Here is a 55,707-nt window from a genome sequence, read left to right as displayed (position 1 = left end):
GACCTCGACGTCGCGCCACTCGGTGTCGCCGAGCGCGTACCGGTTGTCGGGCGTGCCGGGGGCATCGCCGTCGTTCCGGTACGAGACCAGGAGGGAGTTGTAGCCCTCCGCGCGGAACACCGGCACGCTGCGGAGGGTCTCCTGACGGCGGACCGCCCTGCCGTGCACCCCGATCATCCACTGGCTCGACGCCTTCTCGGCCGGGACGAACCACGCGGGCGCCGGGCCGAGCTCGGTCTGCAGCTCGACGTTCTCGAACGGCACGCCGAGATCGGCGGGCGTGAGGTAGAACCAGCCGCTGAAGCGGCCCCGGAGCGCGCCGTCGAGGGTGCCGAGGTCGACGCCCAGCAGCTGGCGGGTTACCGTGTCCGCGGTGTAGCGGAGGATCTCGCCCACGCGGGCGTGGCCCTGGTCCTGGTGGAACCAGAGGCTGTATCGGCCCGGGGTCATCGAGTCGAGCGTCGCGGAGAGCGTGATCGTGTCGGCGTCGAACGCGAGGATGTGCACGTCCTCGTCGCGCTTGGTCGGCGGTGTGATCACGGTGCGGGCGAAGACGACAGCGATGACGCCCGCCGTGATCGCAGCCCCCGCCACGAGGGCGCCGGCGCCGATCGCGGTGCCCGTGACGATCCGGCCGGCCACGGAATCGCGGTGCTGGCCCTGATCGGCCATGGTTACTCCTGCCAAACGCTCAAGCGGCGTGCCTCTATCTGGAAACTACCAATCAAGCCTAATCTTCACTCGTGCCCGACACGTCCCTTGGAACACCGCTTCCACACGCATTCGAGGCGGCGCTGCGCTCCCTCAAGCGTGCGGCAACGCGCCCGGAGCTCGTGGTGGCGGAGATCCCCGCGCCCGGCACCCTCGCGCCCTGGTCCTTCGCCCTGGCCGCGGATGTCACCCCCGCCCGCCACGGCAGCGACTCCGAGCTGGGCACCGGCCGCTTCGTGCTCCTGTACGACCCCGACGAGCCGGACGCCTGGGGCGGGGCCTACCGGGTGATCTGCTACGCGCAGGCACCGCTCGAGCTCGAGATGGGCGACGACCCCTTCCTGCTGGATGTCGCGTGGTCGTGGCTCGTCGACGCGCTCGACGCCCGCGGAGCCAAGTACACGGCCGCCAGCGGCACGGCAACGCGAATCCTCTCCACCGGCTTCGGCGAGCTCGAGGCCCAGGGCAACGGCGCCCAGATCGAGTTGCGCGCCTCCTGGACCCCCGCGGACTCCGACCTTGCGGCGCATGTGGAAGGCTGGGGTGAGCTGTTGTGCATGCTTGCCGGTCTTCCGCCGGCCGTCGAAGGAGTGAGCCTGTTGTCTGCCCGCCGAGTGGGACGTGAGTAGCACGGACGAGCCCGCGTCCGAGCCGGCAGCCGCTCCCCCCGTCCAGGCGGAGCATGTCGAGGTCGCGGTCATCGACACCCGTGACGGCTACCTCGCCGCCGTGGAGGCGATCGCCGGAGGCGAGGGTCCCATCGCGATCGACGCGGAACGGGCATCCGGCTACCGCTACTCACAGCGCGCATACCTGATCCAGATCTTCCGCCGGGGCGCGGGCACGTTCCTCTTCGACCCTCCCGCGATCGGCGACTTCGCCGAGCTCAACGCCGTGATCGCTCCCGAGGAGTGGATCCTGCACGCCGCCAGCCAGGACCTCACCTGCCTGCGCGAGGTCGGGCTCGACCCCACGAGGCTGTTCGACACGGAGCTCGCTGCGCGCCTCGCCGGTCTCCCCCGGGTCGGGCTCGGTGCCGTCGTGGAAGATCTGCTGGGCATCCACCTCGCCAAAGAGCACTCGGCCGCCGACTGGTCGACCCGCCCTCTGCCCCAGTCCTGGCTGGTGTACGCGGCGCTGGACGTCGAGCTGCTCGTGGACCTGCGCGAAGCCCTAGCGGGCGTGCTGGAGCGCGACGGCAAGACCGACATCGCCGAGCAGGAGTTCGCCTCCGTGCTGACCCGCGACTTCGTGATCGTGCGGCAGGAGCCGTGGCGGCGCCTCAGCGGGGTGCACGCCATCCGCGGTGGCCGGAACCTCGCCGTCGCCCGCGAGCTGTGGCAGGCGCGCGACAGCTACGCGCGCGAGATCGACACGGCACCGGGACGCCTCGTGCCCGACTCCGCGCTCGTCGCCGCCGCCCGGGTGCTGCCCGAGACGAAGCGCGACCTCGCCGCGCTCAAGGAGTTCACCGGCCGGGCGAGCCGCTCGCAGATCGACCGCTGGTGGAACGCGATCCAGACCGGGATGGCCAGCGACGACTACCCGGTGCTGCGCCAGACCGGCGAGACCATGCCGCCGCCGCGCGTCTGGTCCGACAAGAACCCCGAGGCCGACAAACGGCTCAAGACGGCGCGCGCCGCGGTGACCGAGGTCGCCACGGAGATGTCAATCCCTGTCGAGAACCTCCTCACGCCCGAGCTGCTGCGCCGACTCGCGTGGTCACCGCCTGTGCCCGCCGATGCCGCCGGTATCACCGCGACCCTGCGGGAGTTCGGCGCACGCGAGTGGCAGCTTGACGCTACGGCACAGGTAATCGCGGATGCCTTTGTAGAGGCCAGCCAACCCGTCGAGGACGCTCCCGACACCGCTTCGTAGGAAGAATCAAACGATTCCCCCTGTGTTTTAGGCCCACCTAGGCTGGCTCCACACGCAAGACGATATGTGGAGGCATTGTGGCCCGCGGTATTTCTCAACTCAGTCAGGAAGTCGTATTCGTCGATGGGGTTCGCACCCCGTTCGGACGAGCAGGCGAAAAGGGGATGTACTGGAACACCCGGGCCGACGACCTCGTCGTCAAGGCGATGATCGGGCTCCTTGAGCGCAACCCCTCCATCCCGAAGGAGCGCTTCGACGACGTCGCCATCGCCGCCACGACTCAGACCGGCGACCAGGGCCTGACGATCGGCCGCACCGCGGCCCTGCTCGCGGGCCTGCCGAAGTCGGTGCCCGGCTACGCGATCGACCGCATGTGCGCTGGCGCGATGACCTCCGTCACGACCATCGCCGGTGCCATCGCGTTCGGCGCCTACGACATCGGCATCGCGGGCGGCGTCGAGCACATGGGCCGCCACCCGATGGGCTTCGGCGCAGACCCGAACCCCCGCTTCCTCTCCGAGAAGCTCGTCAGCGGCGAGGCCCTCAACATGGGCAACACCGCCGAGCGCATCCACGACCGCTTCCCGCAGCTCACCAAGGAGCGCGCCGACCGGTTCGCGCTGGGCAGCCAGCTCAAGGCCGCCGCAGCCTACGAGAACGGCAAGCTGCAGCCCGACCTCATCCCGGTCGCCACCCGCAGCGAGTCGGGCTGGGGCCTGGCCACGCGCGACGAGGCACTGCGCCCCGAGACCACCATGGAGGGCCTCGCCGGGCTCAAGACCCCGTTCCGCCCGCACGGGCGTGTGACGGCGGGCAACTCCTCCGGCCTCAACGACGGCGCCACCGCCTCGATCATCGCCTCGGCGGACGCGGCCAAGGAGTTCGGCCTCGCCCCGAAGATGAAGATGGTCAGCTTCGCGTTCGCGGGCGTCGAGCCCGAGATCATGGGCATCGGCCCGGTCCCCTCGACCGAGAAGGCGCTGCGCAAGGCCGGCCTCACGATCGACGACATCGGCCTCTTCGAGCTCAACGAGGCCTTCGCCGTCCAGGTGCTCTCGCTGCTCGACCACTTCGGCATCGACGACGACGACCCCCGCGTGAACCAGTGGGGAGGTGCCATCGCCATGGGCCACCCGCTCGCCTCGTCGGGCGTGCGCCTCATGATCCAGCTCGCGGCACAGTTCGCCGAGCGCCCGGACGTCCGCTACGGCCTCACCGCGATGTGCGTGGGCCTCGGCCAGGGCGGATCCGTCATCTGGGAGAACCCGAACTACAAGGGGAGCAAGTAATGGCAACGACCGCCTCCGACTTCGACACGCTGGCCTCGCTCGACCCCGACGAGGTGATCACGCACTCGTTCGTCCGTGACATCCCGATCGCGGGCGGCAAGGTGCTCGCCCTCATCACGCTCGACAACGGCAAGGACCACACCCGGCCTTCGACGTTGGGGCCGAAGACCCTCATCGAGTTCGCCGCAACTCTGGATGCCCTCGCCGCCCGCGCGGCTGCCAAGGAGATCCACGGGGTCGCCGTGACCGGCAAGCCGTTCATCTTCGCGGCCGGCGCCGACCTCTCGCGCGTGAGCGACTTGCCCGATCGTGAGACCGGCAAGCAGATGGCGCAGCTCGGCCACTGGGCGCTCGGCAAACTGAGCACCCTCGGTGTGCCCTCCTTCACGTTCATCAACGGGCTCGCGCTCGGCGGCGGCGTCGAGATCCCGCTCAACTCGGACTACCGCACCATCGACAGCTCGGTGCCCGCGCTCGCGCTCCCCGAGGTCTTCCTGGGGATCATCCCGGGCTGGGGCGGTGCTTGGCTGCTGCCGAACCTGATCGGTATCGAGAACGCCCTGGAGGTCGTCATCTCGAACCCGCTCAAGAACAACCGGATGCTGCGCGGACCGCAGGCGTTCGAGCTCGGGATCGCGGACGCGATGTTCGGCCCGGCCAACTTCATCGAGGACTCGATCGCGTGGGCATCCGGCGTGATCAACGGCACTACCAAGGTGAAGCGCCCGCAGGAGCCCGGCAAGATCGAGCGCGTCGCCAAGTGGGACATCGCCATCGGAATCGCGCAGAAGACGCTCGAGAGCCGAATCGGCAAGGTCGCGAAGTCGCCCTACCGCGCGCTGGAGCTGCTGAAGGCCGCGAAGAGCAACTCTCGCTCGGAGGGCTTCGCGCTGGAGGACGAGGCTCTCGCCGATCTGATCTCGGGCGACCAGTTCCACGCCTCGATCTACGCGTTCAACCTCGTGCAGAAGCGGGCCAAGCGGCCGGCCGGCGCCCCCGACAAGGCGCTCGCGCAGAAGGTCACCAAGGTCGGCGTCATCGGAGCAGGGCTGATGGCCCGCCAGTTCGCGCTGCTCTTCGTGCGCCGGCTGCAGGTTCCCGTGGTCATCACCGACCTCGACCAGGGCCGCGTCGACGAGGGTGTCGCGTACATCCGGTCGGAGATCCACGAGCTTCTTGCCAAGGGCCGCATCGGGCAGGACGAGTCGAACCGGCTCGAGGCGCTCGTGAGCGGTACCACCGACAAGGCAGACTTCGCGGACTGCGACTGGGTAATCGAGGCGATCTTCGAGGAGCTGTCGGCGAAGCAGGACGTCTTCGCCGATGTTGAGCAGTACATCTCGGAGTCGGCGATCCTGGCGACGAACACCTCGTCGCTCTCGGTCGAGCAGATCGGCGCGAAGCTGAAGCACCCGGAGCGCGTGGTCGGCTTCCACTTCTTCAACCCCGTAGCGGTGATGCCGCTCATCGAAGTGGTACGCACCCCGGTTACGACGGATGTCGCCCTCTCGACCGCCATGGTCACCGCAGCGGCCCTGCGCAAGAATGCGGTCATCACCACCGACACCCCCGGTTTCGTGGTCAACCGCATCCTCGCGAAGGTGCTCGGCGAGGCCATGCACGCCGTCGACACCGGGACGCCCTTCGAGGTCGTCGAGGAGTCCACGCGCCCGTTCGGCCTGCCGATGACCCCGTTCGAGCTCCTCGAGCTCGTCGGCCTCAAGGTCGGGGCGCACGTGCTCGACACGCACCACGCCGCCTTCCCCGACCGCTTCTTCGAGAGCCAGAACCTGCACAAGCTCGCGGACCTCGGCCACATCTTCGAGCGCGACGGCAAGGGCAAGATCAAGGGCATCGACAAGAAGGCGCTCGAGATCGTGGCGGGCGGCACGACGCCCATGACCGCCGCCGAGCTGCAGGTGCGCATCGAGGACGGGCTGGCCGACGAGATCCACCGGATGCTCGAGACCTCCGTGGTGGCGGCGGCCGAGGACATCGACCTCTGCCTCATCCTCGGCGCGGGCTACCCGTTCCAGATGGGCGGAGTGACCCCGTACCTCGACCGCGTCGGCGCCTCCGAGCGCACCTTCGGCGACACGTTCCACCACCCCAAGATCGTCGGGGTGAAGTAGCCGCGCGGCCGCGCCCGCCCCGGCAGTTCTCGCACCGAAAACGCAGGAGATTCGCGCTCTATTGGCCCGTATGTCATCACGGGGCGGGTTCTGCGCCGGATCTCCTGCGTTTTCGCGTTGGGCGAGGGCGGTAGGGATGCCGGCGCCGACGTGCAGCGAGGGCATCCGCGTCCGCGATCGCTCGTACGACTGCCGCCAGTACAGCAGGCCAGTCCCCCAGCAGCTGGTGATAGAGAATCCGGATCGTGCGGCCGCCGAGAGCGGCCACCGCGAGGTCCCGATCGTGGTCCTTGCGCCGCTGTGCCTCGTCGTCGTGCTGGCCGCCGTCGATCTCAGCGAAGAGGCCGTGGCGGAGCCGGAAGTCTAGGCGCCCGACACCCGGCACCAGGACCTGCTGCTCGCACGCGATCCCCGCGTCGCCGAACCACAGGCGCACATAGGTCTCTCCGTGGGACTCGTCCTGTGCGGAGACCAGGGTCCGCCATCGCCGAACTCGAGCGGGCGCCCGATCGAAGACGAGGTCGAGCTCCCACTCCTTGAGCGCGCCAGCGTGCAGTGCTGCGCTGCACGCTGCCACCGCGACATCCCGGCCCTCGGTTGCGAGCACCGCCACGAGGGCGTCGGCCACCGACTGGCGCCATGGGCTGCGACCGCCCCGGTCGGTCCAGAAGACAGTCACGCCCGCGAACCGGGTGAGCTTCACGCGTCGGTCGTCGGGGCTTCGCAGCCGGCTCGACGTCGGGCGCACGGCCACCTGCAGCGCGGAGGGCCGAGGCACCAGCAGCCCGTAGCTCTCGAGCGCGGAGAGCGCGGTCAGCCGGCCGCCCACGCGTACGGCCCGGATGCCCGGCTCCGGTGCCGCCGGGATCGAGTACCAGCCGTGCCGCACGCGGAAGATGCGCCTGAGGCGGAGGGCGCGCCTGAGGTGCGCATCCGTGTAGCCCATCGCGATGAGGTCACGGCGGCGGACGAAGAAGCCGCTGCGGCGGATGACCCGCTCGAGTGGAAGCATCCCGACACGATGCCCGACCGCCCGACGCAGCGGCCGCCCTGTCGCGACTCCGGTGGATCGTCGCGCGAACGCCGGGCTGCCGCGGAGTGGACGGGGCCCAAAACGCAGGACATCCACGCGGAATGTGCCGTTTCGGTGACAAAACGGCTCTTCGCGACGAGATGTCCTGCGTTTTCGGAACGGGTCAGGGATTGGGGCTAGCCCTGCACGCTCGACATGTCGGCGTAGCGGTCGCCAGCGGGCGCGTCGAGCGCGCCGAGGGCGGCGAGGTGCTCCGGGCTGAGCGTCACGGCGTCGGCGGCCGTGTTCTCCTCGAGGTACGAGACGCGCTTGGTGCCGGGGATCGGCACGATGTCATCACCTTGCGCGAGCAGCCACGCGAGCGCGACCTGCCCCGGCTTCACCCCGAGGGAGGCCGCGACCGCATCCACCTGCTCGACGATGCGGATGTTCGCGGCCAGGTTCTCCCCCTCGAACCGCGGGTTGTTCCGACGGAAGTCGGCCTCGTCGAACCCGTCGAGCGAGCGGATCGTCCCCGTGAGGAACCCGCGCCCGAGCGGCGAGTACGGTACGAAGCCGATCCCGAGCTCGCGCACAGCAGGAAGCACCGAGGCCTCCGGGTCGCGGGTCCAGAGCGAGTACTCGGTTTGAACAGCGGTGACGGGATGCACGGCGTGCGCCCGACGGATCGTCTCCGCCGAGGCCTCCGACAGCCCGTAGCCGAGGATCTTCCCCTCGCGGATCAGCGACGCGAACCCCTCCACGGTCTCCTCGATGGGGACTGACGGGTCCATCCGGTGCTGGTAGTAGAGGTCGATGTGGTCCGTGCCGAGCCGCTTGAGTGAGCCCTCGACCGCCAGGCGCATGTTCTCCGGGCTGCCGTCGCGGCCGTAGCTGCCGTCGCCGCGGTGGAGCAGCGTGCCCCACTTCGTCGCGATAACCGCATCGTCGCGACGGCCCTTGAGGGCGCGGCCCAGGAGCTCCTCGTTGATGTACGGCCCGTACATCTCGGCCGTGTCGAGGAGGGTGACCCCGAGCTCGAGGGCGCGGTGGATGGTGCGGATCGACTCCGCGTCGTCCTGCCCCTTGCCGGTGTAGAACGCGCTCATGCCCATGAGGCCGAGGCCGATCCGTCCGACGACGGGTCCGTTGGTTCCGAGTGTGGTGGTTCTCATTCGCTTACCTTCTCCTTGTAGAGGCCGATCTTGAAGTCGATCGCCTCGAGGCTCTTTGTGACCTCGTCGAGCTGCGCGAGCACCGCGATGCGGTGGCGCTGGAGCAGCTCGAGACGGTCGGCAGTGGTGGCATCGCCCTGGCGGACGAGCTCGGCGTACTCCGCGACCACGGCGATGGGCATCCCGGTCGACCGCAGTTTCGTGAGGAACTCGACCCAGCCGACGTCCGCAGTGCTGTAGCGGCGGTGGGTCGACGAGGCGCGGTCCACGGGCGTGAGCATCAGGCCCGCGCGCTCGTAGTAGCGCAACGTGTGCGTTGAGAGGCCGGTGGCCTCGGCGACTTCCGAGATCGCGAGCCGGGCATCCGTCATGGTCATAGCCTCAGGCTAGAACTTAGAGCGCGCTCTAAGTCAAACTCTCGGTCTTGCCACATTTTCGAACATGTTCAATAATGGGCGACATGGGTAAGAGCGAAACTACGAAACAGGCAATTACCGACATCGCGCTGCGATCGTTCGCGGAGCGCGGATACGAGGCGACGACGATTCGGCTCATCGCTGCGGAGGCAGGCATCTCCGTCGGCAACGCGTACTACTACTTCCCCACCAAGAACCACATGGTGCAGGAGCTGTATGTCCGCGTGCAGACGAAGCACCGCGAACTCGCTGAGGCTCGGATGCTCGGGATCACCGACCTCGCCAAGCGCCTCGAGATCGTGCTCCTGGCGGGGCTGGACTCTCTCGCGCCGTATCACGAGACGGCACCGGGATTCCTCGCCGCCGCGATCAGCCCGACGTCGGCCGTCAACCCGCTGTCGTCGGAGTCAAGTATCGCCCGAGACATTGTCGTCGGCCTGTTCGCCGAGCTCGTTAACGGCTCGACCACCGTCCTGCCGTCGTACCTCAAAGATCGGCTGCCTGAAGTCCTCTGGCTCGCCTATCTCGGCCTTGCACTGTTCTGGGTCTACGACGCTTCGCCCGGCCAGGCCAAGAGCCGTCGGCTCGTGGCGCGCAGTGTGCGACTGTTCGGGACGCTGGTCCCCCTCACCCGGCTGCCTCTACTGCGTGGACCGATCACCGAGGCGCTGGACATCGTCGCGGAGGCCCGGGCATGAGGCGCCCCGGTCCGGAGGCGCTCGCTCTTCTGAAGTGGCCCACCTGGCACGACGTCTGGATCGGAGCGCTGGCGCAGTGGCTCATCTTCGTACCCCTGCTCAGCGTGCTGATCGGTATTGCCGGGGCCGCAGCCGATGTCAGCTACGCGTTCTTTTACGCCCTCTTCTCGCCGGTCTACAGCGCCGTTGTCGGTGCGGTGGTGACCTTCGGGCTGGGTGCCCCGCTCGCGAAGGCCCTCTCGGTGCTGCTCGGGCGGTCGAGGAACTGGGTTGCGCACCTCGTGGCGTACCTCGGCCTCGGGTTCGTCCTGGCAGCCGTACTGATCCACCTGTGGATGCTCGCCAACGGCACCCTGTGGGACAGCGCGCTGTGGTGGAGCATCATATGGATACTCCTGCCCATCGCCTCGTCCGCCGCCCTCTCAGTGGGTGCTGGATGGAGCATCGCCTGGAGGCGCGCGGTGCTTCGCGAACGGAGAGGCCCGATCGCGGCATCGTACGACGAACTCGCCGAGGCTATCGTCTAGGTCCGCGGCAACCTGACCCACGTGCTAGCGCTCGTCGCGCAGCGACTCTCGCACTTCCTCGGCCGGCAGCGGCCGCGCGACCGGGATCTTGCTCCCGAGCACCTGGGCCACGACGTCGCGCGCGATCGCCTGCGGGGTGAGGCCCACCTGCTCCATGATGAAGTCGCGGCTGCCGTGCGGCAGGAACTGGTCGGGCAGGCCGAGCTCGGTGACGGCGGTGTCGACACCGGCCGCGCGGAGGTCCTGCCGGATGCGAGTGCCGATGCCGCCCACGCGCACGCCGTCCTCGATGGTGACGACGAGACGGTGCTCCGCCGAGATGTCGATCACGCTCTGAGCCACCGGTACCACCCAGCGCGGATCGATCACGGTTGCGCCGATCCCCTGTGCTGCCAGCCGCTCTGCCACCTGCAGGCCGATCTTCGCCATCGGGCCGACGGTGACGATCAGCACGTCCTTGTGCGGCGCCTCGCGAAGGATGTCCACGCCGTCGTCGGTGCGGCGGACTGCGTCGTACTCGGTGCCGACGTTGCCCTTCGAGAAGCGCACGACAGTCGGGCCGTCCTCGACGACCACCGCCTCGCCGAGCTCCTCGCGCAGCCGGGTGGCGTCGCGCGGGGCTGCAATACGGATGTTCGGCACAACCTGCAGGATCGCCAGATCCCACATGCCGTGGTGGCTGGGGCCGTCCGGCCCCGTCACGCCCGCGCGGTCCAGCACGAAGGTGACGCCGGCCTTGTGCAGGCCGACATCCATGAGCACCTGGTCGAATGCGCGGTTGACGAACGTCGCGTACATCGTGACGACGGGATGCATCCCGCCGAAGGCCAGGCCTGCAGCCGAGGTCACGGCGTGCTGCTCCGCGATGCCCACGTCGAGCACGCGGGCCGGGAACCGCTCCGCGAACTTGTGCAGGCCCGTCGGTCGCAGCATCGCGGCAGTGATGCCCACGAGGCGCTCGTTGCCCTCCGCCAGGTGCAGGATCTCGTCCGCGAACACGCTCGTCCATGACGGCTTGCTCGCGACCTCGATCGGCTCGCCCGTCTCGGGGTCGATCTGGCCAACGGCGTGGAACTGGTCGGCGGTGTCGAGCAGGGCCGGCTGGTAGCCGCGGCCCTTCTCCGTGATCGCGTGGACGATGACGGGGGCGCCGTACCGCTTCGCCTGCTCGAGCGCCTCGGTCATGGCCGCGATGTCGTGGCCGTGGATGGGGCCGAGGTACTTGATGTCGAGGTTCGAGTAGAGCGACTCGTTGTTCGTGAGCCTCGAAAGGAAGCCGTGGGTGCCGCCGCGGATACCGCGGTAGAGGGCGCGGCCCGGCGCGCCGAAGGCGTGGAAGAAGCGGCGGCTCGTCGAGTAGAGGTTGCGGTACGACCGGCGCGTGCGCACGTCGTTCAGGAAGTGCGCCATCCCGCCGATGGTGGGCGCGTACGAGCGGCCGTTGTCGTTGACGATGATGACGAGGTTGCGGCTGTTGTCGTCGCTGATGTTGTTGAGCGCCTCCCACGTCATGCCGCCCGTGAGCGCACCGTCGCCGACGACGGCGACCACGTGCCGGTCGGCGTGGCCGGTCATCGTGAACGCGCGCGAGATGCCGTCGGCCCAGCTGAGGGAGCTCGACGCGTGGGAGCTCTCGACGATGTCGTGCGGGCTCTCCGAGCGCTGGGGATACCCCGCCAGGCCGTCCTCCTCGCGCAGCTTGCTGAAGTCCTGGCGGCCCGTCAGCAGCTTGTGGACGTAGCTCTGGTGCCCCGTGTCGAACACGATCGCATCGTGCGGCGAGTCGAAGACCCTGTGCATCGCGATAGTCAACTCGACGACCCCCAGGTTCGGGCCGAGGTGCCCGCCGGTCTTCGAGACCTCCCGGACGAGGAACTCGCGGATCTCCGCCGCGAGCTGCACGAGCTGGTCGTTGCTCAGTCCGTCCAAGTCTCGCGGGCCCGTGATCCCCTCAAGCAACGTCATGCGTTGAGCCTAGCTCGCGCTGCCCCAACATTCACGTCGGCGCGGGGCCCTTGCGCGGGCATCCCGAGGCCGTTGCTGAAAACGCAGGAGAAACTGCTCGATTGCCCCGGATGCTCGGCTCAAGCGCTCGTTTCGGGAAGATCTCCTGCGTTTTCGGAGCACAGCAGCAGAAGCGCCCGCCGCCCCGGAGGACGACGGGCGCTCGGCACGCGCCGCTACACGAGGGAGCGGAGCACGTACTGCAGGATTCCGCCGTTGCGGTAGTAGTCCGCCTCACCGGGAGTGTCGATTCGGAGGACCGCGTCGAACTCGATGGTGGGCTTGCCGCTCGTCGACGTGGCCGTGACGTGGAGTGTCTTCGGGGTGCGGCCCTCGTTCAGCTCCTCGACACCGGCGATGTCGATGACCTCGGTGCCGTCGAGGCCGAGGGATGCCCACGACTCCCCCGCCGGGAACTGGAGGGGCAGCACGCCCATGCCGATCAGGTTGGAACGGTGGATGCGCTCGAAGCTCTCGGTGATGACCGCCTTCACGCCCAGCAGGGACGTGCCCTTGGCCGCCCAGTCGCGCGACGAGCCGGAGCCGTACTCCTTGCCGCCGAGGATCACGAGCGGCGTGCCCTGCGCTGCGTAGTTCTGTGCCGCGTCGTATATGAACGACTGCGGCGCATCCGGCAGCGTGAAGTCCCGGGTGTAGCCGCCCTCCACGTTGTCGAGGAGCTGGTTGCGCAGGCGGATGTTCGCGAACGTGCCGCGGATCATGACCTCGTGGTTGCCGCGGCGCGAGCCGTAGGAGTTGAAGTCGTTGCGCTCGATGCCGTGCTCGATCAGGTACTTGCCCGCGGGGCTGTCGGCCTTGATGGATCCGGCCGGGCTGATGTGGTCGGTTGTCACAGAGTCGCCCAGCTTGGCCAGCACACGGGCGCCCGTGATCGACGAGACCGGGGTGGTCTCGATGGTCATGCCGTCGAAGTACGGGGGCTTGCGCACGTAGGTCGAGTTGGCATCCCACTCGAACACCTCGGAGTCGGGGGTCGGGAGCGAGCGCCAGCGCTCGTCGCCGTCGAAGACCTCGCCGTACTCCTTGGTGAACATCGCGGTGTCGATCGACGAGTCGATAGTGCGCTGCACCTCCGCCGAGTCGGGCCAGATGTCCTTGAGGTAGACCTCGTTGCCGTCGCTGCCGGTGCCGAGCGAGTCCTTCTCGAAGTCGAAGTTCATCGACCCGGCGAGGGCGTACGCGATGACGAGGGGCGGCGACGCGAGGTAGTTCATCTTCACATCGGGGCTGATGCGGCCCTCGAAGTTGCGGTTGCCCGAGAGCACGGCCGTGACGGCGAGGTCGTTCTCGTTGATCGCGGCCGTGACCTCGTCGATGAGCGGGCCCGTGTTGCCGATGCAGACCGTGCAGCCGTAGCCGACCGTGTAGAAGCCGAGAGCCTCGAGATCCTCGGTGAGGCCCGCCTTCGCGTAGTAGTCGGTGACGACCTTCGAGCCGGGAGCCAGCGTCGTCTTGACCCACGGCTTCGAGGTGAGGCCCTTCTTGACCGCGTTGCGGGCGAGGAGCCCGGCGGCGAGCATGACCGAGGGGTTGGAGGTGTTCGTGCACGAGGTGATCGCCGCGACCGCGACCGCGCCGTGATCGAGGGTGTACTTCGTGCCGTCCTGCAGGGTGACGTTCGTCGGCTTCGACACCGAGGCCGGCGCGTGCGACACATGGCTGTGCGAGAGCTCGTGGGCGGTGTCCTCATCCTGCGGTGTGAACCCGATGGGGTCGGATGCCGGGAAGCTGCCCTCGACTGCCGCGTCGACCTTCGACAGGTCCTGCTGCGCGTAGTCGTTGAGGTCGAGCTCGAACTGGGTCTTGGCCCTACTGAGCTCGACGCGGTCCTGCGGGCGCTTCGGACCGGCGATCGACGGGACTACCGTGGCGAGGTCGAGCTCGAGGTACTCGCTGAAGACCGGCTCGGCCGCGGGGTCGTGCCACAGCTTCTGCAGCTTGGAGTAGGCCTCGACAAGGGCGACCTGCTCGTCGCTGCGGCCGGTGAGGCGCAGGTAGTCGAGGGTCACGTCGTCGATGGGGAACATGGCCGCGGTCGAGCCGAACTCGGGGCTCATGTTGCCGATGGTGGCGCGGTTGGCGAGCGGCACCTGGCCGACGCCCTCCCCGTAGAACTCGACGAACTTGCCGACGACGCCGTGCTTGCGCAGCATCTGCGTGATGGTCAGCACGACGTCCGTCGCGGTCACGCCGGTCGGGATCGACCCGTTGAGCTTGAAGCCCACGACCTTCGGGATGAGCATGGAGACGGGCTGGCCGAGCATCGCCGCCTCGGCCTCGATGCCGCCGACGCCCCAGCCGAGCACGCCCAGGCCGTTGACCATGGTCGTGTGCGAGTCGGTGCCGACGCACGTGTCAGGGTAGGCGCGCAGGGCGCCGTCGACGGTGCGGGTGTAGGTCACCCGGGCCAGGTACTCGATGTTGACCTGGTGCACGATGCCGGTGCCCGGGGGCACCACCTTGAAGTCGTCGAAGGCCGTCTGGCCCCAGCGGAGGAACTGGTAGCGCTCGCCGTTGCGCTCGTACTCGATCTCGACGTTGCGCTCGAGGGCGTTCTCGGTGCCGAAGAGGTCGGCGATCACGGAGTGGTCGATGACCAGCTCGGCGGGCGCGAGGGGGTTGATCTTGGTGGGGTCGCCGCCGAGGGCGCTCATGGCCTCGCGCATGGTGGCGAGGTCGACGATGCAGGGCACGCCGGTGAAGTCCTGCATGACGACACGGGCGGGGGTGAACTGGATCTCGGTGTCGGGCTCGGCCGTCGGAACCCAGGAGCCGAGGGCCTGGATCTGCTCCTTGGTGACGTTCGCGCCGTCCTCGGTGCGCAGCAGGTTCTCGAGCAGCACCTTGAGGCTGAACGGCAGCTTCTCGTACCCCGGGACCTTGTCCACACGGAACACCTCGTAGTCGGTGGAGCCGACCGTGAGGGTGTCTTTCGACCCGAAGCTGTTCACTGCTGACATGTCGTCTCCCTTGCTGACCTACTTCAATACTCCCGGCCCACCGGCGATGCGGCTAGCAAGGCAAGCCTAAGACTGCCGCGCCGAAAAGTATCTTGATATCAAGATACTTTAGCATCACAGCCGGTCGTAGATCAGACCGCGCCGCCGCGCGCTCCGATAGAACAACTCCACAGCGGCGGCTCCGAGGATGCCCGCGGCAACGCCCACGAGCAGCGGGGGCTCGAGCCGCAGCGGCATGGCGAAGAACTCCCGCCCGATGGGCACCGTGATCGCGAACAGGAAGACCGCGACCATGGCCGCCAGCAGCAGTGCCCGCCACCGGTCGAGCGGCCGCGTGAGCACGCACAGGATCCAGAACGCGGTGATCCACAGCCCCACGGTGGTGATAGCCCGCGCCTGGTCCTGGTCGACGAGCCCGCGCAGGACGGCGTTGCCCGCGATCGTCGTCGCCGCCGCTATCAGTCCCGTGGGAACGGCGTAGCGCAGGAGCCTGCCGAGGATTCCCGGGTGGTAGATCCGGCGGTTGGGCGCGAGCGCGAGGAAGAACGACGGAATGCCGATGGTGAGCGTCGACACGAGCGTGAGCTGCCGGGGCAGGAACGGGAACTGCCACAGCAGCACCGCGAACACCACGGCGAACACGATGCCGTAGACCGTCTTGGCGAGGAACAGGTTCGCCACCCGCTCCACGTTCGCGATCACCTGGCGCCCGTAGGCCAGCACGTTCGGCAGCCGCGAGAACTCGTTGTCGAGCAGGACGAGCCGGGCGACCGCCTTCGAGGCGCTCGTCCCCGATCCCATCGCGATCCCGAGGTCCGCGTCCTTGATCGCCATGGCGTCGTTGACCCCGTCGCCGGTCATCGCGACGGTGTGCCCGTCCTCCTGCAGCACGCGCACCATCGCGCGCTTCTGGTCCGGCGAGACGCGGCCGAAGATGCTGTGCTGGGCGAGCGCCGCGCGCAGTTCCCCGTCCCCGCGCAGGGTCGACGCGTCGATCGAGGTCTCCCCCACGCCGAGCCCCGCGGCGAGGGCGGCAACCGTCGCCGGGTTGTCGCCCGAGATGACGACGCAGCGCACGCCCTGCTCGGCGAAGTAGTTGAGCGTCGCCGCGGCATCCGGGCGGATCGTCTCGCCGAACAGCAGCACGGCGACGGGCGTGACGCCCTCCAGTTCGAGGTCGTCGGGGCCGGGCAGCCTGTCGACGCGGGCGAGGGCGAGCGTGCGGTGGCCGAGAGCCGCGTGGTCCGCGGCGAGGGCAGCGGCATCCGGATGCCCCGCCAGCACGCGCTCGGGGGCGCCGAGCACCCACGTGGTCATCACGCCGCCGCTGTGGCACTCGAGCGCGCTGTACGCGCGCCTGCTCGCGAACGGGAGCCGCTCGCCCGCCACCGCGCCCGTCTCGGGGAACGGCTCGGCGAGCGAGAGCGCTGTCGCGTTGGCCTCGTCGACCCGGGCGAAGAGCGACAGCGCGGCCTCGGCGTGCGGGTCGGAGGAGAGCGATTCCGCCCGCAGGAATCCGACGGCTCCGCTCGTCAGGGTGCCGGTCTTGTCCAGGCACAGGACGTCGACACGGGCGAGGATCTCGACGGCGGCGAGCTCCTGGATGAGCACCCGCTGGCGCGCGAGGCGGATCGCGGCGACACCGAACGCCAGGCTGATCAGCAGCACGAGGCCCTCGGGGATCATTCCGACCACGCTCGCGACGATGCCGATGAGGGTCTCGCGCCAGCGGCCGTCGACGAAGGCCTGCACGTCGAACCGACCCGCCACGAACTGGCTGCCGATCACCACCAGGACGATGGGCCCGAGCAGCCAGGAGATGTAGACGAGGATTCGGTTGGTCGCGGTCCGCAGTTCCGACCGCGCGAGCGAGTGGCGGCGGATCTCGGCGGTGAGCCTGTTGGCGTAGGAGTGCGCGCCCACCGCGGTCACGACGGCGTGGCCGGTCCCGCTGGCGACGAGCGCGCCCGACAGCACGGCGTCGCCCTCTCCCTTCGGGATCGGCTCCGACTCCCCCGTGAGCAGGGACTCGTTGACCGTGAGGTCGGCAGCATCCAGAACCGTGCCGTCGGCGACCACCTGGTCGCCCGAGCGCAGCACCACGGTGTCGCCCAGGACGATGTCGGCGGGATGCAGCAGCACGACCTCCCCGTCACGCAGCACGGCCACGACCGGCGAGGCGAGCAGCGCGAGGCGGTCGAGCGCCACCTTCGCCCGCACCTCCTGCACGATCCCGATGAGGGAGTTGGCGATGACGATCGCGTAGAACAGCCCGTCGCGAAGGTCGCCGAAGATCGCGATCGCCAGGAAGCAGGCGGTCAGGATCGCGTTGAAGAGGGTGAATACGTTGTCCCTGACGATGTGCCAGAGGGGGCGGGAGGTCGTGCGCTTGGTCGCGTTGGTCTCACCGCGGGCGACGCGGTCGGCTACCTCAGCTGCGGTCAGGCCGCGCATAGACCGTCCGTACGAGCAGCCACGTGACCCAGAGCATTCCCGCGTAGAGCGGGACGCCCAGGATGAGCTTGAGGGTTGCGAGCGCGGCGGCGTTGCCGGCGAAGTAGAGCGGGAGCTCGACGCCGAGGCGCAGGGCGAACAGGCCGCACCACAGGACAGTGGCGATGAGGGCGACGCGGAACTTCGCCCGGTCCTCGCGCCAGCTCGAGCCCTCGCTGCGGATGAGCGACACGATCACGCCGATGAGGGGCCACCGGACCGCGAGGCTCACGAGCAGGGCGAGGAGGAACGCGCCGTTGATGAAGAAGCCCAGGACGAAGTTGTCCTCGGCACGCCCGGTGATGAGGGCGAGGCCCGCCGAGAGCGCCAGTCCGATGACGCCCGCGAGAGCAGAGGTCCACGGCGTGCGGGTGATCGCCCGCACGATCACGAACACCACGGCGAGGACGACCGGGATAGCGACGGAGAGGAAGAGGTCCTTCGTAATGGTGTAGATCACGAGGAACGCGAGGCCGGGCAGGATCGACTCGACAAGGCCGCGCACCCCGCCCATCGCCGTGAGCAGAGCGCCGGCGCTCGGCGCCTCGCCCGGTTCGACCGCGCCGAAGCCGGACTTCTTGGCGGCGGCCGCGAGGCTCTCGCCGAGCGGCTTCAGGTTCGGGTCGTCGCCCGCCGACTCGCTCATGCCTCGTCCGTCGCCGGTCCGGTCGCGGGCATGTGCAGCGGGATGAGGTCTCTCGGCGGCATCGGCGTCGTTCCGCGCACCACCACGATGGAGCGGAAGAGGTCCTCGACCTTGGCCGCGGCATCCGGATTCGTCGCGCCCTCGCCCGCGATCACGCCGCGGAGGAACCAGCGCGGGCCGTCGACGCCGATGAAGCGCGCAAGGCGGCTTCCGCCGGGCTGCCCGGCGGCCACCGGGATCTCGGCGAGCACCTCGGGCCCGAAGTTGCCGACGACCACCTGGGTGGTGCCGCCCTGCTTCTGGATCTGCTCGATGATCTGCTGGCGGATCTCGTGCCACAGGCCGCTGTTCCGCGGCGCCGCGAAGGGCTGTACCTGAAGGGTCGAGCCCGCGTAGTCCAGGCCGACCGCGACGACGCGCTTGCTGCCCTCCTCGACCTCGAGGCGCAGCTGCAGCTCCGGCCGCGGCAGGATCTTCACCCCGCCGAGGTCGACGTACGGGCGGACGGCGTTCGCCTCGCTCTCATCGAGAGGACCGGCGGTCGAGCGGTCGGACGGAGCCGACTTGGGCTGCTCGGTGACGGCGCCCTCGAGCTCCCTCGGTTCGGTATCGCTCACGGAGTGGCTCCTTCTCGTACAGGGCCTGCGCCCTTGGCGACGCCGGTCGAGCCGAAGCCCGCCTCGCCGCGATGACTGCCCGGCAGTGTCTCCACCGGGATGAACCTCGCCCGCGACACGGGCATGACGATGAGCTGGGCTATGCGGTCCCCCACCTCGATGGGGAAGGGATGCCCGGCATCGGTGTTGAGCAGTGTGATGCGGATCTCGCCGCGGTAGCCGGCATCCACCGTCCCCGGGCTGTTCACGATAGTGATGCCGTGCTTCGCCGCAAGGCCCGACCGGGGCACCACGAACGCGGCAAACCCGTCGGGCAGCGCGATGGAGACGCCGGTGCCCACGGTGGCGCGCGCGCCGGGCCCGATCACGAGTGATTCCGCGGAGTGCAGGTCGGCACCGGCGTCTCCGGGGTGCGCGTAGACCGGCACCTCACCGGAGGCGATGAGTACCTCGACGTTCTCGACCACGTGACGAGGGTAGTGCAGAACGCTGTACTCGCCGTGAACATGCGGCAGAGCAGTGTCTAATAGAGAGCGTGATCCACTACCGCGAACGACTCTGGCCGGCCCCGTGGCTGTTCATCAGCACCGCCCTCGTCATCCCGGCGAGCCTGCTGGTGTTCCTGCCGATCAACACCACGGTCGGCATCGTGGTGGCGATAGTGCTGTACCTGGGATGTGTCGGGCTCCTGCTGCTCGGATCCCCCGTGGTCGAGGTCACCGATACCGAGTTCGCCGCGGGCAAGGCGCGGCTGCCACTCGCCCTGCTGGGCGAGGTTGACGAGTTCAGCGGGGACGAGGCCCGCATGGAGCGCGGCCAACGACTGGATGCACGGGCCTACCTGCTCATTCGAGGCTGGGTCGACCCCGTAGTGAAAGTGGGCGTCGACGATGACGCCGACCCCACCCCCTACTGGCTCGTGTCGACGAGGAAGCCGTCGTCACTCGCCGCGGCTCTCGAGGCCTCTAGGCAGCGCACTCCAGGCAGATAGGCCCGAGCTTGGTCTCGTGGTCGATCTGCGAGCGGTGCTTCACCAGGAAGCAGTTAACACACGTGAACTCGTCGGCCTGAGGCGGGAGCACAACCACGTCCAGGTCGAGATCGGAGAGATCTGCGCCTGCGAGCTCGAAGCTCCCCGGGTTGTCTGCGTCGTCGTTGTCGATCGAGCCCGACGTCTTGTCCGGAACGCGCTCCTTCAGTGCCTCGATCGACTCGGAGTCGTCGTCGGTCTTACGGGGTGCGTCGTAGTCGGTTGCCATGCCCATCCACTTCTGTAAGCGTTTCTATTGTCCGTAACGATGCGTTTGTTCGAGAACGGCGGGGACAGTGTGCATGAATCCATTCGGAATAGCAAACCACTGATCGCCAGTCGCTTCCGCGCATCCCGTGCAACTTACGGCACGCCCGTTCTATTCCCTTGATATGGCGGCGCCCCGTGTCATCCTTGACCGGAATCGTGACGGCTGGAGGGCTTTCAGCATGCAGGACCTGCGAGTAATCGGAGTGGAGAACGGGGCGCTCCTCGTCGCCGCTGACGACGGGACGCGGTTCCGCATCCCCATCGACGAGGTGCTTCAGTCGAAGCTTCGCCAGAGCGTGCCCGACGCCGGCACGGGGCCCAAGCTGTCGCCCAAGGAGATCCAGGCGCACATCCGGTCCGGGATGTCCGCACAGGACGTCGCGTCGATCACCGGTGCCCCGCTCGAGTACATCCAGCGGTTCGAGGGGCCCGTCATCGCCGAGCGCGAGTTCGTCGTCACCTCGGCTCTCGACGTGCCGGTCCGGACCGCGGGAGACACCGACCCCATGAACCAGCCGCGCACGTTCGGCACGGCCATCCGCGAGAGGCTGCACGAGCTCGGCGCGATCAACGAGCGCTGGGCGAGCTGGAAGGAGGCCACCGGATGGGTGGTCAAGCTCGCCTTCACCGCGAACCAGATCGACCACGACGCGCGCTGGCAGTTCGATCCGAAGAAGCAGGTACTCTCGCCGCTCAACAACCAGGCGATCACGCTCTCCCAGCAGGGCGAGGCCGCCGGGTCGCTGATGCCGCGCCTGCGCGCGGTCACCGAGCCCGACCCCGACTCGAGCCGCTTCGACAGCGGGGCCTTCGCGCTCAGCGAGTCGCAGCAGCTCACTCCGGAGCCCGTGAGCATCACCCGCCCGCGGTCCGAGGAGCGCGAGGCTAACCACGGCAACCAGACGGCCGACCTGCTCGAGGCCCTCCGCCGCCGCCGCGGTGAGCGCGAGGCCGCCACCTTCGACGACTACGGTGACAGCGACGCGCGCGCAGCGCACCCGTCGACCGGCGCCATCCGAATCGTGGACGTTCCCATCGAGAGTGCCGGCGACGACGAGAAGGAGCCGCGGCAGACCTCCCCGCAGCCGCGCGTGGGCTCCAAGAAGGGCCGCACGGCGATGCCGAGCTGGGACGAGATCGTCTTCGGCGCACGGCCGGACGACGACCTGGCGTAGGGCTAGCGGCCGAACGCGCCGAAGCGCAGAAGAGGCACCCGCAGCTCGGCCGCCGACCAGGAGCCGTGCTGGCCGACCATCCCGCGGCCGTGCGGGTTCACCTGCCGCCCGTCGTAGTAGGCGATGTTCTTGCGCGCGGCGACGAGCACGTCCCCGATGCGCGGCAGGACCTCGGGGCTCACCTCGCCGAACCATCCGGCCTCGACCGCCTCGGCGCGCGTCACGACCCACGCCCGCTGGCCCTCGGCCTCGCGCCAGCGCTCAGCGAGGGCGTCGACGTCCGTGCCCGGCTCGGCGTGCAGTTGGAGGCAGCGCGGCTCCCCCGCGATGAAGCGGACGCCGTCGAGCAGCGGCCCCTCCACGAGGACGTGCGCGTGCTGCGGGATGTCGAGAAGGCCGTGGTCGGCCGTGATGAGGAGGCCGTCTCGGCGGCCGAGCGCCGCGGTCAGGGTGCCGGCGGCCGCGTCGAGTGTCTCGAGAGCGCGGAGCCACTCCGCCGAGTCGCCCCCGTGGGCGTGGGCCGCCTGGTCGAGCTCGGGCACGTAGAGGTACACGAGGTGGCGACCGGGCTTCTTCAGCTCGTCGAGGGCGCGCGACATCCGGTCGGCCATCGACGCCGCGGGCAGGTAGCGGGCGCCGCGGAGCACGGCGTGGGTGAAGCCGGTGTCGAGGTAGCGCTCGGGCCCGATAGCGATGGCGTCGATGCCCTGCTCTGCCGCCGTCTCGAACAGGGTCGGCACGCGCTGCCAGGTGAGGGGGTCCAGCTTGCCGTCCCAGCCCGAGAGCTGGTTGACCACGCGGTCGTTCGCGGGGTCGAGGACGGTGTAGCCCACGAGCCCGTGCTGGCCGGGCGCAACGCCCGTGGTCAGCGAGGCGAGAGCAGCGGCGGTCGTCGTGGGAAAGCCCGACTCAATGGCCCACTTGCCCGTCAGGGCCGAGGAGAGGGTGCGCGCGTGACCCGAGCGCGCCTTGAGCACGTCCGCGCCGAGGCCGTCGACGAGCAGCACTACCGCGTTGTCGACGGGCGGGAGCGCGAGCCGATTCGGCTCGCCCAGAATCGACTCGAGACAACTTCTCAGTACATCGGCAAGGCTCAGCGCGTCGGATTTCAGCGCCGGTAGCATGGGGGCAATCTTATGGCTACTCCTCCCGACACCACCCCTCCCGGTGAGCGCATCGAAGACGTCGATGTCTCCGCCGAGATGCAGGGCTCCTTCCTTGAATACGCCTACTCGGTCATCTACTCGCGCGCCCTTCCGGACGCCCGTGACGGCCTCAAGCCGGTCCAGCGGCGCATCCTGTACCAGATGTCGGAGATGGGCCTGCGGCCCGACCGCGGCCATGTGAAGTCGTCCCGAGTGGTCGGCGAGGTCATGGGAAAGCTGCACCCCCACGGCGACGCCTCCATCTACGACGCGATGGTGCGCCTCACACAGGACTTCGTGCTGCGCGTGCCCCTGATCGACGGCCACGGCAACTTCGGCTCCCTCGACGACGGGCCCGCCGCTCCCCGCTACACCGAGGCGCGACTCCACGCGACCGCCCTCGCCCTCACCGAGAACCTCGATGAGGACGTCGTCAACTTCGTGCCCAACTACGACAACCAGTTCACGCAGCCGGAGGTGCTCTCCGCGGCATTCCCGAACCTGCTGGTGAACGGGGCATCCGGAATCGCCGTGGGCATGGCGACGAACATGGCGCCGCACAACCTCATCGAGGTGGTCGCGGCGGCCCGCTACCTGCTCGAGAACCCGGATGCCTCGCTCGAGGACCTCATGGCCTTCGTGCCCGGTCCCGACCTCCCCACCGGCGGCACGATCGTCGGCCTCGACGGCATCAAGGACGCCTACGCGACGGGCCGCGGCGCGTTCAAGACCCGCGCCCGCGTCTCCGTGGAGTCGATCACCGCCCGCAAGACCGGACTCGTCGTCACGGAGTTGCCCTTCCTGGTCGGCACCGAGCGCGTGATCGAGAAGATCAAGGACGGCGTCAATGCCAAGAAGATCAGCGGCATCTCCGATGTCACCGACCTCACGGACCGCAAGCACGGCATGCGCCTGGTCATCGGCATCAAGACGGGCTTCAGCCCGGACGCCGTGCTCGAGCAGCTCTACCGGCTGACGCCCCTCGAAGACAGCTTCTCCATCAACAATGTCGCGCTCGTCAACGGCGGCCCGCAGACCCTCGGCCTCAAGGAGCTGCTGCGCGTCTACCTCGACCACCGGCTCGAGGTGGTCCGGCGGCGGAGCGAGTTCCGGCTGGCACGGCGGCGCGAGCGCCTGCACCTCGTCGAGGGGCTGCTCATCGCGATCCTCGACATCGACGAGGTCATCCAGGTCATCCGGCAGAGCGACGACAGCGAGCAGGCCCGCGCGCGGCTCATCGACGTGTTCGACCTGAGCGACCTGCAGGCCGAGTACATCCTCGAGCTGCGGCTGCGACGGCTCACCAAGTTCAGCCGCATCGAGCTCGAGGCGGAGGCCGACAAGCTGCGCGCCGAGATCGAGTACCTCGAGGGGCTGCTGTCCGACCCCGCCCGGATCGCCCAGCTCGTCTCCGACGAGCTCGAGGAGGTCGCCGAGAAGTTCGGCACGCCGCGCCGCACACTCCTCACCGAGGCCCGTGGTGCTCCTGTGTCGGCCGCAGCCGCGCGCAAATCCACCCCCGTGCTCGAGATCGCCGATGCCCCGTGCGAGGTGCTCCTGTCGACCACCGGCCGCGCGATCCGCGTGGACGTGACCGACGACCCCGCCGCCGGGCCCGCGCGCCGCCGGTCCAAGCACGACGCCATCCGGTCTCGCATCACCACCACGAGCCGCACCGAGATCGGCGCCGTGACGAACCTCGGCCGCCTCATCCGGTTCACCGCCGTCGACCTGCCGAGCGTGCCCGCGAACTCGATCCAGCTCGCGGCCGGTGCCAAGATCACGGAGTATCTCGCCATCGGCGGAAAGGAACGGGTGCTCGGGTTCGTCAAGCTCGACGGCGACCCGATCGCTCTCGGCACCCGCCAGGGCGTCGTCAAGCGAGTCGCGACCGGCGGGTGGCCGGGCAAGCCGGACTTCGACATCATCTCCCTCAAGCCCGGCGACGAAATTGCAGGAGTTTCGCAGGGAAGCGATGCCGAAGAGCTCGTGTTCGTGACATCCGACGCGCAGCTCCTGCATTTTGGGGCGAGCGCGGTGCGGCCCCAGGGTGCGAGCGCGGGCGGCATGGCGGGCATCAACCTGTCGGCGAAAGCCACCGTCACGTTCTTCGGATCGATCGACCCCGGCGAGGAGAACGTCGTTGTGACGGTCTCCACCTCGACCACGACGATCGCCGGCGCTGACCCCGGCCGCGCGAAGGTCTCGGCCATCTCCGAGTTCCCCGGCAAGGGCCGGGCGACCGGCGGCGTACGGGCGCACACCTTCCTCAAGGGCGAGGACGTGCTCGGCCTCGCGTGGGTGGGCCGCTCCCCCGCGCTGGCCGTCGGCACGGACGGCGCTGTGCGCGCCCTGCCCGAGCCCGGTGCGAAGCGGGATGCCTCGGGCACGCCCCTCGACGGAGTCGTCGGCTCCATCGGCGAGTCCGTCTAGCCCCGCCACCTCCAAAAACGCAGGAGATTCTCTCTCTGCAGCGCGTTTCCGGTCGCTTTGTCGCGCCGAAACGCAGAATCTCCTGCGTTTTCGGTGCGGGGTCAGACGTGCGGGACGAACTGCTGCCACGCGAGGCGGCGGTCGCCCCGCGGGTCGTGCTCGATCCGGTCCGCGCGGTCGATGATGAGCGTGCGGCGCTTGCGCTGGGTGTACTTCGGCCAGCGCTCGCTCACGGTGCCGTCCCGCGCGAAGTTCAGCCACTCCGCCTGCATCCGCGACCCGGCTCGTTTGAACGCGGCACGGCCGCCGAGCATCCCGAGACCGCGCCCGAAGAGGCCGTCCATGCGGTCGAACAGGGCGAACAGCTCGAGGCCGTGAGTGGCGTCGTGGCCGGTGAGGCGGAGCAGCCGCGGCGCGATGTCGAATCGGTAGAAGTGCACGGTGGCGAACCGCGAATGGCGCTCGGCGACCTTCACCGACGGGTACCAGAACGCGAGGTCCCCGCCGAAGTCGGCAGCGGGCCGGCGCGCCGGAAGTCCGGGGTAGAGCGCCTTGAGCGCCTTGCGCGACCGCTTTCGGGTGTTCGCGAAGATGGCCCGGATGCGCGGGGGCGTCGTTGCGAGAATGTCGAGCCGCCCGCGGAACAGTGAGCCTTCGCGGTCGTTCGTCCCGATGATGAGCGGCACGCGTGCGGCCCGCCCGGCCTTGAACGCGTCGAGGGGCCGCTCCGGGAGGAATTCGCCGTCGATCACCGGCGCGAGCACTACCGTGCCGGGCGCGCGGTCGGGGGTGAGGAGCTGCATCCGGGTCGTCGCCCGCACCAGGTCGTCGGTCTCGGCCTGCGCGAGCAGGGCACCCGCGTCCTCGAGCGAGGTGCTCTCGGTGCTCGAATTGTCGACGGCCTCGCTCAGCAGCTCCACGTAGTCCCGGGCCCACGCCCCGGTCACGGCGGGCGGGTAGATCGCATTGGCGGGCGAGCTCTGCGCGATCGCCCGGGCGAACAGCCCGTGCGCGGCGGGCACCGCCATCAGCGTGGTCACCGCGTTCCCACCGGCGGACTCGCCGAACAGCGTCACGTTGCCCGGGTCCCCGCCGAACACGGCGATGTTCTCCTGCACCCATTCGAGGGCGGCGACCTGGTCGCGCAGGCCGAGATTGCTCTCGAACCGCCGCGCCCGGGTGGAGAACTGCGAGAAGTCGAGGTAGCCGAGCGCGCCCAGCCTGTAGTTGAAGTTGACGAAGACCACCGGGCCCTGGCGCACGAGCCCCTCGCCCTGCTTGCGGATCTCCCGCGACGACCCGACGCTGTACGCGCCGCCGTGCACGAAGACCATGACCGGCAGCTGCCCCTCCGGGGCAGAGGCGGGCGCGATCACGTTGAGAGTGAGGCAGTCCTCCGACATCGGGACGCTGGTGGGCGGACCCGCGAACTGGCCGTTGCGGTCCTGCGGCGCGACCGGCCCGAACTCGGCCGCCGAGCGAACACCCGCCCAGGGAACGACCGGCCGTGGCGCGCGGAACCGCAGGTCGCCCACCGGCGGTGCTGCGTACGGGATGCCGCGCCACATGCGGAGCCCGCGGCGCACCGCTCCCTGCAGCTCGCCGCCGGAGACGGTGACGCGGAGGGTGGACACGGCCGCAGTCTAGGCAGCGGAGGTGAACAGCTAGACGTGCGGGATGAACGCGTCCCAGGCGAGACGGCGAGACCGCCGTGGGTCGAGCTCGATGCGGTCGTCGGCGTCGATGATGAGCGTGGCGCGGTGGGCCGCGGAGTACTGGTCCCAGTCCTCCCCCACGGACCCGTCGCGTGCGAACGCGAGCCAGCGCCCGCGCATCCTCTTCGCTGCTTGCTTGAACGCCACCCGGCCGCCGAGCGCGCCGGCAGCCCGGGCGATCGGGTTGTCGAGCAGGTCGAACACCGCGAACAGTTCGATGCCGTGGGTAGCGTCAAGCCCGGCCAGTTTGAGCGCGCGAGTGGCGATGTCGAAGCGGTAGAAGTGCACGGGCGCCGTGAGGGCGTGACCCTCGGCGTAGCGGATCGACGGGTACCAGAAGGAGTAGTCCCCGCCGAACTCGGCGGCGGATCGTCGTGGCGGGAGGGCGCGGTACTCCTCGAACAGGCGCGCCCGAGCCTGCCGCTCAGTCTTCGCGAACACAGCGCGGATACGCGGCTTGGTGGTCGCCAGCAGGTCCAGCCTTCCGCGGAAGAGCGTGCCCTCGCGCGAGTTCGTCCCGATGATCAGCGGCACGGGGTGGGTGCGCCCCGCGGCCGCGGCATCGACGGGCCGTTCGGGCAGGACGTCCCCGTCGATCACGGGCGAGAAGGCGATGGTGCCGGGAACGGCGTCCGGGGTGCGCTGCCGCATGATGGACGCTGCTCGCACGAGAAGGGTGGGCGCCGTGCCGAGGAGGAGCTCCGGGGCCGGAGTCGTGGCGTCGCGGGTCACCTCGCGCAGGATCGCGACGTAGTCCGCACCCCACTCGCGCGTGAGCGAGCTCGGGTATACGGCCTCCGGGGGCGCGCTCTCGGCGATCGCGCGGGCGAAGAGGCCCCTCGCCGAGGGAACCGCGAGAAGGGTGGTCACCGCATTCCCGCCCGCGGACTCGCCGAAGACCGTGACGTTGTCCGGGTCCCCGCCGAACCGGGCGATGTTCTCGCGCACCCAGGCCAGCGCTGCGACCTGGTCGCGCAGGCCGAGGTTGGCCTCGAGCGGGCGCTCCGGCGTGGAGAACCCCGTGAAGTCGAGATAGCCGAGGGCGCCGAGCCGGTAGTTGAAGTTCACGAAGACGACTTCGCCCTCGCGCACCAGGGCCTCGCCGAGGTGCGGGATCTCGCGCGACGACCCCGTCGTGTACGCGCCGCCGTGGATGAAGACCATCACCGGCCGAGCGGCGCCGGGCTCGCGCGGCGCGATCACGTTCAGGGTGAGGCAGTCCTCGGACATCGGGACCCGCGCAAGACCGGCGACCTGATGGGAGACGGGACCGAAGGCCGAGGCATCCCGAACGCCGTCCCAGGGCTGCACCGGCTGCGGCGCCCGCAGACGCAGGTCGCCGGTGGGCGGGGCGGCATAGGGAATCGCACGCCAGTGGTGCAGGCCGTCGAGCTCGATGCCGCGGATGCTCCCGCCGGTGACGTCGACCTCGAGACCGGTGTCAAGGGTGATACTCACCTGTTAAGGCTACGACCGCGCACTGAGCGCAGCCTTGGCGCTCGCTGAGAGCGGATCAGACGTCGATGCGGTCGCGATCGAGGCCCTCGCCCGCGATGATGAACTCCTTGCGCGGCGCGACGTCGTTGCCCATGAGCAGTTCGAACACCCGGGATGCCTCCTCCGCGGCCTCGGCCGTCACCGCGGTCACGCGGCGGAGGGTGCGGTAGCGGCGGTCCATCGTGGTCTCCGAGAGCTGGTCGGCATCCATCTCGCCGAGGCCCTTGTAGCGCTGGATGGGGTCCTGGTACTTCTTGCCCGATCGGCGCAGGCCGGCGAGGACGCCCTCGAGTTCCTTCTCGGAGTACGTGTAGAGCGTCTCGTTGGGCTTCGAGCCGGGGTTCATGACCACGACGCGATGCAGCGGGGGCACGGCGGCGTAGATGCGGCCCTCGTCGATCATCGGCCGCATGTACCGGAAGAACAGGGTGAGCAGGAGCGTCCGGATGTGGGCGCCGTCGACATCCGCGTCGCTCATGATGATGACCTTGCCGTAGCGCGCGGACTCGAGGTCGAACGTGCGCCCGGACCCGGCACCGATCACCTGGATGATCGACGCGCACTCGGCGTTGGAGAGCATGTCGCTCACCGAGGCCTTCTGCACGTTGAGGATCTTGCCCCGGATCGGCAGGAGCGCCTGGTACTCGCTGTCGCGCGCAAGCTTCGCGGTGCCGAGTGCGGAGTCGCCCTCGACGATGAAGAGCTCGCTGTTGGCGACGTCGTTCGAGCGGCAGTCGACGAGCTTCGCCGGAAGCGACGAGCTCTCGAGCGCGTTCTTGCGGCGCTGGGTCTCCTTGTGCGCGCGGGCGGAGATGCGCGACTTCATCTCGGAGACGATCTTGTCGAGAACGAGGGCGGACTGCGCCTTGTCGTCGCGCTTGGACGAGGCGAACTTGTCGGCCATCGCCTTCGAGATGACTTGGGACACGATGTTGCGCACAGCCGGCGTGCCGAGGATCTCCTTCGTCTGGCCCTCGAACTGCGGCTCGGGCAGGCGAACCGTGAGCACCGCGGTGAGGCCGGCGAGGATGTCGTCCTTCTCGAGCTTGTCGTTGCCGAGCTTCAGCCGGCGCGAGTTCTTCTCGGCCTCCGCGCGCAGGAACTTGAGCATGCCCTGCTCGAAGCCGGCCTGGTGGGTGCCGCCCTTGGGAGTGGAGATGATGTTGACGAAGCTCTTGAACACCGTGTCGTAGCCGGTTCCCCAGCGCAGGGCGATGTCGACCTCGCAGTCCCGCTGGAGCTCGGTCGGGATCATGTGGCCGTTGTCCTGCAGCACGGGCACGGTCTCGGTGAAGGTGCCGCTGCCGGTCATCCGCCAGGTGTCGGTGAGCGGGGCGTCGGCGGCCAGATGGTCGACGAACTCGGCGATACCGCCCTCGAAGTGGAAGGTCTCGTGGGTCGGCTCGGCGGGGCGCTCGTCGGTGATGTCGAGCCTGAGGTTTGGCACGAGGAACGCCGTCTGGCGCACGCGGTCGAGGAGCTCGTCCGTCTGGAAGGAGGCGCCCTTGGTGAAGATCTGGCGATCCGCCCAGTACCGGATCCGGGTGCCCGTCACGTTCTTCGCCACCTTGCCCACGGCGCGCAGCTCGCTGTTCGCGACGAACGGGGTGAAGGGCGCATCCGGTGTCGGCTCTCCCCCGCGGTCGTCGAAGGTTCCGGGCTCACCCCGGTGGAACGACATCGCCCACGTCTTGCCGTCGCGGTCGACCTCGACGTCGAGGCGCTCGGAGAGGGCGTTCACCACGGAGGCCCCGACGCCGTGGAGACCGCCGGAGGCCGCGTACGACCCCGACCCGAACTTGCCGCCGGCGTGGAGCTTGGTGAAGACTACCTCGACGCCCGAGAGGCCGGTCTTCGGCTCGATATCGACCGGGATGCCGCGCGCGCGGTCGCGCACCGTGACGCTCTCGTCCTTGTGGAGGACGACACTGATCTCGTTGCCGTGCCCGCCGAGGGCCTCGTCCACGGAGTTGTCGATGATCTCCCACAGGCAGTGCATGAGCCCGCGGGAGTCGGTGGAGCCGATGTACATGCCCGGGCGCTTGCGGACCGCCTCGAGGCCTTCGAGCACGGAGAGGTGCCGGGCTGAGTAGTCGGCGCTGGACATGGGTTCTCCTTGGGTCGGGCGTGGAACGGTTCAACACTACGGTCCCCGAAGCCACTGACCCCGGACTGACACGGGCCTCGGATTGGGCTGTACGCGTTCAGCGAAATACCCGGCAATTGACGCCCCGTGCGGCACCGACGTGCTTGTATTGAGGCACGGAAGTTTTCGCCCCACCAGCCCGAATGGAGCCGCACATGTCTCAGATCGCCACCGAGGACAGCTCCGTCGACGAGCTGGACTACACACTCTCGGCGCTCGACCGCTGCGACAGCTGCGGTGCGCAGGCGTACATCCGCGTTACGCTCAAGACCGGCGAGCTCCTCTTCTGCGCCCACCACGGCAACGAGTTCAAGGAGAAGCTGTTCCCGACCGCGCTGAACTGGCACGACGAGTCGGCCCGCCTGCTCGAGGACCGCACGGTCTAGCAGCGACGATAGATTTGAGGGCCCGGAGTAGTCTCCGGGCCCTCCTTCTTGTCTAACGGAGCATCGTGAAGCGCATCAGGCACTACCTCTCCCGACTGGTCACGCTCGACGTGAAGAACATGGGGGCGGTCGCGAAGGCCGTTGCCGCGGAGAGCCGGCGGCCCCGCATCCTGATCCTCATCGACATGGCCTGGTGCTCGCTCGTCTACCAGGCGGGCTACCTCGACTACCAGGAGTTCGAGTTCTGGTCGCTCACGGCGAGTGAGCGCCGCACCTGGATCACCAGCGGCAACGCGAACTCGATAGTCGTCAAGTACAACCAGCGCGACTACCGCGAGCAGTTCTGGGACAAGCCGAAGTTCAACGCGCGCTTCCGCGAGTGGCTCGGGCGGGAGTGGCTCGACGTCCGAGAGACCACCGCCGCCGATCTCGAGCGGTTCGCGAAGCGCAACCGCGTGATCATGGCCAAGCGGATCGACGGGATGAGCGGGGCCGGCATCGAGAAGCACCGCGCCGAGGACATCGCCGACTTCGAGGCCTTCCGCGAAGCGCTGCTCGCGAACAAGCAGTACCTCGTCGAGACGTTCCTGACGCAGCATCCCGTAATGGCATCGCTCTCGCCGACGAGCGTGAACTCGCTGCGCATGATCACGTTCTTCGACGGCACCGACGTGCACATCATGGAGGCCGTCCTCCGAATGGGCAACGGCGCCGACGTGGACAACTACGGCCGCGGCGGCATGTACACGGTGATCGATGAGAATACCGGCATCGCGCACTACGGCGCCTTCGACAAGTACGCGAACACCTTCACGTCGCACCCGATCTCCGGCACGCCGATCGTGGGCTTCCAGGTGCCGCTGTACGACAAGGTGCTGGAGACGCTCGACACGGTGTCGCGGATCGTCCCCCAGATCCCCTACGTGGGCTGGGACGTAGCGATCGGCGAGAACGGCCCCGTCATCATCGAGGGCAACTACAACACCGGCGTCTTCCAGATGAAGCCGAGCCTGACCGGCAACAAGATCGGGCTGCTGCCGAAGTTCCGCGAGGTCATCGACTTCTAGCCAGCACGTCGGCCAGTGCGCCGAGCAGGCGCCCCGCGCTCTCCGCCGTGACCTCGACGAACATCGCCGGACCCTCGCCGACGTACACCCACGTCTCGCGCTCGCCGTCGACACGGGAGAGGGCAACTTCGAACTCGACGGCCTCCGCGCTCCGCCGCACGCCGCCTGACCCGAAAGCCGTTCGCCGCACGACCACGGGCACGGCCTCAGCGAGGCTGCGGTGCACCCGGTCATCCGGATGATCGTGCTCGGCGTGCCCGCCGGCGCACCATCCCGGGCACGGGTCAGCCTGCCAGCTGGGTCTCGTGTCGTTCACCGTGGACACCCTCCTCAGGTCGCGGCACGACCCCTTAAATGCATCACGCGCCACCGACACTCAGGGTCGTAGCGAAGTAGCTAGTATGAGCACGCGGATATTCCCATACATAGATTGCACCGTACCCGCTCGGCGTCTTTCAGGCTGGGGTTGTGCACACAGGCAAAGGCGACAGCGTCAGCATGGCCGACTTCTCGCGGGCGATGGGAGTCGCCCTCCAGCGGCTGCGGCTCGAGCGCGGACTGAGCCAGGAGCGACTCGCCCACATGGCGGGCATCGCGGCGTACACGTACCAGAAGTTCGAGAAGGGCGAGTCGAAGCCCGGCACGCCAATGAACCCGCGGCTCTTCACCCTCCTCGCCCTCGCCGAGGTGCTGGAGGTCAAGCTCGAGGACATCGTCCCGGCCGAGTGGCCGGACCTCACCGAGGGGCGCTAAGCCTTCCGGATGATCCCCATCGGGGTGGACTGGCGGTCCTGGCCGAGCGGGTTGTCCTTGAGCACGCGAACCATCAGGTCGCTCAGCGCCCGGGTCGAGGTGGACCCGAGGATGTTCCCGCCGAAGTCGTTGATGTCGACGACGAGCACGTCGATCTCGCGGCCCAGCGCCGCTTTGATGTCGGCGGCGACGCCGTCGGGCCGGGCGGGGCCGAGCACCACCTGCGAGTCGTAGGGCGGGATCGTGTTCTTGGTCGGTCCGTCGATAGCGCGTGCCTTGGGGCCGGCGATCCGGTAGAAGTCGCCGCGGCGCCCGAGCGCCTTCGTCACTGCGGCCACGGCGGCGGCGAACAGGATGCGCGGGGTGCCGCACTCGCGCAGCGCCATCTCCATCGTCTCGGGGATGCCGAGCCCGATGCCGTGCGAGGTCTTGGTCACGTACTTCGAGAGTGTGACAGCCAGCTTGCGCGGCTGGATCTCCTCGAGCGGAAATGCACGGCCCTGGGTGATGCCCACGATCTTCTCGGTCACGAACAGGACGTCGCCGTCCTGCACGAGCGAGCCCGCGTACTTCTGCACGACATCGAGCAGGACGTCGTCCCGCATCACCACGTGGGTCTTGATCGGTATGCGCTGGTACCGCACCCCGTCCACGACGACCTCGAGGTTCTTTCCTTCGTTAGCCTCGGCCATGTCCTCGGCGGCCTACTCGAGGTAGTCGCGCAGCGACTGCGAGCGCGACGGGTGGCGCAGCTTGGCCATGGTCTTCGACTCGATCTGGCGGATCCGCTCGCGCGTCACACCGAACGTGTCACCGATCTGGTCGAGGGTCTTCGGCATTCCGTCGCCGAGGCCGAAGCGCATCCGGATGACACCGGCCTCGCGCTCGCTGAGCGAGTCGAGCAGCGACTCCAGCTGCTTCTGCAGCATGGTGAAGCCCACGGCGTCGGCGGGCACGACGGCCTCGGTGTCCTCGATGAGGTCGCCGAACTCGCTGTCGCCGTCCTCGCCGAGGGGGGTGTGCAGGGAGATCGGCTCGCGGCCGTACTTCTGCACCTCGATGACCTTCTCGGGCGTCATGTCGAGCTCGCGGCTCAGCTCCTCGGGCGTGGGCTCGCGGCCCAGGTCCTGCAGCATCTGGCGCTGCACGCGGGCGAGCTTGTTGATGACCTCGACCATGTGCACCGGGATGCGGATGGTGCGGGCCTGGTCGGCCATCGCGCGGGTGATCGCCTGGCGGATCCACCACGTCGCATAGGTCGAGAACTTGAAGCCCTTCGTGTAGTCGAACTTCTCGACAGCACGGATGAGGCCCAGGTTGCCCTCCTGGATGAGGTCGAGGAACTGCATTCCGCGGCCGGTGTAGCGCTTGGCGAGCGACACGACGAGGCGCAGGTTCGCTCCGAGCAGGTGGCTCTTCGCCCGCTGCCCGTCCTTCGCGACCCAGGTGAGCTCGCGGCCGAGGGCCGAGCGCAGCTCGGCGGGCGACATGTGCGAGAGCTTGTCCTCCGCGAACAGGCCGGCCTCGATGCGCATCGCGAGCTCGACCTCCTCTGCGGCGTTGAGAAGCGCGACCTTGCCGATCTGCTTCAGGTAGTCCTTGACCGGGTCGGCGGTGGCGCCGGTGATGGCGGACGAGTAGACGGGGACCTCGTCCTCGTCGTCGACCAGTGACAGCACGAGGGCGCCGGTGGGCAGCTCCTCGTCCTTGCCGGTCGACTTCTCGTCATCGTCATCGTCGTCGGATGCGTCGTCCTTGGCCTCGTCGGCATCGGCGTCGGCCTCCACCTCGACCACGGCGACGACCGCCTCGATCTCCTCCTCGTCGATCTCCTCGATCTCCGCGGGCTCCTCGACGTCGTCAGAGTCGTCGTCGAGGTCTGCCGACTTCGGCTTGCGGCCGGCCGGCGACTTCGCGGCGGTCTTGGCCGCGGCCTTGGCGGGCGCCTTGGCCTTGGCCGTGGTCTCGTCGACCTCGGGAGCCTCGTCCTTCACGCCGGCGGCCTTCGTCTTCGTTGACGCAGCCTTGGCGGTCGCGGCCTTTGCAGGCGCTGTCTTCGTGGCCGCAGGGGCGGCCGTAGTCCGGGTTGCCATTCGAACACCTTCCAGGAGTTTTTGGGCAGTTTGCTCGCGCTGCCGACGATTTCGGGGCAGCACTAAGACCCTTGTCAAGTCCCGTGCGCGCGCATTGATGAGCGATGCGGCGAGCAACGGAAGAAGACCGGGTCTCGTACCCAATTATTGCACGTCTTGGGCGCAGCACTTGACAGAGGGTCCCTCCGGCGTGATAAAACCCGTTCGCGCGGAGCGATCAGGCCCGTCGGTGCCGCAAGTACCTCACTAGTGCAACCCACAAGGGCCCCACTTCTATGCCCTCCTCCTCGTGCAGGAGGCTTCTCGTGCGCCGGCGTGCGATCAGGAGGAACACCACTCCGATCCCGACCACCAGGTACTGCACGAGGAACGCCAAGCGGAACGACGACAGCGAGTACAGGTCTGCCGGGATGCCGCTGCCCCCGTGCGCCCGGTCGACCAGGTCGAGCACCACTCCGATGAGGAACATCATCACGAACGTCGCGAGGAACCCGCCGACGTTGACGATCCCGTTCGCCGATCCGAGCGACCGGAGCGGGTTGAAGGTCCGCGCGAAGTCGAAGCCGATCAGCGAGCCCGGGCCCCCGACGGCGATGACGAGCAGCAGCACGACGAGGAGCCACAGCGGCGGCTGGCCGGGCCAGAGCAGGAGAGCAGTCCAGACGATCGCCATCGCGATCACGATGCCGAGTACGAGGTTGCTGCGCCGCAGCGGGAACCGCGCGCACAGGACGCCGAGCACGGGGCCGCTCACGAGCACGCTCGCCACCGTGACGGTGAGCAGTGTCGCGGCCCCCTCAGGCCCGTAGCCGAGGCCGACGGAGAGGAAGGGGAACCCCCACAGCAGGGCGAACGTCGTCAGCGAGGACTGCGACACGAAGTGCGACCAGAACCCGAGCTGGGTGCCGGGCCGCGCGAGGGCGACCCGGAGATGGTGGGCCGACTGCGCCCACGTCTGGCGCTCGCGCACCTCCAGCTTGTTTCCGGGACCGCTCGAGACGACCGTGAGGAGGACGACGACCACGATCGCCGAGAGCGAGGCGGCGAGCAGGTAGGTGGGCGTCCAGCCCCAGCTGTGCAGAGCGAGGCCCAGCGGGAAGAGCGCGACGATCTGGCCGAACTGGCCGAGCGAGCCGAACAGCTGGGAGACGAACGTGAGCCGGCGCCCGTCGAACCATGACGCCAGCAGCCGGATGCCCGAGATGAAGGTCATCGCGTCGCCGGCGCCCACGAGGATCCGCCCGAGGATGGCAACCCCGATGCTCTCGGAGAAGGCGAGCGTGGTCTGTCCGACGAGCATGAGCGCGGCACCCGTCACCAGCAGGAACCTCGGTCCTACCCGGTCGACCATCACCCCCACCGGTATCTGCAGCGCCGCGTACACGACGAGCTGCACTACCGCGAGGGTGGAGAGGGCCGTGGCCGCGATGTCGAACCGCTGGGTTGCCTCCACAGCCGCGACCCCCAGCGAGCTGCGCTGCAGGATGGCGACCATGTAGGTGAGCACGGCGGCGCCGTAGACCACCCAGGCGCGCCGCGAATTCATCGGGGCAAGCCTACGGCTCGTTCAGGCGATCGGATCCTCGTCGCCGGTGCGGCGCGTGGCCAGGAAGTTCTGCAGCTCAGCGGCGATCTCGTCGGCGGTCGGCAGCTCGCCGTCCTCGTCGGTCAGGGGCGAGCGCAGCGGGTTGTCCTGCATGTAGCTGTCGTGGCGCACCTCGAGCGTGCCGACGAGCTTCGCGAGCTCCTGGTTGTTCTCGACCTGCCCGTCGATCTTCGTCAGGAAGTCCCGGCCGTCCTCGCGGAGCTGGTCCGTGGGGAAGATCAGCCCGGTCGCGGCGCTCACGCTCTCGAGGGCGGTGACGGCCGCAGCGGGGTACTCCGTGTCGGCGAGGTAGTGCGGGATCAGCAGCACGAACCCGGCGTTGGGGTGCCCCAGCTCCTGCAGGCGGTACTCGAGCAGGTGCAGTGCATTGGCGGGCACCTGGGTGCGCGGCTTCCAGACCGACATCGCGTCGATCAGCTCCGTGCGGTTGCCGCTCACCGTGACACCGATAGGGCGCGTGTGCGGCACGGGCATCGGGATGGCGTGCACCCACGTCGTCGCCTTCACCTGGAAGCGCTCGATGAGGCCGAGCACCGCGGTCGTGAAGCGCTGCCACTGGAAGTCGGGCTCGTAACCGGTGAGGAGCAGGAACGGCTGCTTGAGCTCATCCCGCACCAGGTAGAGGTTGAGGGACTGCGGACGGTAGTCACTCAGGTGGTCCTGGTCGAAGTAGATGGTCGGCCTGCGAGCGCGGTAGTCGAGCAGCTCGTCGCTGTCGAACTCGGCGACAACCTCGTGCTCCAGCGTGTCGAGCAGGTACTCGCTGACCTGCGTGACCGCACTGCCGGCGTCGGCGAATCCCGTCAGCGCGGCGACCAGATTCAGTCCGCGCGGAACCGCGTCCGCCTCAGCAGAGAGTTCGTACAAGCCGTCCGGGTCGCGCATGTTTCAACACTAATCCCGGGGTTCGGCGCAATCGGGGCAAATGGGCCTTCGGGCATCATGCCCACAGCGAACACGCCCAGCGCGGCTGGCTACGATGGCGGGATGACCGTCCCCTCGCTCTCCACCTCCTCCCAGCCGCTTCTCGAGATCGAGGGGGACGTGCTCGTCCTCGGCGTCCGCAAGACCGACGAGGGGCCGCAGCTCGCGAACGAGGACCCGTCCTTCACCGACCTCCAGCTCGCCCTCGAGGCGATCGGCGTCACCGGCGCGCAGGACGAGGTGCGCCGCCTTCCGGGCACGCACGGCGCGACCGAGAGCATCGCACTCGTGGGCCTCGGGCAGGGAGACGTCACCCCGCACGACCTCCGCTACGCGGCCGGGTCCGCCACCCGCCAGCTGCGCGGCATCCAGTCCCTCGTCTTCGGCCTGCCCACGACCTCGGAGGAGGACGTGCTCGCGGTGCTCGAGGGCGCCGCGCTCGGGGCGTACGCGTACACCGAGTACCGGGCATCCAGCCTCGAGGCGACCAAGCTGCCCGCCACCGCCATCATCGTGGCGACGGATGCCCAGTCCGATGCCCTCATCGAGCGGGCCACCGTGGCCGCCGAGGCGGTGCACAGTGTGCGCGACCTCGTGAACGCCCCGCCGAACGACCTGTACCCGGAAGCGCTCGCCGACGCCGCAGTCGCACTCGCGGAGGGCGTCGACGTGACCGTCGAGGTGCTCGCGGACGCGGAGCTGCGGGCTGGCGGGTACGGCGGCATCCTCGGGGTGGGCCAGGGCTCGGCCCGGGGCCCGCGCCTGGTGAAGGTCAGCTACTCCCCCGCCGGGGCGGCGAAGCACATCGCCCTCGTCGGCAAGGGCATCACCTTCGACACGGGCGGCCTGTCGCTCAAGCCGCCGGCCTCCATGATCGGGATGAAGTACGACATGACGGGGGCCGCCACCGTGCTGGCGGTCACGCTCGCCGCCGCGAAGCTCGCCCTCCCGGTGCGCGTGACGGCGTGGCTGTGCATCGCCGAGAACATGCCGGGCGGTGCCGCGCTCCGGCCGAACGACGTCATCCGGATCTACGGCGGCAAGACCGTCGAGGTGCTCAACACCGACGCCGAGGGCCGCCTGGTCATGGCCGACGGCCTCGTGGCCGCGAGCGAGGAGGAGCCGGACGCCATCATCGACGTGGCGACGCTCACCGGCGCGGCATCCATCGCCATGGGCACCCGCTACGTCGGCACGATGGGCGACGCCGAGCTCGCCCAGAGGGTCGTCGCCGCGGGCAACCGCGTCGGCGAGACGCTGTGGCACATGCCCATCTCCCCCGACCTGCGGCCGCTCCTGGCCTCCGACATCGCCGACATCGCGAACATCAAGCCCGGCAACACCGCGGGCGGCATGATGATCGCGGCCGCGTTCCTCCGCGATTTCATCGGCACCACCGGGGAGGGCGACGAGAAGCGCACCATCCCGTGGGCGCATCTGGACATCGCCGGGCCTGCCAACAACGGCGGCGCGGGGTGGGGATTCACCGGCAAAGGACCGACCGGAGTATCCGTCCGCGCGTTGATCGAGCTGGCCGAGGAATATAGCCGCTCGTAGTAAGGTTTTTGAGGCGGGTTTCTTCCGCCCCAATCCGGTCGCCCACCACACATCCTTGGCGTGCCGGTGCACAAATCCTTACAGAGGAGTTGCTGGGATTGTCTGAGCACACGTTTGACCTTGTCGTTCTCGGTGGCGGAAGTGGTGGGTACGCCGCAGCGCTGCGTGCAAGCCAGCTCGGCATGACCGTCGGCCTCATCGAAAAGGGCAAGGTGGGCGGCACCTGCCTCCACGTCGGGTGCATCCCGACGAAGGCCCTGCTGCACGCCGCGGAGGTCGCGGATGTCACGCGCGAGTCCGCCAAGTACGGCGTGACCTCGACGTTCGGCGGAGTCGACATCGCCGGAGTCACTGCCTACCGCCAGGAGGTCGTCTCCAGCAAGTACAAGGGCCTGCAGGGCCTGATCAAGGCCCGCGGCATCACCACCATCGAGGGCGAGGGCAAGCTCGTGTCCCCCACGACGGTGCAGGTCGGCGACGAGACGATCATCGGCAAGAACGTCGTCCTCGCGACGGGCTCCTACTCCCGCTCCCTCCCCGGCCTCGAGATCGGCGGACGGGTCATCACCTCCGAGCAGGCCCTCGAGCTCGACTTCGTGCCGAAGAAGGTCGTCGTCCTCGGCGGCGGCGTCATCGGGGTCGAGTTCTCCAGCGTCTGGAAGAGCTGGGGCGCCGAGGTCCAGATCGTCGAGGCGCTTCCGCACCTCGTCCCCAATGAGGACGAGGCGATCAGCAAGCAGTTCGAGCGCGCGTTCCGCAAGCGCGGCATCGAGTTCAGCCTCGGCGTGCGCTTCCAGTCCGTAACGCAGGACGACAAGGGCGTCGTGGTTACCCTCGAGGACGGCAAGACCTTCGAGGGCGAGCTCCTGCTCGTCGCCGTCGGCCGCGGCCCGTCCACCGCGAACCTCGGCTACGAAGAGGTCGGCATCACCATGGACCGCGGGTTCGTCATCACCAACGAGCGCCTCGCCACGAACATCCCCGGCGTCTACGCCGTCGGCGACATCGTGCCCGGCCTCCAGCTCGCGCACCGCGGGTTCCAGCAGGGCATCTTCGTCGCGGAGGAGATCGCCGGGCTCAACCCCGTCGTCATCGAGGATGTCAACATCCCCAAGGTCACGTACAGCGACCCCGAGGTGGCCTCCGTCGGCCTGTCGCAGGCCAAGGCCGTGGAGAAGTACGGCGCCGACAAGATCAGCTCGTACGACTACAACCTCGCCGGAAACGGCAAGAGCCACATCATCGGCACGGCCGGCATCGTCAAGGTGGTCCGCGTCAACGACGGCCCCGTCGTCGGCGTGCACATGATCGGCGCTCGCGTGGGCGAGCTCATCGGTGAAGCACAGCTCGCCGTGAACTGGGAGGCGTACCCCGAGGACATCGCTCCTCTCGTCCACGCCCACCCCACGCAGAACGAGGCGCTCGGCGAGGCATTCCTGTACCTCGCTGGCAAGCCCCTGCACGCGATCTAAGACCACAACTAAACTTTCAGCAGAAGCGTTACTAAGGAGCACCACTGATGAGCGAATCCGTCAACCTTCCGGCACTCGGTGAGAGTGTCACCGAGGGTACGGTTACCCGCTGGCTCAAGAAGGTCGGCGACCGAGTAGAGGTCGACGAGCCGCTGCTCGAAGTCTCGACCGACAAGGTCGACACCGAGATCCCGTCGCCCGTCGCCGGAGTGATCGAGGCCATCCTCGTCGCGGAGGACGAGACCGTCGAGGTCGGCACCGCCCTCGTCACGATCGGTGACGGATCGGGCGCAGCGGAGGCGCCCGCCCCCGCTGCTGAGGCTCCCGCGGCTGAGGCTCCTGCGGCTCCGGCTCCTGAGGCCCCCGCCGCTCCCGCCGAGCCGGCACCGGCAGCCCCCGTGGCCGAGGTCCCCTCTACGGATGCTCCCGCTCCTGCCGAGGAGGCGCCCGCCGCTCCCCCGGCTCCGGCACCCGTCGACCCCGCCCCCGCCACCGCTCCGGCCGGACCGGCCCACACGACGGCTCCGGCCCCCGCCGCTGCACCCGTTGCCGCAGCGCCCGTTGCTGCACCCGTTGCCGCCGCGCCCGTTGCCGCTCCGGTCGTCGCCGCAGCTCCGGCACCCGCCGCGGTCGCCCCCGACTCCCACGCGGGGTACGTCACGCCGCTCGTGCGCAAGCTCGCCAACGAGCGCGGCATCGACCTCGGCTCCGTCTCCGGTACCGGCGTCGGCGGCCGCATCCGCAAGCAGGATGTCCTGAGCGCCTCGTCTGCTACCGCAGCCGCAGCCTCCGCCCCGAGCGCCACCGCCGCACCGGCCAAGCAGCTCGAGGTGTCCGCGCTCCGCGGCACCACCGTCGCGATGTCGCGCCTGCGCAAGGTGATCGCCGAGCGCGCCGTCATCTCCATGCAGAGCTCGGCCCAGCTCACCTCCGTGGTCGAGGTGGACGTCACCCTCGTGGCGAACTTCCGCGACCAGGTCAAGGCCGACTTCCAGGCCAAGACCGGCACGAAGCTCTCGTTCCTGCCGTTCTTCGCGCTGGCTGCGGCGGAGGCCCTCCAGGCGTACCCGATCATCAACGCGACTATCGAGGGCGACTCGATCGTCTACCCCGCCCAGGAGAACATCAGCATCGCGGTAGACACCGAGCGCGGACTGCTCACCCCGGTGATCCGCGACGCGGCGACGCTCGATCTCGCCGGATTCGCGACGCAGATCGCCGACCTCGCAGCCCGTACTCGCGACAACAAGCTCAAGCCGGACGAGCTGGCCGGCGGCACGTTCACCCTCACGAACACGGGCTCCCGCGGCGCGCTGTTCGACACGCCGATCGTGTTCCTCCCGCAGTCGGCGATCCTCGGGACCGGCATCGTCGCCAAGAAGCCCGTGGTCGTCAGCGACGCGGGCGGCGACGCGATCGCCATCCGCTCCATGGTCTACCTCGCCCTGAGCTACGACCACCGGATCGTCGACGGCGCCGATGCCGCACGCTTCCTCGTCGCGGTCAAGGACCGCCTCGAGAGCGGCGACTTCGCGTCCAAGCTCGGAATCTGACCAGCAGTCGCTACTCCTCCAGGTAGTCCCTGATACGCCAACCGGCCTCGCCCTTCACCAGAAGGATCGAGGCCGGTTCGCTGTCCGGCCCCAGTGACACGAGCGCCGAGTCCCCCAATCGCTGGACCAGGCGCACGAGCGCGGGGTCGACGTCGATGACGACCGCCGCGGCATCCCCGTCGATCACGGCCGCCACCAGCTCCCGGTCGGCCTCCAGCGCGGATGAGCTCCGCTGCCCGACGTCGTCGAGGCACTCGATCGACAGGTCGCGGATGCACCGGTCGCGCGTCTCGACCAGCACGAGTGCTGCGGCCACCGGATCGTCCTCGACAACGGGACCGGGCTGGGCCACCGACGGCGGTGCTGAAGCGCTCGGGCGGACCGTCGCGGTCGTGGGCTCCTGCGGGATCGCCACGAGTGCGATGACCAGCGCCACGAGCGACGCGCCCGCAACCACCCAGACGGGCCGGCGGACTGCGCCGAGCAGCGTACGGGCGCGGGAGACCAGGTCGGGGCGCGAGGGCTCCGCCGACGGCGGTACGAGCGGCGACGCCGCCGGGATCACGCGGGCGGGGAACGGGACGTAGTCCACCTCCGCGCGGGGGCGAAGGTCGACCGGGAGGGGCTCTGCGAGGTCGAAGAGGGAGTCGGCGAACCCGCGCAGCCACGCACCGGGCGCCGCCTCCGTCCGGGCGCGATGCGCCAGTGCCGACGCCCCCGCGCCCTCCAGCAGCGCGGCCGCCAGGGCGCCGAACGCGAGGATGTCGGCGAGCACGGCCTGCTGTGCCTCCAGCGCTGCCGGGTGCAGGCCCGGCGGGAACAGAGTCGCCCTGCCGAAGCAACTGAGAGCGGGCGAGCCCGAGCCGTCGAACAGGACCGACCCCGGCCCGATGCTTCCGTGCGCCACTCCCGCCTCATGCATCCTCCCAAGGACTGCGGCGAGGGGCGCCAGGATCGTGATGGCCTCGCCGGCCTCGAGGCGGCCGCGGTCGCCGAGCAGGCGGGCGAGGCTCCCCGCCGCGTGCCTGCTCAAGAGGAGGGCAGGAGCCCCGTCCGGGGTCGAGGTGACGTCGAGCACTCTGACGACGTGCTCCCCTGCCGCACGGGAGAGGGCCTCGATCTCCGCGACGATCGACTCGTCGCTCACCGCCGGGCCGTAGACCTTCATGACGGCGGGGTCGAGTTCGGCATCCGGCCGCAGCGGGTGCGCGAGCAGCACCTCCGCCCGCGAGCCCACCCCGATCGTGCGCAGGAGGCGGTAGCCGCCCAGAGTGTCCATGACCACGCGACCAGTGTCGGACCGGCAAAGCATGCCACCGTGGCATCCGGTCGCACTGTGTGCAGGGATGCGCGACCCAACCCCCTGTGGAGGCCTAGACTCGTGGCGTGGTCGACTTTGTCGTCACGGGGCTAAGCGCCAACTCCGTGCCGTATGTCGAAGCCTTAGAGCTTCAACGCGCAACCCATCGTGCCGTCGTCGAGGGCTCTCGCCCCGACACGGTCATGTTCCTCGAGCACCCGTCGGTCTACACCGCGGGCAAGCGCACAGAGGATCACGAGCGGCCCACCGACGGCACGCCCGTCATCGACGTGGACCGCGGCGGCAAGATCACGTGGCACGGCCCGGGGCAGCTGGTCGGGTACCCGATTCTCCGCCTTCCTGAGCCGATCGACGTGGTCGGCTACGTGCGGCGGCTGGAGGGCATCCTGATCGACGCCCTGGCCAGGCTCGGCGTCGACGGCGACCGGGTCGAAGGACGATCGGGCGTGTGGATGCGCGGCACCGACAAGATCGCCGCGATCGGCATCCGCGTGGCCAACGGCGTCACGATGCACGGCTTCTCGCTCAACTGCGACAACTCGTTCGAGGCGTACGACCGCATCGTCGCGTGCGGACTCGCCGACGCGGGGGTGACCTCCCTCTCCCGCGAGCTCGGCCGCGAGGTGACGACCGCGCAGGCGGTGCCGATCGTGCAGGCAGCGTTCATCGACTCGATGGTGGGCATCCGATGAGCCACACGGTGCCGACTCACAACGCCGGTGAGCGCAAGCTCCTCCGCCTCGAGGTGCGCAACGCCTCGACCCCGATCGAGCGCAAGCCCGAGTGGATCAAGACCGTCGCCAAGATGGGCCCCGAGTACCGGCAGCTGCAGGAGCTGGTCAAGGGCGAGAGCCTCCACACGGTGTGCCAGGAGGCGGGATGCCCCAACATCTTCGAGTGCTGGGAAGACCGTGAGGCGACATTCCTCATCGGCGGCAGCCAGTGCACCCGGCGCTGCGACTTCTGCCAGATCGACACCGGCAAGCCCGCCGACTACGACACGGACGAGCCGCGGCGCGTCGCCGAGTCCGTCACGAAGATGAACCTCCGGTACGCCACGGTCACCGGCGTCGCGCGCGACGACCTTCCCGACGAGGGCGCGTGGCTGCACGCGGAGACCGTTCGGCAGATCCACGAGCAGAACCCCGGCACCGGGGTGGAGATCCTCGCCACGGACTTCTCGGGCAACCCCGACCTCCTGGGCGTCGTCTTCGAGTCTCGTCCCGAGGTGTTCGCGCACAATGTCGAGACGGTGCCGCGCATCTTCAAGCGCATCCGTCCGGCGTTCCGCTACGAGCGGTCGCTCGACGTGATCACCCAGGCACGCGCGGCCGGGCTCATCACCAAGTCGAACCTCATCCTCGGAATGGGCGAGGAGCCCCACGAGGTCAGCCAGGCGCTCCGCGACCTGCACGACGCGGGAACCGACATCATCACGATCACGCAGTACCTGCGGCCGACACCGCGGCACCTGCCGGTCGCGCGCTGGGTGAAGCCGCAGGAGTTCGTGGAGTTCAGCGAGGAGGCCGAAGAGATCGGGTTCCTCGGCGTGCTCGCGGGGCCCCTCGTGCGGTCGAGCTACCGGGCCGGGCGGCTGTGGGCGCGCTCCATGATCGCGAAGGGCCGCGAGATCCCCGCGGGCCTTGAGCATCTCGCCGAGAATGTGGAGTTCCGGCAGGCGGTATCCTGAGGGCATGGCACGCACCACGACTACCCCTGCCCCCGCATCGAAAGCTCCGAAGGAGCCCGGGCGCCTGAAGCAGATGGTCCAGGTCTTCACGATGACCATCCGGTACGACAAGAGCGCCCTCGCGTGGCTGATCGGCGGATTCCTGCTGCCCGTTGTCGCGGGCGTCGCCCTCGCGCTGCTGCTCTCGCGCGACCAGATCCTAGGCTTCGTGCTCTACATCATCGCCGGCGTTCTCGGCGGCGTGCTGATCTTCCTGATCATCCTCGGCCGCCGAGCCGAGCGCGCGGCCTACTCGCAGATCGCAGGCCAGCCCGGCGCCGTGGGCGCCGTGCTCAAGAGCTCCCTGCGGCGCGGCTGGACGGCCAGCGAGATGCCCGTCGCCGTGAGCCCCAAGACCCAGGATGCGGTCTACCGCGCCGTGGGCCGCGGCGGTGTGGCCCTCATCGGCGAGGGCCCGAAGTCGCGCACCCAGCCGATGCTCGAGAGCGAGCGCAAGAACGTCTCGCGAATCCTGCCGAACGTCCCCGTCACGTTCCTGTACGTCGGCCCGGACGCGGAGTCCACTCCGCTCTACAAGCTGCCGGTGAAGCTGCGGTCGATCAAGTCGGCACTGCGCAAGCCCGAGATCGTGGCGGTCTCGAACCGCCTCAACTCCCTGGGCCGCAACGGGCTGCCGATCCCCAAGGGCATGGACCCGATGAAGGCGCGGGCTCCGCGACCGCGCTAGTCACCGTCGCGCGATCCGCCCAACGGCGACCGTGCTTGTCCTATCCGCCTAACGGCGACCGCGCTTGTCCGATCCGCCTAACGGCGACCGCGCTTGTCCGATCCGCCTAACGGCGACCGTCATTGTCCTATCCGCCTAGCGGCGGACTAACACCGTCGCGATCAGGCGGTCGTGCATCCCGCGCTGATCGCGGTCCCAGATCACGGCCGGAATCACGAGGCACAGCAGGATCGTGCGCACGAAGGGGCGCCACACACCGAGGTAGCCGCCCGCGATCGGCACCACGCGCATCCCGAGCAGCAGGTGCCCCACGCTGCCGTTGGCCGTGAGCAGGAAGGCGATCTGCGCGACGGCGAAGACGCCGAGCGTGGCCCAGGCGTTGTACGAGAAGAACGCGACCGAGATCAGGATGGCCGTGCCCCAGTCGATCGCGAGCGCGAGAATGCGCCGCCCGGGGCGAGCAACCGAGCGCGGCCCGGACTCCGGAAGCCCGAGGCGCTGCCCCGGCCACGATGACGATGATGCCGGGGTGCTGACCACCTTTAGATCCTACCCAGCGGGGCACGTGTAACCTGCCGGAAACAATAGCGTGACAGTCGCGAAACCCCTTCCCCTTACCCTCGTGGGAGGCCGCGACTGCAGCCGCCCAGCACCAAGCCCAGGAGTACCCATGTTCAAAGACTCTTCCGAGGTCCTGAAGTTCATCAAGGACACCGACGTCAAGTTCCTCGACATCCGCTTCACCGACCTTCCGGGCGTGCAGCAGCACTTCAACATCCCGGCCTCGACCGTCGACGAGGAGTTCTTCTCGGTCGGCCAGCTGTTCGACGGCTCCTCGATCCGCGGCTTCGCGTCGATCCACGAGTCGGACATGCAGCTCATCCCCGACGTGACCACGGCGTACCTCGACCCGTTCCGCACGGAGCGCACGCTCATCATGGTCTTCGACATCTACAACCCCCGCAACGGCGAGATCTACGGCCGTGACCCGCGCCAGGTCGCCAAGAAGGCGGAGAAGTACCTCGCCTCGACCGGCATCGCCGACACCGCGTTCTTCGCCCCCGAGGCCGAGTTCTACATCTTCGACGACGTGCGCTACGAGGTGAAGCAGAACGGCAGCTTCTACTCGGTCGACTCCGAGGAAGGCGCCTGGAACTCCGGCCGCGTCGAAGAGGGCGGCAACCTCGCCAACAAGACCCCCTACAAGGGCGGCTACTTCCCCGTCTCCCCCGTCGACAAGCAGGCCGACCTCCGCGACGACATCAGCCTCAAGCTGATCGACGCCGGCCTCATCCTCGAGCGCGCCCACCACGAGGTCGGCACCGGCGGCCAGGCCGAGATCAACTACCGCTTCGACACGATGGTGCACGCGGCAGACGACATCCTCAAGTTCAAGTACATCGTCAAGAACACCGCTCAGGAGTGGGGCAAGGTCGCGACCTTCATGCCCAAGCCCCTGTTCGGTGACAACGGCTCGGGCATGCACACCCACCAGTCGCTGTGGAACGGCGGCGAGCCGCTCTTCTACGACGAGAAGGGCTACGGCGGCCTGTCGGACATCGCGCGCTGGTACATCGGCGGCCTGCTCAAGCACGCCCCGGCTGTGCTCGCGTTCACGAACCCGACGCTCAACTCCTACCGCCGCCTGGTCCCCGGCTTCGAGGCTCCCGTGAACCTGGTCTACTCGGCCGGCAACCGCTCCGCCTCGATCCGCATCCCGATCACGGGCACCAACCCCAAGGCCAAGCGCATCGAGTTCCGCGCTCCGGATGCCTCGGGCAACCCGTACCTCGCGTTCGCCGCGCAGCTCATGGCGGGCCTCGACGGCATCAAGAACAAGATCGAGCCGCACGAGCCCGTCGACAAGGACCTGTACGAGCTGCCGCCCGAGGAGGCCAAGCTCATCCCGCAGGTTCCCGGCTCGCTCGCCGAGGCCCTGGACGCGCTCGAGGCCGACCACGACTTCCTCACCGAGGGCAACGTGTTCACGCCTGACCTGATCGCGACCTGGATCAACTACAAGCGCACCGCCGAGATCATCCCGGCCGCGCAGCGCCCGCACCCGTTCGAGTACGAGCTGTACTTCTCGGTGTAGTCCGCCACAGCACACGGCACAGGGCCGCTCTCCTTCGGGAGGGCGGCCCTTGTCGTTGCCTGCCCCTGTCCAAAAACGCAGGAGATCCGGCGCTCTGCGGCCGCTGAGTAACCGCAACGGCTCCGGATGCCCGAATCTCCTGCGTTTTCGTCGGCGCGATGTACCCTCGACCCATGATCTCCGAGGACGTGCGCCACCTGCTCGACAGGGTGGAACGACGGCTTCCCGATCTCCCGCTGCAGGAGAAGCCGATGTTCGGGGCGGTCGCGGTGATGCTCGCCGGCGAGATGATCGTCGCCGCCAATAAGGACGGCAGCCTGCTCGTGCGGGTCCGCGCCGAGGAGGACGAGGAGCTGATGGGCCGCCCGGGAACCAGCCGGCTCGTCATGGGCGAGCGCTCCATGAGCGCGGGCTGGATCCGCGTCGCGCCCGAGGCCCTCGTCGACGAGGTGGCCCTCGACTTCTGGATCGCGCGGGCCCTCGCGCGGCGGGCCTGAGCGCTACCCTCGTTCCCATGACCCCCGACGAGATCGCCACGCTGACGCACCTGCGCCGCGCGCGCGACCTCATGGACCGCGAGTACGCCAAACCGCTCGACGTTCCCGCGATGGCGGCGCACGCCTACATGTCTCCCGCCCACTTCTCGCGGCAGTTCAAGGCGGCCTACGGCGAGACGCCGTACGGGTACCTCATGACCCGCCGCATCGAGCGCGCGATGGCACTCCTGCGCGAGGGACTGAGCGTCACGGACGCGTGCATGGCCGTCGGCTGTACATCGCTCGGTTCTTTCAGCTCGCGGTTCACCGAGATCGTCGGCGTGACGCCGAGCGTGTACCGCTCCGGCACGCACGAGGCCGTCATGGCCATGCCGACCCACGTCGCGAAGGCCCAGACGAGACCGAGCAGGAATCGAGAAGTCCCCGTCCGGTAGCCTCCCTAGGCTTGCCGCATGACCATTGCACTCAAGTACGTTAACGTCACCGTCAACGACGTGGACGAAGCACTCGCCTTCTACACCGACGGCCTCGGCATGACAGTCCAGATGGATGTCTCCAACGGCGGTTTCCGCTGGGTGACGGTCGGCAGCGCCGACCAGCCCGGACTCGGTGTCGTCCTCTCCGTGCCCCACGCGGGCCGCTCGCAGGCGGACGGCGACGCACTCCAGGAGCTGCTCACGAAGGGCCAGCTGCCGAGCATCGTCTTCCTCACCGACGACGTGGATGCCGCGTTCGAGCGCCTGCGCGCGCACGGCGCCGAGGTCTACCAGGAGCCCGTCGAGCAGCCCTGGGGCCCGAAGGACTGCGCGTTCCGCGACCCCTCGGGCAACCTAGTGCGCATCTCGGCGTAGCGCCACCGCCTCTGACGAAAACGCAGGAGATTCGAGCATCCGGCCGCCGCCTTTTATCGAAACGGCACGGATGACTCGAATCTCCTGCGTTTTCGGCGCGGCGCCCTAGGGCCTCTCGAGCAGCTTCACGAAGTGGTCGCGGCGCAGGAGCCGCAGGATGCGCCGCTGCCCGGGGGTGAACGCGGCGATGCCCTCGGCGGCGGAGAGCGGCTCCAGCCCTTCGATCACGTGCTCAGTGCCGTGGTACAGGATGCGGCAGCCGTTCGCCGCGACGACGTTGCGGTACCAGTCCACTTCCGGGCCGTAAGTGAGCTCGATCACGAAGCCGCCCTCGATGGGCTGCACGATGATCGGCGTCTCGTACGGCTTGCCGCTCTTGCGCCCCACGTGCTTGACGAGGGCGAACGGGCCGCCCCTACCGCGAGCCGCGCGCGTGGTGACGCGGTTGAGCGTGTGCTTGAGCAGGGTGCCGATGCGCGGGCGGGCCATGGAGCCATTGTCGCGCTGAGCCGGGGGTTTCGATACGACCGCTGGAGCGGCCTACTCAACCCGCCGAACGCACCAGATCGGCGACCCACGATGACGGGCGCGCCTTCTCGGGCTGGCGCAGCGCCTGCTCGACGAGCAGGGCGCCGAGCTCGTGGTCGAGTCCGAGCCGCGGGTACTCGCGCTCGACGGCCGCGCGGGCCTCATCCGGGATGGCCATGCTGAAGAAGTCGGTGCGAATGCCGAGGCGGGTCAGGTGCGGCACGGCGCCGCGGCGCTCCACGATTCCCGGCGAGGTGTGGAGGGCGATCGCCTGCCACACCTGGTCGATCTCCTCGGCCGTGCGGCCGTGCGAGGCGAGAAGGGATGCCGCGGCATCCGCCCCCTCGACCTCGAAGCGCTGCGGCCCGTCGTAGGCGGGCGCCGAGCCCAGGTCGTGCAGGACGCAGGCGGCGAAGAGCAGGTTGGCGTCGTACGAGAGCCCGAGCTTCTCGGCGTGCAGCAGCGCGTACGCGTGCGTGCGGACGCTGTGGTTGAGCACGGAGGGAATCTCGTGGGCGGTGGCAAGGTCGAGCGCGGCCACGGCGAGGGGCGATGAGGTCATGGGCCCATCTTGCCGCGACAGGATGGCAGGAAACCAACGTTGGCAGTTTTTCCGCCAACACTGTCCGTTACCCGTAGAACCGCCGCTCGAACACCTGGCGGGCGAGGCGGGTGATGCGGAGGTAGTCCTCCTCGAACTGCGTGGCGGACCCGGGCGGGTACTCCAGCAGTCGCGCGACGCCGTCGAGCGCCTGCCGGTCGGTCGGGAGCACGTCGGAGGTCTTGGAGGTCCACAGCGTCATCGCCGAGCGGGCGCGGGAGGCGAGCAGCCAGGCGTCGCGCAGCTTCTTCGCGTCCGGCGGGGTGACGAGCTCCTCCCGCTCGGCGGCCGCGAGGGCGCGCAGCGTCGACGTGGTGCGGAGCCCTTCGATGTGGGCGCCGTACTGGAGCTGCAGGAGCTGGACGAACCACTCCACGTCGCTCAGCGAGCCCCGGCCCAGCTTGAGGTGGCGGGCGGGGTCCGCGGCCTGCGGCAGTCGCTCCGCCTCCACGCGCGCCTTGATGCGCTTGACCTCGCGCACGTCCTGCTCGGCGATTGCCACCGGGTACCGCACCTCGTCCGCGATCGCCGTGAACTCCTGCAGAACGCCCACGTCGCCGACGACCGGCCGGGCGCGCAGCAGCGCCTGGGCCTCCCACGTCAGCGACCAGCGCGCGTAGTAGGCGCGGTAGCTCTCGAGCGAGCGCACGATCGCGCCGTTCTTGCCCTCCGGCCGCAGGTTGATGTCGAGGTCGAGCGGGATGCGCAGATCTTCGGTCAGCCGGCTGAGCGCGTGCACGATGACCTCGGCGCGCTGCTGGGCCTCTTCGTCGGATGCCCCGGCCGCCCGGTACACGTACATGACGTCCGTATCCGACCCGAACCCCAGCTCCGAGCCGCCGTAGCGCCCCATCGCCACAATGCCGAACTCGATGCCGTCGCCGAACGTGTGGGCGAGCGAGAGCGCCCCGCTGAGGACCGCGGTCGTGATGTCGGTGAGGGCGAACCCGATCTCGTCGATGGTCGTGACGCCGAGGATCGCGCCCAGGGCGGTCCGCAGCACCTCGCGCCGTCGGGCGGTGCGCAGGGCGAGTGCCGCGGCGGCCTCGTCGCCGTCGTGGCGGGCGAGAGTAGCTGCCGACTCCTCGAGGAGCAGCGGCAGCGGTCGGGGCCGCAGCTCCTCCTCGTTCTCGAGCCAGGCCGCGGCCTCCGGGATCCGCTCGAACAGGTCGGCGACGAACTTCGATCCCGACAGCACGTGCGTGAGCCGCTGCGCAGCGCCGGAGGAGTCGCGGAGCATCCGGAGGAACCAGTACGCCTCGCCCAGGTCGTCGCTCAACCGGCGGAACGCGAGCAGTCCGTGGTCGGGGTCGGCGCCCTCCGCGAACCACTGCAGCATGACCGGGAGCAGATTGCGCTGGATGCTCGCCCGCCGTGACACCCCGCCCGTGAGCGCCGCGATGTGCTTGAGCGCCCCCCGTGGGTCACGGAAGCCGATCGCCGCGAGTCGAGCCTCCGCCTGCTCGCTCGAGAGCGACAGCCCGCCCTCGGGCAGGGCGGCCACGGCCGAGAGGAGCGGGCGGTAGAAGAGCCGCTCGTGGAGGCTGCGCACCGCCTGCTTGGTCCGCTGCCACTGCTCGGTCAGGTCGACGGCGCTCGTGGCGAGGCCGCTCGCACGGGCGAGCACGCGCAGGGCGTCCGGGTCGGTGGGCATGAGGTGGGTGCGGCGCAGCCGCGAGAGTTGGAGGCGGTGCTCGAGCAGCCGGAGGAACCGGTAGTCGCGCGAGAACTCGGCGGCCTCGACGCGGCCGATGTAGCCCTCGACCGCGAGTGCCTCGAGCGCGGGCAGCGTGGCGCGCTGCCGCACGGCGGGGTCCGCCTGCCCGTGGACGAGCTGCAGGAGCTGGATGGTGAACTCCACGTCGCGCAGTCCGCCGGGGCCGAGCTTGAGCTGCACGTCGAGCTCCGAGCTCGGGATGTTGTCGGTCACGCGCTCGCGCATCCGCTGCACGGAGTCGACGAAGCCCTCCCGGGAGGCGCTCGACCACACCTTCGGCGCCAGTGCCTCCACGTACCGCTCCCCCAGCTCGAGGTCGCCGGCGAGCGGCCGCGCCTTGAGCAGCGCCTGGAACTCCCAGCTCTTCGCCCAGCGGTCGTAGTACGCCAGGTGCGACTCGAGGGTGCGCACGAGCGCGCCGTCCTTGCCCTCGGGGCGGAGGTTGGCATCGACCTCCCACAGGCCGGGCTCGGTGGCGAGCTCGTTGATGCCCTTCATGACGAGCATCGCGAGCCTGGTGGCGACGTCCACGCTGCCCTCGGCCACGAAGATCACGTCGACGTCGGAGAGGTAGTTCAGCTCGCGCGCGCCCGCCTTGCCCATGCCGATGATGGCGAGGCGGGTGTCGCCCTCGGGGTCGGGCACCGTCCGCCGGGCGACGTCGAGGGCGGCGTCCAGGGCGGCACCGGCGAGATCGGCGAGGGCCGCCGCCACCGTGGAGACGGCGGCGAGCGGGTCGGGCTGCGCGAGGTCCCAGGACGTGAGCATCGCGAGGTGCCGGCGGTACCGCACACGGAGCGCGACCCAGGCCTCGTCGGCGAGGAGGCCGTCCACGACAGAGAGCAGGTCGGCGCCGTACTGCTCGGGGGTGGGGGGCACGGTCAGCGGCGTCGTGAGAGAGGCGAGCTCGGTGGGGTGCCGCTCGAAGAACTGGCCGAGGCCGCTCGACGCTCCCAGCACCTGGATGAGTCGCGCCGTGGCATCCGGGCCCAGCTTCGCCACCTGCGCCGGCGCACTCTCGCGCAGCGAGACCAGCAGCCGCAGCGCCTGGTCGGGGTCTGCCGCGGAGGCGAAGAACGGCACCAGGTCGGGCGCGTCGAGCTCCGTCAGGCGCGCGCTGCTCTCCCCCAGCTCGGCGAAGCCGAGCCGCGCGAGTTCAGTCAGCGTTGTCTGATTGCGGGACATGAGTGCTAGAGGATCTCGAGGTTGCTCTCCAGCTCGTACGGAGTGACCTGCGCGCGGTACTCCTTCCACTCGAGCCGCTTGTTCAGCAGCACGTAGTTGAACACCTGCTCGCCGAGCGTCTCGGCGACCAGCTCGGAGTCCTCCATGATCGAGACAGCGTGGTCGAGGGATGCCGGCAGCTGGTTGTAGCCCAGCGCGCGGCGCTCGGCGTCCGACAGCTCCCAGACGTTGTCCTCGGCCTCGGGCGGAAGCTCGTAGCCCTCCTCGATGCCCTTGAGGCCGGCGGCCAGCAGGAGCGAGAAGGTGAGGTACGGGTTCGCCGCGGAGTCGATCGCACGGTACTCGACGCGCGCGCTCTGGCCCTTGTTCGGCTTGTAGAGCGGGACGCGGACGAGGGCCGAGCGGTTGTTGTGGCCCCAGGTGACGAAGCTCGGAGCCTCGTCGCCGCCCCAGAGTCGCTTGTAGGAGTTGACGAACTGGTTAGTCACGGCCGTGATCTCGGGCGCGTGCGTGAGCAGGCCCGCGACGAACTGGCGGCCGATCTTGGAGAGCTGGTAGTGGCCGGAGGCGTCGAAGAACGCGTTGCTGTCGCCCTCGAAGAGAGACATGTGCGTGTGCATCCCGGAGCCGGGCTGCCCCGAGAGCGGCTTCGGCATGAACGTCGCGTAGACGCCCTGCTCGATGGCGACCTCTTTGATCACCGTGCGGAACGTCATGATGTTGTCGGCAGTCGTCAGCGCGTCCGCGTAGCGCAGGTCGATCTCGTTCTGGCCCGGGCCGGCCTCGTGGTGGCTGAACTCCACCGAGATGCCAAGGTCTTCGAGCATGCGCACCGAGCGACGGCGGAAGTCGTGGGCGGTGCCGCCGGGCACGTTGTCGAAGAAGCCTGCCGAGTCGACCGGCTCGGGCCGCCCGCCCTTGAGCTTCGACGACTTGAGGAGGTAGAACTCGATCTCCGGGTGCGTGTAGAACGTGAATCCGCGGTCCGCCGCCTTGGCGAGCGAGCGCTTGAGAACATTGCGGGGGTCGGATGCCGCGGGCTGGCCGTCCGGCGTCGTGATGTCGCAGAACATCCGCGCGGTCGGGTCGATCTCCCCGCGCCACGGCAGGATCTGGAAGGTCGTCGGGTCCGGGTGGGCGAGCATGTCGGCCTCGTACGCGCGGGTGAATCCCTCGATCGCCGACCCGTCGAAACCGAGGCCCTCGGCGAACGCGCCCTCGACCTCGGCCGGGGCGATCGCGACGCTCTTCAGCGTGCCCACGACGTCCGTGAACCAGAGGCGGATGAACTTGATGCCCCGCTCTTCGATCGTGCGAAGAACGAAGTCGCGCTGCTTGTCCATCAAGCTCCTCTGTCGGGCGGTTACGGCACTGACAAGGTTACCGGTCATAGACTCGCACTATGAGCGACACCGCCGCCGCAGCGGCAGCACAGGCCAATCTCAAGCGCGTTCGCACCAGGCACTTCCAGAGTGCCAAGGAGAACGGCATCAAGATCACCGGGCTCACGAGCTACGACCAGCTCACCGCCGGGATCTTCGACGAGGCGGGCATCGACTTCCTCCTCGTGGGCGACTCGGCCGGCAACAACGTGTACGGCTACGACACGACCCTGCCGGTCTCGATCGACGACCTCATCCCGCTCGCCCGCGCTGTCGCGGGCGCCGTGTCGCGCGCGTTCGTCGTCGCCGACATGCCGTTCGGCTCGTATGAGACAGGGCCGGATGAGGCTCTCCACACCGCATTCCGCTTCATGAAGGAGACCGGCGCGCACGCCGTCAAGCTCGAGGGCGGCGTCCGCAGTGCGGAGCAGATCCGCCGCATCGTCTCGGCCGGGATCCCCCTCATGGCGCACATCGGCTTCACGCCGCAGAGTGAGCACGGGCTCGGCGGTCACGTCATCCAGGGCCGCGGCGAGGGGCTCGACCAGCTGCTCGCCGACGCGCACGCCGTCGAGGACGCGGGAGCTTTCGCCGTCGTTCTCGAGATGGTGCCGGCGGAGGCCGCGAAGCGCGTGACCGAGGAGCTGCGCATCCCGACCATCGGGGTCGGCGCGGGCCCGCACGTCGACGGCCAGCTGCTGGTGTGGACCGACTGGGCGGGCTTCACCAAGGGCCGCATCCCGAAGTTCGTGAAGCAGTACGCGAACCTGCGCCAGAACCTCACTGACGCCGTTACCGCCTACCGCGGCGACGTGGCCGACGGCTCTTACCCCGGTCCCGAGCACTCGTACGAGGGCTGAGGTAGCCGCCGCGCCGTCGACAACGACACCAAGGTGCGCGCCCATCGACGCGATGGGCCTCATCGCGCGGCTGCGGGCCTAGTCGCCGTCGCGCTCGTCCTCGGCAGCCCACTTGCGGGAGCGCTCGGCGAAGATCTCGGGGGCTCTGGCGGCCTCCTCCCGGGAGGCGAAGGGGCCGTCGCGATCGGAGCCCAGCGACTGCGGGCCCTCCTCGACCTTGCCGGTCTTGTGGTTGTACCACCATTCGGTCATGTGTACCTCCGTCTAGAATCAACACTATGCCTCGGGACGCACAGGGACACCTCGTCCCGGGACGAATCGCTCCCCCGCTCCCGATCCCTGCGAGCATCCCCCGGCCCGAGTACGTCGGCAAGCGCGGCCCGCGCGAGTACACCGGCAATGACATCTACACGCCGGAGCAGGTCGAGCTCATCCGCGAGTCGGGGCGCATCGCCGCGCAGGCCGTCGAGGCCGTGGGCGCGGCCATCCGCCCGGGAGTCACCACCAACGACCTGGACGTCATCGCCCACGAGTTCATCGTCGCGCACGACGCCTACCCGTCGACTGTCGGCTACCGCGGCTATCCCAAGGCGGTGTGCACGAGCATCAACGAGGTCATCTGCCACGGCATCCCGGATGACACCGTCCTCGAGGAGGGCGACATCATCAACCTCGACATCACCGCGTTCAAGAACGGCGTGCACGGCGACCTCAACAAGACCTTCCTGGTCGGCGATGCGGCACCGGATGCCCGCGCGCTCGTCGAGCGGACGCAGGAGGCCCTCGCCCGCGGCATCAAGGCCGTCGCTCCCGGCCGCGAGATCAACGTCATCGGGCGGGCCATCGAGTCGT

General features: G+C 69.1%; 51 protein-coding genes (2 of these 51 running past the window's edge). 24 read left to right on the top strand and 27 right to left on the bottom strand.

Annotated features, from left to right (window positions below; translation table 11 throughout):
• Nucleotides 1-672, bottom strand: partial view of an alpha/beta hydrolase family protein gene (locus AC1RTC_RS03180; RefSeq protein ID WP_493154005.1) — the 5' portion only. It extends 507 nt beyond the left edge of the window; the window shows 672 of its 1,179 coding nt (coding positions 1-672); its start codon is at nt 670-672; the stop codon falls past the left edge of the window.
• 71 nt (nt 673-743) lie between these two features.
• On the opposite strand from AC1RTC_RS03180, the gene AC1RTC_RS03175 reads away from it, so the two are divergent.
• The 4 genes from AC1RTC_RS03175 to AC1RTC_RS03160 all read left to right on the top strand — a co-directional run bounded on the left by AC1RTC_RS03175 (nt 744) and on the right by AC1RTC_RS03160 (nt 6,010).
• A complete protein-coding gene (locus AC1RTC_RS03175; RefSeq protein WP_493154004.1) occupies nt 744-1,340 on the top strand; it encodes a DUF3000 domain-containing protein in 597 nt (198 codons plus the stop codon).
• Nucleotides 1,333-2,589, top strand: coding sequence for a ribonuclease D (locus tag AC1RTC_RS03170; protein WP_493154003.1), 1,257 nt, complete (start codon nt 1,333-1,335; stop codon nt 2,587-2,589). The genes AC1RTC_RS03175 and AC1RTC_RS03170 overlap by 8 nt, the downstream gene beginning before the upstream one ends.
• Before the next feature lie 89 nt (nt 2,590-2,678).
• Nucleotides 2,679-3,878 carry a thiolase family protein gene (locus tag AC1RTC_RS03165; RefSeq protein WP_493154275.1) on the top strand — a complete coding sequence of 400 codons (1,200 nt, stop codon included), beginning with the start codon at nt 2,679-2,681 and terminating at the stop codon, nt 3,876-3,878.
• Nucleotides 3,878-6,010: a 3-hydroxyacyl-CoA dehydrogenase NAD-binding domain-containing protein gene (locus tag AC1RTC_RS03160; RefSeq protein ID WP_493154002.1), complete on the top strand. Its 2,133-nt coding sequence runs from the start codon at nt 3,878-3,880 to the stop codon at nt 6,008-6,010. The genes AC1RTC_RS03165 and AC1RTC_RS03160 overlap by 1 nt, the downstream gene beginning before the upstream one ends.
• A 76-nt stretch (nt 6,011-6,086) precedes the next feature.
• Here the strand turns inward: AC1RTC_RS03160 and AC1RTC_RS03155 are convergent, their stop codons facing one another.
• The 3 genes from AC1RTC_RS03155 to AC1RTC_RS03145 all read right to left on the bottom strand — a co-directional run bounded on the left by AC1RTC_RS03155 (nt 6,087) and on the right by AC1RTC_RS03145 (nt 8,574).
• Nucleotides 6,087-7,022: a putative endonuclease domain-containing protein gene (locus AC1RTC_RS03155; RefSeq protein WP_493154001.1), complete on the bottom strand. Its 936-nt coding sequence runs from the start codon at nt 7,020-7,022 to the stop codon at nt 6,087-6,089.
• Nucleotides 7,023-7,219: 197 nt separating this feature from the next.
• On the bottom strand, nt 7,220-8,197 hold the full coding sequence (locus AC1RTC_RS03150; protein ID WP_493154000.1) for an aldo/keto reductase: 978 nt from the start codon (nt 8,195-8,197) through the stop codon (nt 7,220-7,222).
• Complete coding sequence (locus tag AC1RTC_RS03145) at nt 8,194-8,574, bottom strand: MerR family transcriptional regulator (protein ID WP_493153999.1); 381 nt, start codon at nt 8,572-8,574, stop codon at nt 8,194-8,196. The genes AC1RTC_RS03150 and AC1RTC_RS03145 overlap by 4 nt, the downstream gene beginning before the upstream one ends.
• 83 nt (nt 8,575-8,657) lie before the next feature.
• Here AC1RTC_RS03145 and AC1RTC_RS03140 point away from each other — a divergent pair, with 83 nt between their 5' ends.
• Nucleotides 8,658-9,311 (top strand): TetR/AcrR family transcriptional regulator, encoded by a 654-nt coding sequence (locus AC1RTC_RS03140; RefSeq protein WP_493153998.1) that lies wholly within the window; start codon nt 8,658-8,660, stop codon nt 9,309-9,311.
• Nucleotides 9,308-9,838 (top strand): hypothetical protein, encoded by a 531-nt coding sequence (locus AC1RTC_RS03135; protein WP_493153997.1) that lies wholly within the window; start codon nt 9,308-9,310, stop codon nt 9,836-9,838. The genes AC1RTC_RS03140 and AC1RTC_RS03135 overlap by 4 nt, the downstream gene beginning before the upstream one ends.
• Nucleotides 9,839-9,862: 24 nt before the next feature.
• Here AC1RTC_RS03135 and dxs read toward each other — a convergent pair whose 3' ends face one another.
• The 6 genes from dxs to dut form a co-directional block, all read right to left on the bottom strand.
• Entirely contained in the window at nt 9,863-11,803 is a 1,941-nt protein-coding gene (gene dxs / locus AC1RTC_RS03130; protein WP_493153996.1) for a 1-deoxy-D-xylulose-5-phosphate synthase, read from the bottom strand.
• A gap of 215 nt (nt 11,804-12,018) precedes the next feature.
• Entirely contained in the window at nt 12,019-14,823 is a 2,805-nt protein-coding gene (locus AC1RTC_RS03125) for an aconitate hydratase (protein WP_493153995.1), read from the bottom strand.
• A gap of 114 nt (nt 14,824-14,937) precedes the next feature.
• A complete protein-coding gene (locus tag AC1RTC_RS03120) occupies nt 14,938-17,277 on the bottom strand; it encodes an HAD-IC family P-type ATPase (RefSeq protein ID WP_493153994.1) in 2,340 nt (779 codons plus the stop codon).
• Nucleotides 17,255-17,962, bottom strand: a complete 708-nt coding sequence (locus AC1RTC_RS03115) for a DUF3159 domain-containing protein (protein ID WP_493153993.1) — start codon at nt 17,960-17,962, stop codon at nt 17,255-17,257. The genes AC1RTC_RS03120 and AC1RTC_RS03115 overlap by 23 nt, the downstream gene beginning before the upstream one ends.
• A complete protein-coding gene (locus tag AC1RTC_RS03110) occupies nt 17,959-18,579 on the bottom strand; it encodes a DUF3710 domain-containing protein (protein WP_493153992.1) in 621 nt (206 codons plus the stop codon). Before AC1RTC_RS03110 ends, AC1RTC_RS03115 begins: the two co-directional genes overlap by 4 nt.
• Complete coding sequence (gene dut, locus AC1RTC_RS03105) at nt 18,576-19,046, bottom strand: dUTP diphosphatase (protein WP_493153991.1); 471 nt, start codon at nt 19,044-19,046, stop codon at nt 18,576-18,578. Before dut ends, AC1RTC_RS03110 begins: the two co-directional genes overlap by 4 nt.
• Nucleotides 19,047-19,114: 68 nt before the next feature.
• Here dut and AC1RTC_RS03100 point away from each other — a divergent pair, with 68 nt between their 5' ends.
• Entirely contained in the window at nt 19,115-19,570 is a 456-nt protein-coding gene (locus AC1RTC_RS03100) for a DUF3093 domain-containing protein (RefSeq protein ID WP_493153990.1), read from the top strand.
• On the opposite strand, the gene AC1RTC_RS03095 is transcribed toward AC1RTC_RS03100, so the two are convergent.
• Nucleotides 19,545-19,838 carry a DUF4193 domain-containing protein gene (locus tag AC1RTC_RS03095; protein WP_493153989.1) on the bottom strand — a complete coding sequence of 98 codons (294 nt, stop codon included), beginning with the start codon at nt 19,836-19,838 and terminating at the stop codon, nt 19,545-19,547. The two genes, AC1RTC_RS03100 and AC1RTC_RS03095, sit on opposite strands and share 26 nt — an antisense overlap.
• A 220-nt stretch (nt 19,839-20,058) precedes the next feature.
• On the opposite strand from AC1RTC_RS03095, the gene sepH reads away from it, so the two are divergent.
• Nucleotides 20,059-21,054 carry a septation protein SepH gene (gene sepH, locus AC1RTC_RS03090; protein WP_493153988.1) on the top strand — a complete coding sequence of 332 codons (996 nt, stop codon included), beginning with the start codon at nt 20,059-20,061 and terminating at the stop codon, nt 21,052-21,054.
• Between the two features lie 2 nt (nt 21,055-21,056).
• Here sepH and AC1RTC_RS03085 read toward each other — a convergent pair whose 3' ends face one another.
• The gene (locus tag AC1RTC_RS03085; protein WP_493153987.1) at nt 21,057-22,178 is read right to left on the bottom strand and encodes an alkaline phosphatase family protein; all 1,122 of its coding nucleotides are present in this window, start codon (nt 22,176-22,178) and stop codon (nt 21,057-21,059) included.
• 12 nt (nt 22,179-22,190) lie between these two features.
• Between AC1RTC_RS03085 and AC1RTC_RS03080 the strand changes: the two genes are divergently transcribed.
• The gene (locus AC1RTC_RS03080; protein WP_493153986.1) at nt 22,191-24,632 is read left to right on the top strand and encodes a DNA gyrase/topoisomerase IV subunit A; all 2,442 of its coding nucleotides are present in this window, start codon (nt 22,191-22,193) and stop codon (nt 24,630-24,632) included.
• Nucleotides 24,633-24,733: 101 nt separating this feature from the next.
• Here AC1RTC_RS03080 and AC1RTC_RS03075 read toward each other — a convergent pair whose 3' ends face one another.
• Genes AC1RTC_RS03075 through AC1RTC_RS03065 form a run of 3 tightly spaced genes read right to left on the bottom strand, consistent with a single transcriptional unit; the run spans nt 24,734 to nt 29,951 of the window.
• Entirely contained in the window at nt 24,734-26,266 is a 1,533-nt protein-coding gene (locus AC1RTC_RS03075) for a carboxylesterase/lipase family protein (RefSeq protein ID WP_493153985.1), read from the bottom strand.
• Nucleotides 26,267-26,296: 30 nt separating this feature from the next.
• Nucleotides 26,297-27,805: a carboxylesterase/lipase family protein gene (locus tag AC1RTC_RS03070; protein WP_493153984.1), complete on the bottom strand. Its 1,509-nt coding sequence runs from the start codon at nt 27,803-27,805 to the stop codon at nt 26,297-26,299.
• A 55-nt stretch (nt 27,806-27,860) separates the two neighbouring features.
• On the bottom strand, nt 27,861-29,951 hold the full coding sequence (locus AC1RTC_RS03065; protein ID WP_493153983.1) for a DNA gyrase/topoisomerase IV subunit B: 2,091 nt from the start codon (nt 29,949-29,951) through the stop codon (nt 27,861-27,863).
• A 194-nt stretch (nt 29,952-30,145) separates the two neighbouring features.
• Here AC1RTC_RS03065 and AC1RTC_RS03060 point away from each other — a divergent pair, with 194 nt between their 5' ends.
• Nucleotides 30,146-30,376: a DUF7455 domain-containing protein gene (locus tag AC1RTC_RS03060; RefSeq protein WP_493153982.1), complete on the top strand. Its 231-nt coding sequence runs from the start codon at nt 30,146-30,148 to the stop codon at nt 30,374-30,376.
• A gap of 65 nt (nt 30,377-30,441) precedes the next feature.
• Nucleotides 30,442-31,443: a sugar-transfer associated ATP-grasp domain-containing protein gene (locus AC1RTC_RS03055; RefSeq protein WP_493153981.1), complete on the top strand. Its 1,002-nt coding sequence runs from the start codon at nt 30,442-30,444 to the stop codon at nt 31,441-31,443.
• Here the strand turns inward: AC1RTC_RS03055 and AC1RTC_RS03050 are convergent.
• Nucleotides 31,430-31,759, bottom strand: a complete 330-nt coding sequence (locus tag AC1RTC_RS03050) for a DUF6907 domain-containing protein (RefSeq protein WP_493153980.1) — start codon at nt 31,757-31,759, stop codon at nt 31,430-31,432. The genes AC1RTC_RS03055 and AC1RTC_RS03050 overlap by 14 nt on opposite strands.
• Before the next feature lie 152 nt (nt 31,760-31,911).
• On the opposite strand from AC1RTC_RS03050, the gene AC1RTC_RS03045 reads away from it, so the two are divergent.
• Nucleotides 31,912-32,196, top strand: a complete 285-nt coding sequence (locus AC1RTC_RS03045) for a helix-turn-helix domain-containing protein (protein ID WP_493153979.1) — start codon at nt 31,912-31,914, stop codon at nt 32,194-32,196.
• Here AC1RTC_RS03045 and AC1RTC_RS03040 read toward each other — a convergent pair.
• The 4 genes from AC1RTC_RS03040 to AC1RTC_RS03025 all read right to left on the bottom strand — a co-directional run bounded on the left by AC1RTC_RS03040 (nt 32,193) and on the right by AC1RTC_RS03025 (nt 36,780).
• The gene (locus tag AC1RTC_RS03040; RefSeq protein ID WP_493153978.1) at nt 32,193-32,888 is read right to left on the bottom strand and encodes a coenzyme F420-0:L-glutamate ligase; all 696 of its coding nucleotides are present in this window, start codon (nt 32,886-32,888) and stop codon (nt 32,193-32,195) included. The genes AC1RTC_RS03045 and AC1RTC_RS03040 overlap by 4 nt on opposite strands.
• A gap of 12 nt (nt 32,889-32,900) precedes the next feature.
• Entirely contained in the window at nt 32,901-34,289 is a 1,389-nt protein-coding gene (locus AC1RTC_RS03035; protein WP_493153977.1) for an RNA polymerase sigma factor, read from the bottom strand.
• A gap of 217 nt (nt 34,290-34,506) precedes the next feature.
• The gene (locus AC1RTC_RS03030; RefSeq protein WP_493153976.1) at nt 34,507-35,835 is read right to left on the bottom strand and encodes an MFS transporter; all 1,329 of its coding nucleotides are present in this window, start codon (nt 35,833-35,835) and stop codon (nt 34,507-34,509) included.
• A 21-nt stretch (nt 35,836-35,856) separates the two neighbouring features.
• Nucleotides 35,857-36,780 (bottom strand): proteasome assembly chaperone family protein, encoded by a 924-nt coding sequence (locus AC1RTC_RS03025; protein WP_493153975.1) that lies wholly within the window; start codon nt 36,778-36,780, stop codon nt 35,857-35,859.
• 102 nt (nt 36,781-36,882) lie between these two features.
• Between AC1RTC_RS03025 and AC1RTC_RS03020 the strand changes: the two genes are divergently transcribed.
• The 3 genes from AC1RTC_RS03020 to sucB all read left to right on the top strand — a co-directional run bounded on the left by AC1RTC_RS03020 (nt 36,883) and on the right by sucB (nt 41,401).
• Entirely contained in the window at nt 36,883-38,376 is a 1,494-nt protein-coding gene (locus AC1RTC_RS03020; protein ID WP_493153974.1) for a leucyl aminopeptidase, read from the top strand.
• 98 nt (nt 38,377-38,474) lie between these two features.
• Nucleotides 38,475-39,848, top strand: a complete 1,374-nt coding sequence (lpdA, locus tag AC1RTC_RS03015; RefSeq protein ID WP_493153973.1) for a dihydrolipoyl dehydrogenase — start codon at nt 38,475-38,477, stop codon at nt 39,846-39,848.
• Nucleotides 39,849-39,895: 47 nt separating this feature from the next.
• The gene (sucB, locus tag AC1RTC_RS03010) at nt 39,896-41,401 is read left to right on the top strand and encodes a 2-oxoglutarate dehydrogenase, E2 component, dihydrolipoamide succinyltransferase (RefSeq protein ID WP_493153972.1); all 1,506 of its coding nucleotides are present in this window, start codon (nt 39,896-39,898) and stop codon (nt 41,399-41,401) included.
• Between the two features lie 10 nt (nt 41,402-41,411).
• On the opposite strand, the gene AC1RTC_RS03005 is transcribed toward sucB, so the two are convergent.
• Nucleotides 41,412-42,686, bottom strand: coding sequence for a protein kinase domain-containing protein (locus AC1RTC_RS03005; RefSeq protein WP_493153971.1), 1,275 nt, complete (start codon nt 42,684-42,686; stop codon nt 41,412-41,414).
• Between the two features lie 101 nt (nt 42,687-42,787).
• Between AC1RTC_RS03005 and lipB the strand changes: the two genes are divergently transcribed.
• Genes lipB through AC1RTC_RS02990 form a run of 3 tightly spaced genes read left to right on the top strand, consistent with a single transcriptional unit; the run spans nt 42,788 to nt 45,139 of the window.
• Complete coding sequence (gene lipB / locus AC1RTC_RS03000; protein ID WP_493153970.1) at nt 42,788-43,414, top strand: lipoyl(octanoyl) transferase LipB; 627 nt, start codon at nt 42,788-42,790, stop codon at nt 43,412-43,414.
• A complete protein-coding gene (gene lipA, locus AC1RTC_RS02995; RefSeq protein WP_493153969.1) occupies nt 43,411-44,412 on the top strand; it encodes a lipoyl synthase in 1,002 nt (333 codons plus the stop codon). Before lipB ends, lipA begins: the two co-directional genes overlap by 4 nt.
• 4 nt (nt 44,413-44,416) lie before the next feature.
• Nucleotides 44,417-45,139 carry a DUF4191 domain-containing protein gene (locus AC1RTC_RS02990; RefSeq protein ID WP_493153968.1) on the top strand — a complete coding sequence of 241 codons (723 nt, stop codon included), beginning with the start codon at nt 44,417-44,419 and terminating at the stop codon, nt 45,137-45,139.
• A gap of 135 nt (nt 45,140-45,274) precedes the next feature.
• Here AC1RTC_RS02990 and AC1RTC_RS02985 read toward each other — a convergent pair whose 3' ends face one another.
• Nucleotides 45,275-45,679 (bottom strand): RDD family protein, encoded by a 405-nt coding sequence (locus AC1RTC_RS02985; RefSeq protein ID WP_493153967.1) that lies wholly within the window; start codon nt 45,677-45,679, stop codon nt 45,275-45,277.
• Between the two features lie 130 nt (nt 45,680-45,809).
• Between AC1RTC_RS02985 and glnA the strand changes: the two genes are divergently transcribed.
• From glnA to AC1RTC_RS02965, 4 genes are all read left to right on the top strand, one after another.
• On the top strand, nt 45,810-47,234 hold the full coding sequence (glnA, locus tag AC1RTC_RS02980; protein ID WP_493153966.1) for a type I glutamate--ammonia ligase: 1,425 nt from the start codon (nt 45,810-45,812) through the stop codon (nt 47,232-47,234).
• Nucleotides 47,235-47,407: 173 nt separating this feature from the next.
• Nucleotides 47,408-47,731, top strand: a complete 324-nt coding sequence (locus AC1RTC_RS02975) for a TfoX/Sxy family protein (RefSeq protein ID WP_493153965.1) — start codon at nt 47,408-47,410, stop codon at nt 47,729-47,731.
• 17 nt (nt 47,732-47,748) lie between these two features.
• On the top strand, nt 47,749-48,165 hold the full coding sequence (locus AC1RTC_RS02970) for a helix-turn-helix transcriptional regulator (RefSeq protein WP_493153964.1): 417 nt from the start codon (nt 47,749-47,751) through the stop codon (nt 48,163-48,165).
• Nucleotides 48,166-48,183: 18 nt separating this feature from the next.
• Complete coding sequence (locus tag AC1RTC_RS02965; RefSeq protein WP_493153963.1) at nt 48,184-48,582, top strand: VOC family protein; 399 nt, start codon at nt 48,184-48,186, stop codon at nt 48,580-48,582.
• A gap of 105 nt (nt 48,583-48,687) precedes the next feature.
• Here AC1RTC_RS02965 and AC1RTC_RS02960 read toward each other — a convergent pair whose 3' ends face one another.
• From AC1RTC_RS02960 to AC1RTC_RS02945, 4 genes are all read right to left on the bottom strand, one after another.
• Nucleotides 48,688-49,071: a nitroreductase family deazaflavin-dependent oxidoreductase gene (locus AC1RTC_RS02960; RefSeq protein ID WP_493153962.1), complete on the bottom strand. Its 384-nt coding sequence runs from the start codon at nt 49,069-49,071 to the stop codon at nt 48,688-48,690.
• A gap of 55 nt (nt 49,072-49,126) precedes the next feature.
• Nucleotides 49,127-49,672 (bottom strand): HD domain-containing protein, encoded by a 546-nt coding sequence (locus AC1RTC_RS02955; protein WP_493153961.1) that lies wholly within the window; start codon nt 49,670-49,672, stop codon nt 49,127-49,129.
• Between the two features lie 67 nt (nt 49,673-49,739).
• Nucleotides 49,740-52,613 (bottom strand): bifunctional [glutamine synthetase] adenylyltransferase/[glutamine synthetase]-adenylyl-L-tyrosine phosphorylase, encoded by a 2,874-nt coding sequence (locus tag AC1RTC_RS02950; RefSeq protein WP_493153960.1) that lies wholly within the window; start codon nt 52,611-52,613, stop codon nt 49,740-49,742.
• A gap of 5 nt (nt 52,614-52,618) precedes the next feature.
• A complete protein-coding gene (locus AC1RTC_RS02945; protein WP_493153959.1) occupies nt 52,619-53,956 on the bottom strand; it encodes a glutamine synthetase family protein in 1,338 nt (445 codons plus the stop codon).
• 59 nt (nt 53,957-54,015) lie between these two features.
• On the opposite strand from AC1RTC_RS02945, the gene panB reads away from it, so the two are divergent.
• Complete coding sequence (gene panB / locus AC1RTC_RS02940) at nt 54,016-54,855, top strand: 3-methyl-2-oxobutanoate hydroxymethyltransferase (RefSeq protein WP_493153958.1); 840 nt, start codon at nt 54,016-54,018, stop codon at nt 54,853-54,855.
• A 78-nt stretch (nt 54,856-54,933) separates the two neighbouring features.
• Here the strand turns inward: panB and AC1RTC_RS02935 are convergent, their stop codons facing one another.
• Entirely contained in the window at nt 54,934-55,107 is a 174-nt protein-coding gene (locus AC1RTC_RS02935) for a methionine aminopeptidase (RefSeq protein ID WP_493153957.1), read from the bottom strand.
• A 26-nt stretch (nt 55,108-55,133) separates the two neighbouring features.
• On the opposite strand from AC1RTC_RS02935, the gene map reads away from it, so the two are divergent.
• Nucleotides 55,134-55,707, top strand: the 5' portion of a protein-coding gene (map, locus tag AC1RTC_RS02930) for a type I methionyl aminopeptidase (RefSeq protein WP_493153956.1). 311 nt of this gene lie beyond the right edge of the window; 574 of the gene's 885 nt are visible here — the first part of the coding sequence; it begins with the start codon at nt 55,134-55,136; its stop codon lies off the right edge, out of view.

The sequence above is a fragment of the Rhodoglobus sp. GW821-FHT12B09 genome (assembly GCF_058809925.1).
Note: the sequence above shows the minus strand (reverse complement) of the source record. Positions and strands in the feature narration are given on the sequence as shown.

Bases quoted from the DNA above. Each gene is read 5' to 3' on its own strand.
- AC1RTC_RS03115 (WP_493153993.1), bottom strand. From the start codon at position 17,962: ATGAGCGAGTCGGCGGGCGACGACCCGAACCTGAAGCCGCTCGGCGAG.
- AC1RTC_RS02975 (WP_493153965.1), top strand. From the start codon at position 47,408: ATGATCTCCGAGGACGTGCGCCACCTGCTCGACAGGGTGGAACGACGG.
- AC1RTC_RS03040 (WP_493153978.1), bottom strand. From the start codon at position 32,888: ATGGCCGAGGCTAACGAAGGAAAGAACCTCGAGGTCGTCGTGGACGGG.
- AC1RTC_RS02945 (WP_493153959.1), bottom strand. From the start codon at position 53,956: ATGGACAAGCAGCGCGACTTCGTTCTTCGCACGATCGAAGAGCGGGGC.
- AC1RTC_RS03120 (WP_493153994.1), bottom strand. From the start codon at position 17,277: ATGCGCGGCCTGACCGCAGCTGAGGTAGCCGACCGCGTCGCCCGCGGT.
- AC1RTC_RS03080 (WP_493153986.1), top strand. From the start codon at position 22,191: ATGGCTACTCCTCCCGACACCACCCCTCCCGGTGAGCGCATCGAAGAC.
- AC1RTC_RS03030 (WP_493153976.1), bottom strand. From the start codon at position 35,835: ATGAATTCGCGGCGCGCCTGGGTGGTCTACGGCGCCGCCGTGCTCACC.
- sepH (WP_493153988.1), top strand. From the start codon at position 20,059: ATGCAGGACCTGCGAGTAATCGGAGTGGAGAACGGGGCGCTCCTCGTC.
- AC1RTC_RS03140 (WP_493153998.1), top strand. From the start codon at position 8,658: ATGGGTAAGAGCGAAACTACGAAACAGGCAATTACCGACATCGCGCTG.
- AC1RTC_RS02965 (WP_493153963.1), top strand. From the start codon at position 48,184: ATGACCATTGCACTCAAGTACGTTAACGTCACCGTCAACGACGTGGAC.
- AC1RTC_RS03150 (WP_493154000.1), bottom strand. From the start codon at position 8,197: ATGAGAACCACCACACTCGGAACCAACGGACCCGTCGTCGGACGGATC.
- AC1RTC_RS02950 (WP_493153960.1), bottom strand. From the start codon at position 52,613: ATGTCCCGCAATCAGACAACGCTGACTGAACTCGCGCGGCTCGGCTTC.
- glnA (WP_493153966.1), top strand. From the start codon at position 45,810: ATGTTCAAAGACTCTTCCGAGGTCCTGAAGTTCATCAAGGACACCGAC.
- AC1RTC_RS02935 (WP_493153957.1), bottom strand. From the start codon at position 55,107: ATGACCGAATGGTGGTACAACCACAAGACCGGCAAGGTCGAGGAGGGC.
- panB (WP_493153958.1), top strand. From the start codon at position 54,016: ATGAGCGACACCGCCGCCGCAGCGGCAGCACAGGCCAATCTCAAGCGC.
- AC1RTC_RS03065 (WP_493153983.1), bottom strand. From the start codon at position 29,951: ATGTCCAGCGCCGACTACTCAGCCCGGCACCTCTCCGTGCTCGAAGGC.
- dxs (WP_493153996.1), bottom strand. From the start codon at position 11,803: ATGACGTTGCTTGAGGGGATCACGGGCCCGCGAGACTTGGACGGACTG.
- AC1RTC_RS02960 (WP_493153962.1), bottom strand. From the start codon at position 49,071: ATGGCCCGCCCGCGCATCGGCACCCTGCTCAAGCACACGCTCAACCGC.
- AC1RTC_RS03125 (WP_493153995.1), bottom strand. From the start codon at position 14,823: ATGTCAGCAGTGAACAGCTTCGGGTCGAAAGACACCCTCACGGTCGGC.
- AC1RTC_RS03060 (WP_493153982.1), top strand. From the start codon at position 30,146: ATGTCTCAGATCGCCACCGAGGACAGCTCCGTCGACGAGCTGGACTAC.
- sucB (WP_493153972.1), top strand. From the start codon at position 39,896: ATGAGCGAATCCGTCAACCTTCCGGCACTCGGTGAGAGTGTCACCGAG.
- AC1RTC_RS03085 (WP_493153987.1), bottom strand. From the start codon at position 22,178: ATGCTACCGGCGCTGAAATCCGACGCGCTGAGCCTTGCCGATGTACTG.
- AC1RTC_RS02970 (WP_493153964.1), top strand. From the start codon at position 47,749: ATGACCCCCGACGAGATCGCCACGCTGACGCACCTGCGCCGCGCGCGC.
- AC1RTC_RS03020 (WP_493153974.1), top strand. From the start codon at position 36,883: ATGACCGTCCCCTCGCTCTCCACCTCCTCCCAGCCGCTTCTCGAGATC.
- AC1RTC_RS03145 (WP_493153999.1), bottom strand. From the start codon at position 8,574: ATGACCATGACGGATGCCCGGCTCGCGATCTCGGAAGTCGCCGAGGCC.
- lipA (WP_493153969.1), top strand. From the start codon at position 43,411: ATGAGCCACACGGTGCCGACTCACAACGCCGGTGAGCGCAAGCTCCTC.
- AC1RTC_RS02990 (WP_493153968.1), top strand. From the start codon at position 44,417: ATGGCACGCACCACGACTACCCCTGCCCCCGCATCGAAAGCTCCGAAG.
- AC1RTC_RS03135 (WP_493153997.1), top strand. From the start codon at position 9,308: ATGAGGCGCCCCGGTCCGGAGGCGCTCGCTCTTCTGAAGTGGCCCACC.
- AC1RTC_RS03095 (WP_493153989.1), bottom strand. From the start codon at position 19,838: ATGGCAACCGACTACGACGCACCCCGTAAGACCGACGACGACTCCGAG.
- AC1RTC_RS02955 (WP_493153961.1), bottom strand. From the start codon at position 49,672: ATGACCTCATCGCCCCTCGCCGTGGCCGCGCTCGACCTTGCCACCGCC.
- AC1RTC_RS03160 (WP_493154002.1), top strand. From the start codon at position 3,878: ATGGCAACGACCGCCTCCGACTTCGACACGCTGGCCTCGCTCGACCCC.
- AC1RTC_RS03025 (WP_493153975.1), bottom strand. From the start codon at position 36,780: ATGCGCGACCCGGACGGCTTGTACGAACTCTCTGCTGAGGCGGACGCG.
- AC1RTC_RS03155 (WP_493154001.1), bottom strand. From the start codon at position 7,022: ATGCTTCCACTCGAGCGGGTCATCCGCCGCAGCGGCTTCTTCGTCCGC.
- AC1RTC_RS03035 (WP_493153977.1), bottom strand. From the start codon at position 34,289: ATGGCAACCCGGACTACGGCCGCCCCTGCGGCCACGAAGACAGCGCCT.